Source organism: Rhizobium viscosum (assembly GCF_014873945.1).
GTDB classification, from domain to species: domain Bacteria; phylum Pseudomonadota; class Alphaproteobacteria; order Rhizobiales; family Rhizobiaceae; genus Rhizobium; species Rhizobium viscosum.
The window spans coordinates 2,678,430-2,735,155 of record NZ_JADBEC010000001.1 but is presented as its reverse complement, the minus strand read 5'-3'; the positions used below and the strand labels follow the sequence as shown (position 1 = coordinate 2,735,155).

The 56,726-nt window shown below is 60.3% G+C and carries 50 protein-coding genes, 1 tRNA gene and 1 pseudogene (1 of these 52 only partly in view); 23 read left to right on the top strand and 29 right to left on the bottom strand.

Features of this window, described 5'->3' with window-relative positions; all coding sequences use genetic code 11:
* The first annotated feature begins 133 nt into the window (after window positions 1-133).
* The 10 genes from H4W29_RS13415 (at window position 134) to H4W29_RS13370 (ending at window position 13,734) form a co-directional block, all read left to right on the top strand.
* Window positions 134-1,351 carry an efflux RND transporter periplasmic adaptor subunit gene (locus H4W29_RS13415; protein WP_192729339.1) on the top strand — a complete coding sequence of 406 codons (1,218 nt, stop codon included), beginning with the start codon at window positions 134-136 and terminating at the stop codon, window positions 1,349-1,351.
* Window positions 1,352-1,401: 50 nt separating this feature from the next.
* A complete protein-coding gene (locus tag H4W29_RS13410; RefSeq protein ID WP_192729338.1) occupies window positions 1,402-4,512 on the top strand; it encodes an efflux RND transporter permease subunit in 3,111 nt (1,036 codons plus the stop codon).
* A gap of 154 nt (window positions 4,513-4,666) precedes the next feature.
* The gene (locus tag H4W29_RS13405) at window positions 4,667-6,100 is read left to right on the top strand and encodes an efflux transporter outer membrane subunit (RefSeq protein WP_192729337.1); all 1,434 of its coding nucleotides are present in this window, start codon (window positions 4,667-4,669) and stop codon (window positions 6,098-6,100) included.
* A 171-nt stretch (window positions 6,101-6,271) separates the two neighbouring features.
* Complete coding sequence (locus H4W29_RS13400) at window positions 6,272-7,315, top strand: LacI family DNA-binding transcriptional regulator (RefSeq protein WP_192729336.1); 1,044 nt, start codon at window positions 6,272-6,274, stop codon at window positions 7,313-7,315.
* Window position 7,316: 1 nt separating this feature from the next.
* Entirely contained in the window at window positions 7,317-8,339 is a 1,023-nt protein-coding gene (locus H4W29_RS13395) for an ABC transporter substrate-binding protein (RefSeq protein ID WP_192729335.1), read from the top strand.
* Window positions 8,340-8,403: 64 nt separating this feature from the next.
* A complete protein-coding gene (locus tag H4W29_RS13390; protein ID WP_192729334.1) occupies window positions 8,404-9,231 on the top strand; it encodes an ABC transporter permease in 828 nt (275 codons plus the stop codon).
* Window positions 9,228-10,007: an ABC transporter permease gene (locus H4W29_RS13385; RefSeq protein WP_192729333.1), complete on the top strand. Its 780-nt coding sequence runs from the start codon at window positions 9,228-9,230 to the stop codon at window positions 10,005-10,007. Before H4W29_RS13390 ends, H4W29_RS13385 begins: the two co-directional genes overlap by 4 nt.
* Window positions 10,000-11,025: an ABC transporter ATP-binding protein gene (locus tag H4W29_RS13380; protein WP_192729332.1), complete on the top strand. Its 1,026-nt coding sequence runs from the start codon at window positions 10,000-10,002 to the stop codon at window positions 11,023-11,025. The genes H4W29_RS13385 and H4W29_RS13380 overlap by 8 nt, the downstream gene beginning before the upstream one ends.
* A 4-nt stretch (window positions 11,026-11,029) precedes the next feature.
* Window positions 11,030-11,950 (top strand): nucleoside hydrolase, encoded by a 921-nt coding sequence (locus H4W29_RS13375; RefSeq protein ID WP_192729331.1) that lies wholly within the window; start codon window positions 11,030-11,032, stop codon window positions 11,948-11,950.
* Window positions 11,947-13,734, top strand: coding sequence for an adenine deaminase (locus tag H4W29_RS13370; protein ID WP_192729330.1), 1,788 nt, complete (start codon window positions 11,947-11,949; stop codon window positions 13,732-13,734). Before H4W29_RS13375 ends, H4W29_RS13370 begins: the two co-directional genes overlap by 4 nt.
* Before the next feature lie 6 nt (window positions 13,735-13,740).
* Here the strand turns inward: H4W29_RS13370 and H4W29_RS13365 are convergent, their stop codons facing one another.
* The 8 genes and pseudogenes from H4W29_RS13365 to H4W29_RS13330 form a co-directional block, all read right to left on the bottom strand.
* On the bottom strand, window positions 13,741-14,916 hold the full coding sequence (locus tag H4W29_RS13365) for a M20 aminoacylase family protein (protein WP_192729329.1): 1,176 nt from the start codon (window positions 14,914-14,916) through the stop codon (window positions 13,741-13,743).
* A 91-nt stretch (window positions 14,917-15,007) separates the two neighbouring features.
* Entirely contained in the window at window positions 15,008-16,513 is a 1,506-nt protein-coding gene (locus H4W29_RS13360; RefSeq protein ID WP_192729328.1) for a tripartite tricarboxylate transporter permease, read from the bottom strand.
* Between the two features lie 9 nt (window positions 16,514-16,522).
* Window positions 16,523-16,984, bottom strand: coding sequence for a tripartite tricarboxylate transporter TctB family protein (locus tag H4W29_RS13355; protein ID WP_192729327.1), 462 nt, complete (start codon window positions 16,982-16,984; stop codon window positions 16,523-16,525).
* Between the two features lie 93 nt (window positions 16,985-17,077).
* A complete protein-coding gene (locus tag H4W29_RS13350; RefSeq protein WP_192729326.1) occupies window positions 17,078-18,061 on the bottom strand; it encodes a tripartite tricarboxylate transporter substrate-binding protein in 984 nt (327 codons plus the stop codon).
* 204 nt (window positions 18,062-18,265) lie between these two features.
* Complete coding sequence (locus H4W29_RS13345) at window positions 18,266-18,712, bottom strand: SRPBCC family protein (RefSeq protein ID WP_192729325.1); 447 nt, start codon at window positions 18,710-18,712, stop codon at window positions 18,266-18,268.
* Between the two features lie 56 nt (window positions 18,713-18,768).
* Window positions 18,769-19,092, bottom strand: coding sequence for an ArsR/SmtB family transcription factor (locus H4W29_RS13340; RefSeq protein ID WP_192729324.1), 324 nt, complete (start codon window positions 19,090-19,092; stop codon window positions 18,769-18,771).
* Window positions 19,093-19,213: 121 nt separating this feature from the next.
* Complete coding sequence (locus H4W29_RS13335; protein ID WP_192729323.1) at window positions 19,214-20,569, bottom strand: sigma-54-dependent transcriptional regulator; 1,356 nt, start codon at window positions 20,567-20,569, stop codon at window positions 19,214-19,216.
* Window positions 20,566-22,441: pseudogene (locus H4W29_RS13330) on the bottom strand (sensor histidine kinase). The gene H4W29_RS13335 and the pseudogene H4W29_RS13330 overlap by 4 nt, the downstream one beginning before the upstream one ends.
* Window positions 22,442-22,550: 109 nt before the next feature.
* On the opposite strand from H4W29_RS13330, the gene H4W29_RS13325 reads away from it, so the two are divergent.
* On the top strand, window positions 22,551-23,213 hold the full coding sequence (locus tag H4W29_RS13325) for a sulfite oxidase-like oxidoreductase (protein WP_192729322.1): 663 nt from the start codon (window positions 22,551-22,553) through the stop codon (window positions 23,211-23,213).
* Here the strand turns inward: H4W29_RS13325 and H4W29_RS13320 are convergent.
* The 3 genes from H4W29_RS13320 to H4W29_RS13310 all read right to left on the bottom strand — a co-directional run bounded on the left by H4W29_RS13320 (window position 23,198) and on the right by H4W29_RS13310 (window position 24,836).
* Complete coding sequence (locus H4W29_RS13320) at window positions 23,198-23,803, bottom strand: hypothetical protein (RefSeq protein WP_192729321.1); 606 nt, start codon at window positions 23,801-23,803, stop codon at window positions 23,198-23,200. The two genes, H4W29_RS13325 and H4W29_RS13320, sit on opposite strands and share 16 nt — an antisense overlap.
* 75 nt (window positions 23,804-23,878) lie before the next feature.
* On the bottom strand, window positions 23,879-24,613 hold the full coding sequence (locus H4W29_RS13315; RefSeq protein ID WP_192729320.1) for a CbtA family protein: 735 nt from the start codon (window positions 24,611-24,613) through the stop codon (window positions 23,879-23,881).
* A 13-nt stretch (window positions 24,614-24,626) separates the two neighbouring features.
* Entirely contained in the window at window positions 24,627-24,836 is a 210-nt protein-coding gene (locus H4W29_RS13310) for a CbtB domain-containing protein (RefSeq protein ID WP_007826976.1), read from the bottom strand.
* A gap of 231 nt (window positions 24,837-25,067) precedes the next feature.
* Between H4W29_RS13310 and H4W29_RS13305 the strand changes: the two genes are divergently transcribed.
* Window positions 25,068-25,613: a histidine phosphatase family protein gene (locus H4W29_RS13305; RefSeq protein WP_192729319.1), complete on the top strand. Its 546-nt coding sequence runs from the start codon at window positions 25,068-25,070 to the stop codon at window positions 25,611-25,613.
* Between the two features lie 536 nt (window positions 25,614-26,149).
* On the opposite strand, the gene H4W29_RS13300 is transcribed toward H4W29_RS13305, so the two are convergent.
* On the bottom strand, window positions 26,150-26,503 hold the full coding sequence (locus H4W29_RS13300; protein WP_192729318.1) for a hypothetical protein: 354 nt from the start codon (window positions 26,501-26,503) through the stop codon (window positions 26,150-26,152).
* A gap of 60 nt (window positions 26,504-26,563) precedes the next feature.
* Window positions 26,564-26,806 carry a DUF6894 family protein gene (locus H4W29_RS13295; RefSeq protein WP_192729317.1) on the bottom strand — a complete coding sequence of 81 codons (243 nt, stop codon included), beginning with the start codon at window positions 26,804-26,806 and terminating at the stop codon, window positions 26,564-26,566.
* Window positions 26,807-27,041: 235 nt separating this feature from the next.
* Between H4W29_RS13295 and H4W29_RS13290 the strand changes: the two genes are divergently transcribed.
* A complete protein-coding gene (locus H4W29_RS13290; protein ID WP_192729316.1) occupies window positions 27,042-28,613 on the top strand; it encodes a putative bifunctional diguanylate cyclase/phosphodiesterase in 1,572 nt (523 codons plus the stop codon).
* A 6-nt stretch (window positions 28,614-28,619) separates the two neighbouring features.
* Here H4W29_RS13290 and H4W29_RS13285 read toward each other — a convergent pair whose 3' ends face one another.
* Entirely contained in the window at window positions 28,620-30,215 is a 1,596-nt protein-coding gene (locus tag H4W29_RS13285; RefSeq protein ID WP_192729315.1) for an inorganic phosphate transporter, read from the bottom strand.
* Between the two features lie 220 nt (window positions 30,216-30,435).
* Here H4W29_RS13285 and H4W29_RS13280 point away from each other — a divergent pair, with 220 nt between their 5' ends.
* Entirely contained in the window at window positions 30,436-31,611 is a 1,176-nt protein-coding gene (locus H4W29_RS13280; RefSeq protein ID WP_192729314.1) for an acetate/propionate family kinase, read from the top strand.
* Between the two features lie 72 nt (window positions 31,612-31,683).
* Window positions 31,684-34,071, top strand: a complete 2,388-nt coding sequence (locus tag H4W29_RS13275; protein WP_192729313.1) for a phosphoketolase family protein — start codon at window positions 31,684-31,686, stop codon at window positions 34,069-34,071.
* Between the two features lie 71 nt (window positions 34,072-34,142).
* Here the strand turns inward: H4W29_RS13275 and H4W29_RS13270 are convergent, their stop codons facing one another.
* Window positions 34,143-34,529: a hypothetical protein gene (locus H4W29_RS13270; protein WP_192729312.1), complete on the bottom strand. Its 387-nt coding sequence runs from the start codon at window positions 34,527-34,529 to the stop codon at window positions 34,143-34,145.
* Between the two features lie 158 nt (window positions 34,530-34,687).
* Here H4W29_RS13270 and H4W29_RS13265 point away from each other — a divergent pair, with 158 nt between their 5' ends.
* Together H4W29_RS13265 and H4W29_RS13260 are read left to right on the top strand one after the other, a co-directional pair.
* On the top strand, window positions 34,688-35,590 hold the full coding sequence (locus H4W29_RS13265; protein ID WP_192729311.1) for a LysR family transcriptional regulator: 903 nt from the start codon (window positions 34,688-34,690) through the stop codon (window positions 35,588-35,590).
* A 17-nt stretch (window positions 35,591-35,607) separates the two neighbouring features.
* On the top strand, window positions 35,608-35,883 hold the full coding sequence (locus H4W29_RS13260; protein ID WP_192730820.1) for a hypothetical protein: 276 nt from the start codon (window positions 35,608-35,610) through the stop codon (window positions 35,881-35,883).
* 5 nt (window positions 35,884-35,888) lie between these two features.
* Here the strand turns inward: H4W29_RS13260 and H4W29_RS13255 are convergent, their stop codons facing one another.
* Together H4W29_RS13255 and H4W29_RS13250 are read right to left on the bottom strand one after the other, a co-directional pair.
* Window positions 35,889-36,326, bottom strand: a complete 438-nt coding sequence (locus tag H4W29_RS13255) for a universal stress protein (RefSeq protein ID WP_192729310.1) — start codon at window positions 36,324-36,326, stop codon at window positions 35,889-35,891.
* 120 nt (window positions 36,327-36,446) lie between these two features.
* Window positions 36,447-36,698 (bottom strand): hypothetical protein, encoded by a 252-nt coding sequence (locus H4W29_RS13250; RefSeq protein WP_192729309.1) that lies wholly within the window; start codon window positions 36,696-36,698, stop codon window positions 36,447-36,449.
* A 160-nt stretch (window positions 36,699-36,858) separates the two neighbouring features.
* On the opposite strand from H4W29_RS13250, the gene H4W29_RS13245 reads away from it, so the two are divergent.
* Window positions 36,859-38,046, top strand: coding sequence for a helix-turn-helix domain-containing protein (locus tag H4W29_RS13245; RefSeq protein ID WP_376776556.1), 1,188 nt, complete (start codon window positions 36,859-36,861; stop codon window positions 38,044-38,046).
* Between the two features lie 37 nt (window positions 38,047-38,083).
* Here the strand turns inward: H4W29_RS13245 and H4W29_RS13240 are convergent.
* The 3 genes from H4W29_RS13240 to H4W29_RS34660 all read right to left on the bottom strand — a co-directional run bounded on the left by H4W29_RS13240 (window position 38,084) and on the right by H4W29_RS34660 (window position 39,670).
* A tRNA-Met gene (locus tag H4W29_RS13240) sits at window positions 38,084-38,160 on the bottom strand.
* 134 nt (window positions 38,161-38,294) lie between these two features.
* Window positions 38,295-39,494 carry a tRNA 2-thiouridine(34) synthase MnmA gene (mnmA, locus tag H4W29_RS13235; RefSeq protein WP_192729308.1) on the bottom strand — a complete coding sequence of 400 codons (1,200 nt, stop codon included), beginning with the start codon at window positions 39,492-39,494 and terminating at the stop codon, window positions 38,295-38,297.
* A 41-nt stretch (window positions 39,495-39,535) separates the two neighbouring features.
* The gene (locus H4W29_RS34660; protein ID WP_281401269.1) at window positions 39,536-39,670 is read right to left on the bottom strand and encodes a hypothetical protein; all 135 of its coding nucleotides are present in this window, start codon (window positions 39,668-39,670) and stop codon (window positions 39,536-39,538) included.
* Between the two features lie 82 nt (window positions 39,671-39,752).
* Between H4W29_RS34660 and H4W29_RS13230 the strand changes: the two genes are divergently transcribed.
* Window positions 39,753-40,709 (top strand): DMT family transporter, encoded by a 957-nt coding sequence (locus tag H4W29_RS13230; RefSeq protein WP_192729307.1) that lies wholly within the window; start codon window positions 39,753-39,755, stop codon window positions 40,707-40,709.
* A gap of 350 nt (window positions 40,710-41,059) precedes the next feature.
* Here the strand turns inward: H4W29_RS13230 and H4W29_RS13225 are convergent, their stop codons facing one another.
* Complete coding sequence (locus tag H4W29_RS13225) at window positions 41,060-42,127, bottom strand: TDT family transporter (protein ID WP_246517174.1); 1,068 nt, start codon at window positions 42,125-42,127, stop codon at window positions 41,060-41,062.
* A gap of 164 nt (window positions 42,128-42,291) precedes the next feature.
* On the opposite strand from H4W29_RS13225, the gene H4W29_RS13220 reads away from it, so the two are divergent.
* A complete protein-coding gene (locus tag H4W29_RS13220) occupies window positions 42,292-43,170 on the top strand; it encodes a LysR family transcriptional regulator (protein ID WP_192729305.1) in 879 nt (292 codons plus the stop codon).
* Here H4W29_RS13220 and H4W29_RS13215 read toward each other — a convergent pair.
* Window positions 43,162-45,243 (bottom strand): putative bifunctional diguanylate cyclase/phosphodiesterase, encoded by a 2,082-nt coding sequence (locus tag H4W29_RS13215; RefSeq protein WP_192729304.1) that lies wholly within the window; start codon window positions 45,241-45,243, stop codon window positions 43,162-43,164. The genes H4W29_RS13220 and H4W29_RS13215 overlap by 9 nt on opposite strands.
* Window positions 45,244-45,514: 271 nt before the next feature.
* Here H4W29_RS13215 and H4W29_RS13210 point away from each other — a divergent pair, with 271 nt between their 5' ends.
* Window positions 45,515-45,733 (top strand): hypothetical protein, encoded by a 219-nt coding sequence (locus H4W29_RS13210; protein WP_192729303.1) that lies wholly within the window; start codon window positions 45,515-45,517, stop codon window positions 45,731-45,733.
* A 91-nt stretch (window positions 45,734-45,824) separates the two neighbouring features.
* On the opposite strand, the gene serA is transcribed toward H4W29_RS13210, so the two are convergent.
* From serA to H4W29_RS13195, 3 genes are all read right to left on the bottom strand, one after another.
* Window positions 45,825-47,420, bottom strand: coding sequence for a phosphoglycerate dehydrogenase (gene serA / locus H4W29_RS13205; protein ID WP_192729302.1), 1,596 nt, complete (start codon window positions 47,418-47,420; stop codon window positions 45,825-45,827).
* Window positions 47,421-47,504: 84 nt separating this feature from the next.
* On the bottom strand, window positions 47,505-48,683 hold the full coding sequence (locus H4W29_RS13200) for a phosphoserine transaminase (protein WP_192729301.1): 1,179 nt from the start codon (window positions 48,681-48,683) through the stop codon (window positions 47,505-47,507).
* A gap of 139 nt (window positions 48,684-48,822) precedes the next feature.
* Entirely contained in the window at window positions 48,823-49,440 is a 618-nt protein-coding gene (locus H4W29_RS13195) for an NAD(P)H-dependent oxidoreductase (protein ID WP_192729300.1), read from the bottom strand.
* Between the two features lie 92 nt (window positions 49,441-49,532).
* On the opposite strand from H4W29_RS13195, the gene H4W29_RS13190 reads away from it, so the two are divergent.
* Window positions 49,533-50,153 (top strand): TetR/AcrR family transcriptional regulator, encoded by a 621-nt coding sequence (locus H4W29_RS13190; RefSeq protein ID WP_192729299.1) that lies wholly within the window; start codon window positions 49,533-49,535, stop codon window positions 50,151-50,153.
* Between the two features lie 52 nt (window positions 50,154-50,205).
* On the opposite strand, the gene H4W29_RS13185 is transcribed toward H4W29_RS13190, so the two are convergent.
* Entirely contained in the window at window positions 50,206-51,051 is an 846-nt protein-coding gene (locus H4W29_RS13185) for an outer membrane protein (protein ID WP_192729298.1), read from the bottom strand.
* Between the two features lie 287 nt (window positions 51,052-51,338).
* On the opposite strand from H4W29_RS13185, the gene H4W29_RS13180 reads away from it, so the two are divergent.
* Entirely contained in the window at window positions 51,339-51,968 is a 630-nt protein-coding gene (locus H4W29_RS13180) for a class I SAM-dependent DNA methyltransferase (protein ID WP_246517170.1), read from the top strand.
* Window positions 51,969-52,026: 58 nt separating this feature from the next.
* Here H4W29_RS13180 and glmM read toward each other — a convergent pair whose 3' ends face one another.
* The 3 genes from glmM to tilS form a co-directional block, all read right to left on the bottom strand.
* Entirely contained in the window at window positions 52,027-53,379 is a 1,353-nt protein-coding gene (glmM, locus tag H4W29_RS13175) for a phosphoglucosamine mutase (RefSeq protein WP_192729297.1), read from the bottom strand.
* A 241-nt stretch (window positions 53,380-53,620) separates the two neighbouring features.
* Entirely contained in the window at window positions 53,621-55,552 is a 1,932-nt protein-coding gene (gene ftsH / locus H4W29_RS13170; RefSeq protein WP_192729296.1) for an ATP-dependent zinc metalloprotease FtsH, read from the bottom strand.
* Between the two features lie 97 nt (window positions 55,553-55,649).
* Window positions 55,650-56,726: the 3' portion of a tRNA lysidine(34) synthetase TilS gene (gene tilS / locus H4W29_RS13165; protein ID WP_192729295.1), read on the bottom strand. The gene runs 327 nt beyond the window's last position; only the last 1,077 of its 1,404 coding nucleotides appear in the window; the start codon falls outside the window, past its right edge — the gene reads right to left on this strand; it ends in the stop codon at window positions 55,650-55,652.

Below are 56,726 nucleotides of genomic sequence, written 5' to 3'. Positions count from 1 at the left end.
ACGTCACTTCGTAAAGCTTTTCTTAATATCGGATAACGGCATCTGTTTCCGGATCAATCATCACTCCTATATAGAGCGGCGCCTCATAGGGCCGGCGATTGAACCGCTACTGCCAACCGCACAGGAATTCAGCATGATCAGGCGTGCCCTCATCGTCTCCTCGGCCCTCTTGGTGGTTGTTGGCCTCACCGCCTGCAACGAGAGCGGCAGCAAGCCCGCCGGCAATGCAGGCGCAGGCGGCGCTGCCCAGCAGGCCGCCCCGGTCGGTGTGGTCACGCTGAAGAAGGATACCTATCCTATCACCACGATCTTGCCTGGCCGCGCCGAAGCCTTCCAGGTGGCCGATATCCGCCCGCAGGTAAACGGCATCATCCGTGAAATCGCGTTCAAGGAAGGCGGCGAAGTCAAGAAGGGCGACCTGCTCTATCAAATCGACGATGCCGCCTACCGCGCAGCAGTCGAGCAGGCCCAGGCCGCGATTTCCAAGGCTCAGGCAAGCGTGCCGAGCGCCCAGAGCAATTTCGATCGCTACCAGCGTCTGGTCGGCAGCGGCGCAACGCAGATCGAATTCGAAACCGCCCGCACGGCCCTTGCCCAGGCGAATGCAGAGGTCGAATCCGCAAAGGCGGCATTGACCGCAGCGCAGATCGACCTCGATCATACGAAGATCACGGCCCCCTTCGACGGCATCATCGACCAGACCGCCTACAACATCGGCAACGTCGTTGCAGCCAACCAGTCGACCGCACTGACAACCATCCGTCAACTCGATCCGATCTACATTTCGCTGACGGAATCGAGCACCAACCTGCTGAAATTGCGTGATGCGATCGCTGCCGGCGAGGTCAAGGGCGAGGACAACAACATAGCGTTCCGCCTGATCCTTGAAGACGGCCGTGAATATAATCAGAAGGGCAAACTCGACATGTCGAAGCAGGTCGTCAGCGAAACGACCGGCACCTTCATCATTCGCGTGGTTTTCCCGAACCCGGACCGCGTCGTCCTGCCCGGCATGTATGTCCGCGCCACAGTCGAGCTCGGTGCTGAAGCAGGATATTCCCTGCCGCAGCTTGCAACAACCCGCGATGCCAACGGTCGCCTGACCGCACAGTTCATTTCCGCCGAGGGCAAGGTCGAGACCCGTGTCTTCGAAAATGCAACGCCCTCCAACAATTCCTGGCTGGTGACGCAAGGCGTGAAGGACGGCGATCAGCTGATCGTCAGCGGCCTGCAGTCGATTGTATCAGGCATGCCGGTAAAGCCGGTTCCAATGAAGATCAACGACAACGGCGTGGTTGTCCCTGCCGATCAGCCCGTGGCCGGAGGCGAACAGAAGCCCGCAGCAAAGTAATGCGCAGGCACTTTCGCATCGTCACCGTCCCAGCCGTACAGGAATAACCGATGGCCAAGTTTTTCATCCGACGACCGATCTTCGCCTGGGTCATTGCGATCACCATCATGCTCGCAGGTCTGCTCGCCATCTTCACGCTATCGATCTCGCAATATCCTGATATTGCGCCGACCACGGTCCGCATCAACACCAGCTATCGCGGCGCGAGCGCCGAGACGGTCGAAAAATCGGTGACCACCATCATCGAAGACGGCATGACTGGTCTCGACGACCTGACTTACATGACCTCGACCTCATCGACAGGCTCGGCCAGCATTTCGCTGACCTTCGGGACCAGCATCAATCCTGACATCGCGCAGGTGCAGGTCCAGAACAAGCTGCAGCTCGTCCAGTCGCAGCTCCCGGGCGATGTCATCGATGCCGGCATCAGCGTCACGCGCTCCACCTCGAGCATTCTTCTCGTCGGCTCGCTGGTCTCGACGGACGGCAAGCGCACCTCCGTCGATCTCGGCAATATCATGTCGACCTCGATCGAGGACCAGATCCAGCGCCTGGAAGGCGTGGGCAGCATCAACGTGTTTGGCTCCGGCTACGCCATGCGCGTCTGGCTCGACCCGTTCAAGCTGCAGAAGTTTCAGCTCACACCAGGCGACGTGACCTCTGCTATCCAGGCCCAGAATACGCAGGTCTCCGTCGGCTCGCTCGGCGCCCAGCCTGCCGTCCCGGGCCAGCAGATCAACGTCACCATCACCGCGCAGAGCCAGCTGACTACGGTCGCGGATTTCGAGCACATCATCCTGAAGGTTGAAAAGGACGGTTCGACAGTCCGCCTCAGCGATGTCGCCCGCGTCGAAATCGGCCAGGAAAGCTATGGCGGCAGCTCGCGCTATAATGGTCTGCCGTCATCTGGTTTCGCCGTCAACCTCGCAATTGGCGCGAACGCCATCGATACCGCCGCCCGTGTCCGCGCCGCACTCGAAACGATCGGCCGTGGCCTGCCGGAAGGTGTCGAGATTACCTATCCCTACGACACGACCCCCTTCGTCGAGCTGTCGATCGAGAAGGTCGTGCATACACTGATCGAGGCGATCGTGCTCGTTTTCGTGGTCCTGCTCATCTTCCTGCAGAACCTGCGCGCGACATTGATCCCGACCATTGCCGTTCCCGTCGTGCTTCTGGGCACGTTCGGAGTCCTCGCGGTAACAGGCTATTCGATCAATACGCTGACGATGTTCGCCATGGTGCTGGCGATCGGCCTTCTCGTCGACGACGCCATCGTCGTCGTGGAAAACGTCGAACGCATCATGTCGGAGGAAAAGCTCTCGCCGCTTGAAGCGACCGAGAAGTCGATGGGCGAAATCACCGGCGCCATCGTCGGCATCGCTCTCGTGCTGACCGCCGTCTTCATCCCCATGGCCTTCTTCGGCGGCTCGACCGGCATCATCTATCGCCAGTTCTCCATCACCATCGTTTCGGCCATGCTGCTGTCTGCGCTCGTCGCCATCGTGCTGACGCCGGCGCTCTGCGCGACGATGCTGAAGCCGGTCAACGAGCATAAGAAGCATCGCATCGGCGACTGGTTCAACCGCAATTTCACCCGCTCGACCAACGGCTATGTCCGCACCATCGGCTACCTCTTGAAGCGGCCGATCCGCGTCATGCTGGTTTTCCTGCTGGTCGGCGTCGGCTGCGCCTATCTCTTCACGCGCCTGCCGAGTTCGTTCCTGCCGCAGGAAGACCAGGGCGTGCTCTTGACCATCGTCACCACGCCGCCGGGCTCCACCACGCAGCAGACGCAGGCCGTCGTTGAAAAGGTCGAAAAATACTTCCGTGAAAATGAGAAGGATGCGGTGGATTCCGTTTTCGGCGCGCTCGGCTTCGGCTTCAACGGTTCGGGCCAGAACAGCGCCATCGTCTTCACCAAGCTCAAGGATTTCTCGCTGCGCACCGATCCCAATCTCAGCGCGCAGTCGGTGGTCAGCCGGGCTCTCAAGAACTTCTTTTCGATCCGCGAGGCGCAGGTCTTTGCACTGCTGCCGCCAGCGATCCAGGGTCTCGGCGTGTCGAGCGGCTTCTCCATGTATCTGGTGGACACCGGCGGCCATGGCAATCAAGCTCTGACGGCCGCTTCCAAGCGGCTGATCCAGATGGCCGGCTCCACCGGCAAGGTCGTCGCACTACGCTCGAACAACAAGGAAGTCGAGCCGCAGATGAAGATCCTGATCGATCAGGAGAAGATCGGCGCCATGGGTGTCGACCTCGCCTCGGTCAATTCCATGCTGTCGATCATCTTCACCGGCCGCGACGTCAACGACTTCACGCTGAACGGCGAGATCAAGCCTGTCTACGTGCAGGGCGACGCTCCCTTCCGCATGCAGCCGACCGATCTGAACCACTGGTATGCCCGCAACAACGCCGGCGAGATGGTGCCTTTCTCCGCCTTCACGACAACCCAGTGGGTCGAAGGCGCGCCCTCACTCGCCCGGTTCAATGCCGTCAGCGCGATCCCGCTCGACGGTGCGGCAGCCCCTGGAGTCTCCTCCGGCGAGGCAATGAATGAGATGGAAGCCCTGACCGAACAGCTCGGCGGCGGTTACACGGTCGCCTGGCAGGGCATCTCCTATCAGGAGCGGCTCTCGGGCTCGCAGGCACCGATGCTTTACGCGATTTCGGTTCTCGTCGTCTTCCTCTGCCTGGCTGCGCTCTACGAGAGCTGGTCGATCCCGTTCTCGGTCATCATGGCCGTGCCGGTCGGCGTGCTCGGCGCGCTTGCCGCAGCAACGCTCTTCGGGCAGGCGAACGACGTCTATTTCAAAGTGGGCCTGCTCACGACCATCGGCCTTGCCGCGAAGAACGCTATCCTGATCGTGGAATTCGCAAAGGACCGAATGGAGACGGGCATGGGGCTCTTCGAGGCGACGCTGGAAGCAGCAAGGCTGCGCCTGCGCCCGATCATCATGACATCTCTGGCTTTCATTCTCGGCGTCGTGCCTTTGGCCATCGCAACGGGCGCGGGCTCCGCCGCCCAGAACGCGATCGGTATCGGCGTGCTCGGAGGGATGCTTTCGGCGACGATGCTCGGCATTTTCTTCGTGCCGTCCTTCTTCGTCGTGATCCGCCGCACCTTTGCCACACGGCAAAAAAATGAGGCGGGAGTGTGATATAAATGCACTGTGAGAAAGCTTTCCGGATTGCTACATTGCGCACGGACTGCTTCGGCATGTGTTTAGCGTAAGGAACGAGGCGCGTCAGGCCGATAGTGAAGCATGACGCTTCGGACAAGAATTGACTTGCTCGAGTTACAGGATGAAATGCATGGTATCTCTTCGTTATGCCACACCGGCGCTATTGTTATTGCTGTCGGGCTGTGTAGTAGGCCCTGATCACGTACCTCCTGAAATGGCGCTTCCTGGAAAATTCAGTGAAGGTGGCAAAAAGAACATCGGCGATGTCGCTACCACGGCCTGGTGGACCGCCTATAACGACCGCAAGCTCGACAGCCTTGTCCAGACCGGCCTTAGCCAGAACCTGACGATTCAACAAGCGATCGAGCGTATCAATTCCGCATCCGCCAACGTAACCATCGCCGGCGCCGGTGCCTTGCCCGCCCTCGATGTCGGCGCTTCCCACACCATCAGTGGCCAGACCGGCGAGCTGCGCGACCAGCCTAACACCCGCAACACCAGCGCCGGACAGCTTTCCCTATCCTGGTTGCTCGATCTGTTCGGTCTCTACAGACGCAGCAAGGAAAGCGCCCTCGCCTCTCTTGATTCCGCTTACGCGGGTGCCGACATCGCCAAGCTGTCTTACATCCAGGACCTTGTCTCAACCTATATTGATCTGCGCTTCTTCCAGCAGCGCCTGGCGCTTTCGAAGGCCAACCTGAAGTCCCGTCAGGAAACCTACGACCTCACCAAGTTCCAGCTTGAGGCAGGTGCGGCGTCCCGCCTCGACGTCGTACAGGCTGAAGGTCTTGTCCAGTCGACGCTCGCAGAAATCCCCGGCCTCGAAACCAACATCCGCGTTTCGGCCCATCATATCGCCACCCTCGTCGGCCAGCCGGCTGGTACGATGGTCGATGAACTGTTGCGTGGCTCCGGTCAGCCGACTTTCCGCGGCGGTATCAATTCCGGCGTTCCGGCCGACCTGATCCGCAACCGTCCGGATATTCGCCAGGCCGAGCGTAACCTCGCCGCCGCTACCGCCCAGATCGGTGTCGCCGAGGCTCAGCTCTACCCGTCGATCTCGCTGTCCGGTTCGATCTCGCCGAGCTACATTAACCAGCGCGGCATACACGGCGGCCTGTCGGCGTGGTCCTTCGGCCCAACCCTGAACCTGCCGATCCTCGACGGTGGCCGCCTGCGCGCCAATGTCGACGTTTCCAAGTCCGACGCAGCCGCATCCTATCTCGCCTGGAAGCAGACCGTTCTGACGGCAGTCGAGCAGGTTGAGAATGCCCTTTCGGCCGTTCGCCGCGACGCCCAGACGGTTGATGCTTTGCGCGCCCAGGTCAGGACGACCCAGGAAACCCTCGAGCTTTCGACGGCATCCTACAAGGACGGCGCGTCCTCGCTGCTCGACGTTCTCGATGCCCAGCGTCAGGTCTCTCTCGCTCAGGCAAGCCTTGCCGCCGCTGTTCAGCAGATGGCAAAGGATTACGCTGCGCTCAACATCGCAACCGGTGGCGGCTTCGCTCCGGGCGGCAAGACCACCAGTCCGGGACCGGTCAAGGTTACCAAGGGCAGCTAAGGTCCTCGCATAGCGTTATTCCCAAGCCCCGCGGTTTGCCGCGGGGCTTTTTCTTTGCGTGAATATCTGTCGGAATAGATAATATGCGCATAGGAGGAATTTGGATTCGACAAGCCGTAATCGCTACGCTATGCAGTTGATTAAACGATTAAGCGCAGCACTTCAAAAACGATGGCTTCACAACGCCCGGGACCCAATCTCAGCAGGATAGCGACGTCGCTCGGTGTCTCCGTTGCCACGGTCTCCAATGCGCTCTCCGGCAAAGGCCGTGTTTCCGACGCCCTAATCGAAAGAATTCGCGCGCATGCTGCCGAACTCGGCTATGTGCCGAGCCAGGCCGGCCGGGCTCTGCGCACCGGCCGCAGCGGCGTGCTCGGCCTTGTCCTTCCTGACATTGCCAATCCTCTCTTTCCGAAGATCGCCCAGGCCATCGAATATGCTGCATCCGCAGCAGGCTATGGCGTGCTGATCGCCGACTCTCGCGGCGATATCACGGCGCAGACCGAAGCGATCAACCGGCTGGTGGAGCGTGGCGTCGACGGCATGGTGGTCGTGCCGCGCCGTGCCACCCGCATTTCCGCCGCAAGCTGCCCGGTGGCAGTGATCGATACCGCCTCCACGCCCGGCAATACGGTCGCCGCCGATCACTGGCAGGGTGGCAAGGAGATCGCCGCCCACCTTGCGAGCCTCGGCCACAAGCAGATCCTCATCATCGGCAACAATCACGAGTCCAATGTCCAGAACGACAGAGCCGGCGGCATCAGGGCCGGCCTGCAGCCCGGCATGCGCTCCGAAACGCTCTGGATCGAGCGGCTGGAGAACGAGACGGGTGCCGACTGCCGGCTGGGCCTTGCAGCAAAGGCGCATCAGGGCTTCACCGCCTTTGCCGCCCTTTCCGACTTGCAGGCGCTGCGCGCGCTGACCGAACTGCAGCAGGAGGGCATCAGCGTGCCCGCCGATGTCAGCGTCACCGGCTTCGATGATCTCATCTGGTCGCCTGTCGTCACCCCCTCGCTGACAACGGTGAGGATGGACATGGATACCATTGCCGAAATCGCCGTCTCGGCACTGGTCGACAGAATAAACGAAAGCGGCACCCGAGAGGGCGTGCTGGTTACGGCGGAGACCGAACGCGTGCCCATGCAACTCATCATCCGCCAGTCATCCGGGCTCGCGAACCCGGCACCAAAAACCTCAGAGATGGAGAACTTGTAGAATGAAGAAAGCCCTGATTACATCGGTGGCGCTGGCCGCCCTATTCCCGCTTGGTGCCGCTGCGCAGGAGCGGACATTGACCATTTCCGTCTATGCTTTCGCGCAGGATGACTACAAGACGATCGTCTACGATCCCTTCGAAGCCAAGTGCGGCTGCAAGCTTGTCGTCGAAACCGGCAATAGCGTCGAACGCATCGCCAAGATGGAAGCCAACAAGGCCAATCCGGTGGTCGATCTCGCCGCCGTCTCCATGGCTGACGGCCTTGCGGCTTCCCGCGCCGGCCTGATCGACAAGGTCGATGCGTCCAAGCTCGAAAATTTCTCCAAGCTCTATGATGTCGCCAAGGATCCGAACGGCGACGGCATGAGCGTCGGCTACACGTTTTACGCCACCTCGATCGCCTATCGCTCCGACAAGATGAAGATCGAGTCCTGGGCCGATCTCTTGAAGCCAGAATATGTTGGTCACGTCGCCTTCCCGAACGTCACGACCAACCAGGGCCCGCCGGCGCTCTATATGCTTGGCCTCGCGCTCGGCAAGGACACACCTGATCTGAAGGCACCGATCGAAGCGCTTGGCGAAAAGAAGGACGAGATCGTCACCTTCTATGAAAAGTCCTCCCAGCTCGTGCAGCTGATGCAGCAGGAAGAAATCTGGGCCGCTCCGATCGGCCGCTTCTCCTGGGCAGGCTTCACCAAGCTCGACGTTCCCGTTGCCTGGGCAACACCGAAGGAGGGGCAGACGGGTGGCATGAACGTGCTGGTCCTGACCAAGGGCTCGAAGAACCAGGATCTCGCTCTGCAGTTCATGGACTTCTGGCTCTCGACCGAAGTCCAGACCAAGCTCGCCGAAAAGCTGATCGACAGCCCGGCGAACAAGGAAGTCAAGGTCTCCGACCAGGTCGCCAACAACATCACCTATGGCGAAGAAACCGCCAAGAGCCTGAAACTCATCTCCTCCGCAGCCGCCCTCGACAATCGTAATGGCTGGCTGAAGGAATGGAACGAAAAGGTCGGCCAGTAAGCCAGTCTGAAATCGGTCCCGGCAGCGGCCGGGACTGACCCTTCCTCCGCTCGAAAGGCGTCCCATGTTCCAGAACCGCGCAGAAGCCTTGGCGCTTACCCTGCCGGCAGCGATCTTCGCCGCCCTGGTTTTTCTGCTGCCAGTCGCGATCCTGCTTTCGGAAGGTTTTCGCAGTGGTGGAGCCTGGACGCTTGCCGCCTATACCGATTTCTTCTCCGAAACGCTGAACCGCACCGTCTTCTTCCGCACCTTCCGGCTCGGCCTCGAAGTGACGGCTGTTTCGGCCGTTATCGGTTATGCCGCCGCCTTCGCGATCGTCAATCTTCCTCCGAAGGGCAAGGGCCGAATGATCGGCCTCATCACCCTGCCGCTGATGATTTCGCCGGTCGCGCGCACCTATGCCTGGATTGTCATTCTCGGCCGCACCGGTATCGTCAATGAAGCCATCACCGGTCTCGGTCTCAGTCCGGAGCCGCTGCGCCTGCTCTTCACCGAAACCGCCGTCTTCATCGGCTTGCTGCAGCTTTTCCTGCCGCTGATGATCCTGTCGCTGATCAGCGCGCTTGAGAACATGCCGAAGGATGCCATTCCGGCTGCTCGCGTGCTCGGTGCGAACTGGTTCCAGGTCTTCTGGAAAGTCATCCTGCCGCTCACCAAGGAAGGCCTCGTCGTCGGCGGCACGCTGGTCTTCACCGGCTCGCTGACGGCCTATATCACGCCGGCCATCCTCGGTGGCTCCAAAGTGCTGATGCTGGAAACGCTGCTGTATCAGCAGGTCTCGGTCGCCAATAATTTCATCTCGGCAAGCGTCATCGCCTTCATCCTGATCGTCATGAGCTTTGCCGCCAATATCCTGCTGAAACGGCTTGCTACTGCGAGGAACGGCCGATGAGCATCCGTCTCCTGTCACCCGTCGTGCTCTTCCTGCTGCTGATCTTCCTGATCGGCCCCTTCCTGATCATCATCGCCGCTTCGCTTTCGGCCGGCGACACGCTGGCCTTCCCCCCGCAGGGCCTGTCGCTGCGCTGGGTCGCCAAGGTCTTCACCATCGATAGCTTCCGCGAGAGCTTCGCCATGTCGATGTTCCTTGCGGTCTTCGGCACGCTTGCAGCTCTTTTCCTCGGCATCCCCGCCGCCTATGCCCTGTCGCGCTATCGTCTGCCGGGCGCAGAGACGGTAAGAACCATCGTCTCACTGCCGATCATTGTGCCTGGCATCATTGTCGGTCTGGCGCTGCTGCGTTACCTGGTCGTGCCCTTCGGCTTCAACATCACGTTGGCGCTCTTCTTCGCCCATACGGCGCTGGTGCTGCCCTATACGGTGCGTGTTGTGTCCGCAAGCCTTGGCAACCTGCGCTCGGATATCGAGGAAGCCGCCATATTGCTCGGTTCCTCGCGGCTCGGCGCCTTCTTCCGCGTGGTCATGCCAAATATCCGCGGCGGCATTCTCGCCGCCTTCATCCTCGGCTTTGTCACCAGCTTCAATCAGGTGCCGGTCTCGCTCTTCCTCTCCGGCCCTGGCGTCCGCACCCTGCCGATCGACATGCTGGGCTATATGGAGACCACCTACGACCCCTCCGTTGCCGCGCTCTCGGCGCTGCTCGCCTTCCTTTCGATCGGCATCGTCTTCCTCGCCGAACGCTTCCTAGGATTCTCTCGCTATGTCTGATGCCTACCTTCAACTCGACAAGCTGACACTCGCCTATGGCGATACGGTCGCGGTGAGGGACCTCGATCTGTCGATCGCCAAAGGCGAGCTGGTAGCCCTTCTCGGCCCCTCCGGCTGTGGCAAGACGACGACCATGCGCGCCATTGCCGGCCTGCTGAACCCGGCCTCCGGCCGCATCAATCTCGATGGCGCTGAGATCACCCGCGTCTCCGCAAACAAGCGCGCTGTCGGCCTCGTCTTCCAGTCCTACGCGCTTTTCCCGCATCTGACGGTCTATGAAAACGTCGCCTTCGGCCTGCGCCTGAAGGGCCTTCGCGGCCAGGATCTGGATGCCAAGGTCAATGCTGGCCTCAAGTCCGTCGGGCTTGCGAAATTCTCCGGCCGCAAGCCGGGCGAACTTTCGGGCGGCCAGCAGCAGCGCGTCGCACTCGCCCGTTCCATGGTCATGGAACCGAAGGTGTTGCTGCTCGACGAGCCGCTTTCCAATCTCGACGCCCGCCTGCGTCTTGAGATGCGCGCCGAGCTGCAGCGCGTCCAGAAGGAAACCGGCGTGACGATGATCTTCGTCACCCACGACCAGGCGGAGGCCCTTGCCCTTGCCGACCGCATCATCGTCATGCTGAACGGCGGCATCGAGCAGATCGGCACTCCCGAGGACATCTACAACAAACCTGTTTCCTCCTTCGTGGCCGATTTCGTCGGCTTCGAAAACGTCTTTGCTCTGAAGGACGGAAAACTCGCGACGCCGAACGGCGCTGTCGCGCTTTCCGACGCAGCGCCTGAAGGTGCGGCGGGCCTGGCCTGGCGGCCGCGCGCGGTGGTTCTTGGTTCTGGTCCTTTCCAAGGCACCGTGCGCGGCACTTCTTTCGCCGGCAACAGCCGCGAATATCTGCTGGACAGCGCGCTCGGTCCGATCAAGGCGGAAGTGGACGCCGCCCTGCCGCAACACGAACTCAACAGTACGATCGCCTTCGACCTGCCGGTCGCAATTTCCGCAAGCCTCAAGCGTTTCGGGTGAAATCATGGGCGTCTGGATCGACACAGACATGGGGTTCGACGATATCGCCGCCATCATGGTGGTGACGAACGCGGAACTCGACATCGACGGCGTCTCTCTGGTTTTCGGCAATGCGCCGTTGCCGCAGGTGCGCACCAATGCGGCGGGCGCTGCCAAGGCCTTCGGTTGGAAATTTCCGATCCATACCGGTCGCGACATGCCCGTCCTCGGCAGGCTAGAGACTGCCCAGGCGATCCTGGGCGAAAGCGGCATTCCGACAACCGGCAAACATCTGCCACCGGCCCCGATCCTGCCGGATAGTGATGCCTTCGTCGCGCTTTGCCGCTGGCTGGAACTGGAAGGCCCGCACCGCGTTCTGGCGCTTGGACCGCTGACGAATATCGCCGCACTCGCGCTCGCCCGGCCCGATCTTGCCGCCCGCATCACCGAACTCGTCTGGATGGGCGGCGGTGTCACCTCCGGCAATCATACGGCTTCCGCAGAATTCAACGCACTCGCCGATCCCGAGGCGCTGGCGATCGTCATCGCCCACAAGCTGCCGCTGCACATGGTCGATCTCGATCTCTGCCGCAAGGTTCTTGCAAAGCCCGAGGACGCCGATCCGATCCGCACTGCCGGCGGCGCCAATGCCGAGTTGATCGCCGACATGTTTGCCGGTTATATCCGCATCGGCACCAGCCGCGGTCGTCCTGCCATGGCGATCTATGATCCTTCGGCTGCCGTCGCCTTCGTCGCTCCGCAAGTGGTGAGCTTCCGCCCTGCCCGCATCGACGTGGAATTGCAGGGGCAGCATACGCGCGGGCGCACGGTCGTTGAAACCCGCGCCACCCATGCAACGTTTAATGCACAGTTCGCTGCCGACATCGATGCCGACATGGCGCGTGTCATCATTCTCGCCGCTCTGGTCAACGAGGCTCGCAAATGACTGCAACTCCGCGCCAGGAACCCGCCGATCTCAACGAGCCCGCCTTACGCGCCCGTGCCGTCGCTGCGGCCCGCGGCGATGCTCCCTTCGATGTGCTTGTGACCGGCGGCCGTATCCTTGATGCGATCACCGGCCTGATCCGCGAAGCCGATATCGGCCTAGTCGGCGCTTTGATCGCAAGTGTTCACACGCCGGCAAGCCGCATGGACGCTACCAACGTAATCGACGCAACCGGCAGCATCGTCTCTCCCGGTCTCATCGATACGCACATGCATATTGAAAGCTCTATGGTCACGCCGGCTGAATATGCTGAAGCCGTGTTGCCGCGCGGCGTGACGACGATTGTCTGGGATCCGCATGAATTCGGCAATGTCCATGGCCTGGACGGAGTACGCTGGGCGATCGAAGCTTCGCGCAATCTGCCGTTGCGCATGATCCTGCTTGCCCCTTCCTGCGTTCCCTCCGCCCCCGGCCTGGAGCTCGCCGGTGCAGATTTCGATGCCGGCGTCATCGCCGAACTGCTGCGCTCGCCGGCGATCGGTGGCGTCGCGGAAGTGATGAACATGCGCGGTGTCATCGATGGCGATCCGCGCATGACTGATATCGTCAATGCCGGTCTTGTTGCAGGAAAGCTCGTCTGCGGTCATGCCCGCGGACTGGAGGGTGCTGACCTCAACGCCTTTATGGCAGCCGGCGTCACTTCCGACCATGAACTCACTTCGGGCGCCGATCTGCTGCAGAAGCTGGCGGCCGGAATGACGATCGAGTTGCGCGGCTCGCACGATCATCTGCTGAAGGAATTTGTCGATGCGTTGAACGGTATCGGCCACCTTCCACCGACCGTCACGCTCTGCACCGACGATGTCTTCCCCGATGAACTTTATCAGAATGGCGGCCTCGACGACGTCGTGCGTCGCCTCGTGCGCTACGGCATGCGCCCGGAATGGGCATTACAAGCCGCTACCTTCAACGCCGCACAACGCCTGAAGCGCTCCGACCTCGGGCTCATCGCCGCCGGGCGCCGAGCCGATCTCGTGCTGTTCGAGGACATGAGTGAATTCAAGACCCGCGCCGTCATCGCCAACGGTCGCCTAATCGCCGAAAATGGCATGATCAGGGATCGCCTTCCGTCGTTCGACGCCGGGCCGCTCATGCAATCGGTCAAGCTCGTACCGCTTGCCGAAGACGATTTCCGCATTCCCGCCAACGGCAGCAAAGTACGCCTCGCAACAATCGATCGCCCGCGCTTTACCCAATGGGGTGAAGCCCAAGCAGACGTTCGCGACGGCTTCGTCGTGCCACCCGCCGGCAGCGCCATGATAGCCGTCGCGCACCGTCATGGGCTTGCAGACGACAAACCGCGTGTCGGCTTCCTGACTGGCTGGAGTGAGTGGCGCGGCGCCTTCTGCACGACGGTCTCGCATGACAGCCACAACCTCACCGTTTTCGGCGGAAATGCCGGCGACATGGCGCTTGCCGCCAATGCCGTCATTGACGCCGGCGGCGGCATGGCCGTCGCAAAGGACGGCCACATCGAGGCCCTGCTGCCCCTGCCGCTCTCCGGCCTCGTGAGCGATGCCTCCCTGCAGGAAACTGCCGAAGGCTTTGCCGCGATCCGCAAGGCGATGGAAAAAATCGTTGACTGGAAGCCGCCCTATCTGGTCTTCAAGGCCTGCTTTGGCGCGACCCTTGCCTGCAATATCGGCCCACACCAGACTGACCGCGGCATTGCCGACGTCATCACCGGCAAGGTGCTGGAAAGCCCCGTGCTGGAAACGTTTTGAGGCGGCCTACGCCTCAGCCTTGAGCTCCCGCTCTACCAGCGACACCCAATAGGCCGCGCCATAGCCCAGCGCCTCGTCATTGAAGTCGTAGGCGGTGTTGTGATGCAGCGCTCCATCGACAGCCGGGCCATTGCCGAGCCAGACATAACAGCCGGGCGCATTTTGTCCGAAGAAAGCGAAATCATCCCCGGCAGTCGACGGCGGAAAGCTGGTACGCACCTTTTCACCGAACACCGCCTGTGCGGCACCCAGCGCCCGCACGGTCGCATCCGCGTCATTGACGACGGGCGGAATGCGGCGTTCGAATTCATAATCGACCGAAATGCCGAACATGGCGGCGGTTCCCTGCGCCAGACGCCCGATTTCGGCTTCAAGTTGGTCGCGCACCTCAGGCGAATAGGCCCGCGCCGTTCCTCCGATCTCGACAATATCGGGGATGACGTTCAATGCCTTCGGATTGCCGGCTTGGAGTGAACAGGCGCTGACGACGGCCGGCTGAAGGGGATCGACGACGCGCCCGACGATGGTCTGCAGAGACGAAAGGAAAGTGGCCGCAGCTGTGATGGGATCGCGGCCGAGATGCGGCTTTGCGCCATGCGTACCAACACCCCGGAAGGTGACCCGCCAGCTATCCGAAGACGCAAGCTGCGGCCCCTTGACGACCGCGATCTCATCCACGGCAAGCCCGGGCATATTGTGCAACCCATAGACGGCATCGCAGGGAAACTGCTTGAACAGTCCCTCCTCCACCATGCGCTTTGCACCGCCACGGCCCTCTTCGGCCGGCTGGAAGATGAAATGCACAGTGCCGGAAAAACTGCGCGTTTCAGCCAGATAGCGTGCCGCGCCGAGCAACATCACCGTATGCCCGTCATGGCCGCAAGCATGCATTTTGCCCGGCACGCTCGACTTGTAAGGGCGATCCGCCGTTTCCGGCATGGCGAGCGCGTCCATATCTGCCCTCAGCCCAATCCTGCGCGTACCATTGCCGATCTGCAGCGTTCCGACGACACCGGTGCCGCCAAGGCCGCGGTGCACCTGGATACCCGCCTCATCCAGCAGTTTCGCGACGATATCGCTGGTACGCTCCTCCTCGAAGCCGAGTTCGGGGTGGGCATGCAAATCGCGACGGACAGAGGTTAGAAAGGGCAGATCGTTGCTGATCCGGGCGGGAATGCTCATGAGCCTGGATATCCTGTAAAACGAAACGGGCGCCCGACGGCGCCCGCATCAGATCGTTCTTTTTTCAACAAACAGCCCGGCAACGCAAGCCCTAGGCCTCTTCGACGAAGACCTCTTCGCGCTTGCGCTTGACGCTCGGCAGGAAGACGATGATCAACACCGCAACAGCGATCGCGAGCAGCGTAGCACTGATCGGCCGTGTGATGAAGGTCGTGGCGTCGCCGCGCGACAGGATCATGGCGCGCCGCAGATTTTCCTCCAGCAGCGGCCCAAGCACGAAGCCGAGCAACAGCGGCGCCGGTTCGCAGCGGAGCTTCGCCAGCACATAGCCGATCAGGCCGAAGAAGGCGACGGCGTAGAGGTCATAGACGTTGGAGTTGACGCTATAGACCCCGATCGAGCAGAAGGCCATGATCACCGGGAAGAGCACGTAGTACGGCACCGTCAGCAGCTTCACCCACAGGCCGATCAGCGGCAGGTTGAGGATGACGAGCATCAGGTTGCCGATCCACATGGAGGCGATGATGCCCCAGAAAAGCGCCGGCTGCTCCGTCGCCACGTTCGGTCCCGGTACAATGCCCTGGATGATCATAGCACCGACCATCAGCGCCATGACAGGGTTTGCAGGAATACCGAGCGTCAGCAGCGGAATGAACGAGGTCTGTGCCCCGGCATTGTTGGCCGATTCCGGTCCGGCAACACCGGCAACAGCGCCATGACCGAACTCTTCCGGCTTCTTCGAGACACGCTTTTCCACCGTATAGGAGGCAAAGGAGGCAAGGATCGCTCCACCGCCTGGCAGGATGCCGAGCGCCGAGCCAATGACCGTGCCACGAATGACCGGGGCGATCATCTCCTTGAACTCTTCCCTTGACGGCAGGAGCCCCGAAACCTTCGCCATCAGCACGGTACGAGTCTTCTCGCCCTCCAGATTGCGCAGAATTTCCGCAATGCCGAAGACACCGACGGCAAGCGCCACAAAATTCAGCCCGTCGGCATATTCACGAATGCCGAGCGTGAAGCGCGGCGTGCCGGTATAGATATCCGTGCCGACGAGACCGAGCAGCAGCCCGAGGGCCACCATGGCCAGTGCCTTGACGACCGAGCCATGAGCCAGCGCGATGGAAGAGACGAGACCGACGATCATCAGCGAGAAATATTCCGCCGAACCGAACTGCAGCGCGATTGCCGTCAATGGCGGCGCGAAGACCGCCACGAGGAAGGTCGAGACCGACCCGGCGAAGAAGGAGCCGAGTGCGGCAATTGCAAGGGCCGCGCCCGCCCTGCCCCGCCGTGCCATCTGATAGCCGTCGATGGCTGTCACGGCTGATGAGGATTCGCCGGGCATATTGATGAGGATCGCTGTCGTCGAGCCGCCGTACTGGGCGCCGTAGTAGATGCCGGCCAACATGATGAGCGAGGAGACCGGCTCAAGCTGGAAAGTGATCGGCAGCAGCATGGCGATCGTCGCCGTGGCACCGATACCGGGCAGCACGCCAATCAACGTGCCAAGCAACACGCCGATTAGGCAGAAGAACAGGTTTTCCGGGCTTGCTGCCGTATAAAAACCGAGCGCGAGATTGCTGAAAAGTTCCATCGCCGCCTCCTAGAACCGAACCCAGGGGCCGAAGCGTTCGAACGGCAGCCCGAGCCCGTAGCTGAACACCGCCACCGAAAAGACCGTCAGCACCAGCGAAAGGCCAACTGCCATCAGCACGTTCATGCGAGTGGAGGCGAAGCAGGCGATGAAGCACGTCAGGAAGATTGCCGGCGCAAAACCGAGTCCACGCACCGTCAGCCCGAAGAAAATCGGCGCCGGCAGGATGAAGAGCATGCCGCGCCAAGCGAGCGGTTCGATCGGTTCACCCTGAACCCGCACGGCCTGAACGAGAATGATGAGACCAAGCAGGACGAGGATGCCTGACAGGACGAGCGGAAAGTAACCGGGGCCCATACGCAGCGCCGTACCGATATCAAGGTTCAGCGACTGATAGGCGAAAAAGACGCCAGTTGCAGCGAGCAAGGCGCCGCAGATGACATTGGTGGTGTCGAAGCTAAGAGATTTCATAATGTCTCCTGCAGTTGGAGATTGAGCGTCGCTGCGGAAGCTGCAAACACCCTCCTCCCGGCCGGGAAGAGGGTGCAAATGCGGCAGCCAGGCTTAGTCCGCGTATTCGCCGGCTGCTTCGATGACAGGCTTCCAGCGGGCGATTTCGCTCTCGAGCTTCGCCTTCAGCGCAGCCGGTGTCGCATCGGCATCCGACGAGGGAGCAGTGCCAAGCTCGGCAAATCGGGCAGCGACATTCGGATCCTTCAGCGCGACCTGCAGCGATTTCGACAGGCGCTCGTTGATTTCGGCCGGCGTGCCCTTTGGCGTGTAGATGCCGTGCCAGATACCGACTTCGAAGCCCGGCAGGCCGGCTTCGACGGCGGTTGGAATGTCCTTGAACACATCGAGACGTGCCGGCGAGGTCACGGCATAGGCCTTGATCGTGCCGCCCTTGATCTGCTTCGTCGTATTGGTCGTCTGGTCGCACATGATATCGACCTGGCCGCCGAGAAGGTCAGTCATGGCGGGGCCGGTGCCTTTGTAGGGAACAGTCGTGAGTGGCGTCTGGATGGCGCTCATGAACATCATGCCGCAAAGATGGGATGCGGCACCGATGCCGGCATTGGCGACAGTGACCTTGTCCTTGTTCGCCTTCACATAGTCGATCAGGCCCTTCAGATCGGCCGGTTCGAAATCCTTGCGGGCAACGATCGTCATCGGAACATCGGTAACGAGACCGACATATTCGAAGGCGTTCAGTGTGTCGTAGGCGAGCTTGCGGTAAAGCGTAGCGCTGGTCGCCATGCCGATATGGTGCAGCAGGATGGTGTAGCCATCCGGATCGGCATCGGCAACGCGGCCAGCGCCAAGCGTGCCGCCAGCACCGCCGACGTTTTCAACGACGATCTGCTGGCCAAGATCCTTTGACATGGATTCCGCAATGAGGCGCGCGACGGTATCGGTCGGGCCGCCGGCTGCGAAAGGTACGACCATGGTGATGGTGCGTTCGGGATAGGTCTGCGCCGAGGCAGAATAAGCGAGCAGCGAAACGGCAGCGGCGGCGGTCACGCCGAGCATGGCCTTCAGGATTTTCATCGTTTTCCTCCCTGATGAAAATGGGTCGTCCCGCCGGCGCATCCTCCGCACCGGCTCGGATAGCTCATTGCAGGCCGAAAACCTGCGCCCGCAATCGCCGCGCGTAAGGAGGAATGATGATTTTGCGACAGTGCGCTGCAGCATGGGTCGATTTGGAAACAAATGGTTAAAGCGATGGGTGGAAATCCACCCATCGCTTGTCCTTCACCGGTTTGGTGGAAGGACGACCTCACCCGTTTCCAAGAGCGATTTGAGGTTGGAGAGAATTTGCGGCCACCCGCCGGAGACGGCGCCAATGAACTTGGAACCTTCTATCGGCATCGAATGCGTCAGCGTCAGCTTGACCGCCTCGCCGACGGGTTCGAGCTCCATTACGCACCGGGAAAACCCTTCAGCCTTGAGCTCCGGCCTGAACTCATTATGCCACTTCAGGACAAGCCGCCTGGGCGGATCGAATTCGAGGATTTCGCCGGTATCGGTGACGGTTCCGTCGGAGTAGCGCATCTGCCAGGCAGAGCCGACTTTCCAATCGGTTTCGAACTGCACGCCCAGCCAGAATTTCTTCATGAATTCCGACGTGGTGAGTGCCGACCAGAGCTGCTCCGGTGTGGTGCGGATATAGGTGACGTAATTGAATGCGCTGCCAGCCATGATGATACTCCTTTTCGCCAGGGCTTGGTCAGACCCTCGCCGGCAGGCGGGACGATTCATTCGTCTTTGCTGCCCTCGAGGCTCTTCTTGAGATCGGAGAGCACCTCTAACGCGCGGCGCTCGAATTTGCTGATCCAGCGGTCCGCAATCTCGTTGATCGGAACCGGATTGATGTAATGCAGCTTTTCGCGCCCCTGCCGGCGCGTGGAAACGAGGTTCGCTTCTTCGAGAATGCCGAGATGCTTCGTCACCGCCTGCCGCGTCATCTCCAGCCCTTCGCACAATTCGCCGAGCGTCTGGCCGTTGCGCGCATGCAGGCGATCCAGCAGGCGTCGCCGGCTGCCATCCGCCAGCGCTCGAAAAACCGCATCTTCATCCATGCGAATATGGAACCATTTGGTTGCCTATTATGATCTTATAGGCAACCAAATGGTTACCTGTCAAGATATGAATCGAGGACGACCCGCAGACACCGCGATCAAGATCAAATTCGAAAGGAGATCAAAGCTCGCGGCGCATCTCACCAGCCATGTCATTGGCCAGCAGCTTCTTGTCGAGACCGTATTTCTGCATCTTCTCGTAAAGCGTTTTGCGCGAGATGCCGAGCGATTCATAGACCGGCTTCAGGCTGCCGCTATGAGCGACAAGCGCACTCGCAATCACGCCACGTTCGAATTCCGCGACACGCTCAGCAAGCCCTGCGGCCTCAGCTTGCCGGCTGCCGCCATCAAGGCCGAGTACGAAGCGGTCGGCCGCATTGCGCAATTCGCGGACATTGCCCGGCCAGTCGCGCTGCGCGATGTCGGAAACCACATCCGGTGGCACGGCCATGTCGTCTTTGCCGTAACGAGCAGCAGCCTCCCTGACGAGTTGCATGAAGAGCAGCGGAACATCGGCCCGGCGCTGTGAGAGCGACGGCACATGAATGGTCGCGACATTCAGCCGGTAGAGGAGGTCGGCGCGGAATCGGCCACCAGCGACTTCCGCTTCCAGATCGACCTTGCTTGTGGCGATGAACCGCACGTCGAGCGGTACGGTCTCATTCGATCCGAGGCGGGAAATCATTCTCTCCTGCAGCACCCGCAGGAACTTCGCCTGCAGATCAAACGGCATGGAGCCGATCTCGTCGAGCAGGATGGTACCGCCCCTCCCATGCTCGAACTTGCCATAGCGCGGCCGCACCGCCCCCGGAAAAGCGCCGGCCTCGTGTCCGAAAAGCTCGCTCTCGATCAGATTTGCCGGAAGCGCTGCACAATTGATGGCGATGAACGGCCGGCTTGCCCGCGCGCTGATATCATGCATCGCCCGAGCCACTACTTCCTTGCCGGCACCGGTATCACCGACCACAAGCGTATCGGCATCGCTCGCCCCGATCGCACGGATGCGGTAGCGCAGGTCGACCATGATCTGCGTGCGGCCCGGCAGCCGCGCCTCGATGTCGTCGCGCTTACCGGCGACCGCCTTCAACAGTCGGTTCTCCAGCACGAGGCTGCGTCGCTCCATGGCGCGACGGATGACGCCGGCAAGCATCTGCGGCGTGAACGGCTTCTCGATGAAGTCATAAGCACCCTCGCGCATCGCCTTAACGGCGAGCTGCACATCCCCATGGCCCGTGACGAGAATAACGGGCACTTCGGTATCGAGTTCACGGATCTTCTGCATCAGCGTCATGCCGTCCATGCCCGGCATACGGATATCGGTAACGACGACACCGGGAAAACTGTAGCCGATCAGTTCCAGCACGTGATCGGCATTCGAAAAAGTCTCGACGTTGAAGCCGGAGAGTTCCAGCGCCTGTGCGGTTGAGCGGCGCAGTTCCTCTTCGTCATCGACGAGCAATATTTTCTGTTCGTTCATTCCGCTGCCTCCGGCATCGAGCCTACCGCGGCCGAAAGCTCGATACGGAACACGGCCCCACCCTCTGGATGGTTGGAGACAGTCAGGCTACCGCCGAAATCCTTGATGATGTTATAGGAAATGGAGAGCCCAAGGCCGAGGCCTTTGCCCACTCCTTTGGTGGTGAAGAAGGGATCGAAGATGCGCTCGGCAATCGCCGCCGGCACACCAGGCCCATGATCACGCACGGTCAGGATTACTCTGCCGGCCTCTTCGGACGCCGAAACCTCGATGCTCCGGTTTTCCAGCCCCTCGACGGCATCAGCCGCATTCGAGATCACGTTGACCAGCACCTGCTGCAGACGCACCGAGCCCGCCTTGACCACTGGCGGCCGGGGTCCGAGATACAGCCGTAGATCGGCATCCGCAGCCTTGAGCCGCCAGGCGATGATCTCCAGCGTATCGCGGATTGCCTCGTCGAGCGGCACGGGACCGAGCTTCTCATTGGGCTTGCGCGCAAAATTGCGCAGGTGCCGGCTGATCGAGGCCATGCGATCGATCAAACCGCCGATGCGCTGGATATTGTCCTGCGCCTCCTCAGTGCGCCCACGCTCGAGCAGCACGGAGGCACTGTCCGTATAGGTCTTGGCCGCGGCAAGCGGCTGGTTGAACTCATGCGAAAGCGCTGCCGACATCTGCCCGAGACCGGCAAGCTTGCCAGCCTGGATGAGGTCGGCTTGTGTCTGGCGAAGCTGCTGTTCAGTGAGGCGCCGCTCGGCAATCTCCTCCTCGATGCGGCTATTGACACGGGCAAGGTCCGCCGTACGCTCGTCAACTCGCCGCTCCAACTCGTTCCGCGCTTCGGCCTGCAGTTGCAGGCGCTCGGCAAGCCGCATGCGTCGCTGCCGAAGAATGGCAAAAGTCAGGCCGGCAATGCAGAGAACGAGGAAGATGACGACCAGCGCGGTCCGCGCCTGTGCCCGAATGGAGCTTGTGTCCATCAGCACGTTCACCGTCCAGTCTTCAGCTGGCATGTAGTGTGAGAGAACAAGATATTCGCTCTGCTCACGATCATCGGCAAGCGTCATCAGGTCATGATCTTCGAAGCGATGACGGATGACCGGCAGTTCGACGAGCTTTGCATTGGCATAACGCCGCGATGCCTCTGTGCGCGCCACCCGATCCGAACTCAGCGGCAGGATCGCCCCGTAGAGCCAGTCCGGACTGTCGGACATAAAGATGATGCCCTCAGGGTCGGAAACGAAGATGCGGTATTCGCCGCCGCTCCAGGAGGATTCGATCACATCGATATCGACCTTGAACACGATAACGCCACGGATTTCGCCATCCACCCAGATCGGCGAAGAGAAATAATAGCCACGCTTCAGCGAGGTCGTACCGAGTGCATAGAAGCGGGCATGGTGCCCACCGATCGCCTCCTGGAAATAGGGGCGGTAGCTGAAGTTTTCACCGACGAAACTGCCGGGGCCATCATAATTGCTTGCGGCGATCGTCTCGCCATCCGGGCGCACGACATAAATATCGGACGATTTCAGCAGCCCGTTGATTTCCTTGAGGTAGAGATTGGCGTTGTCGCGGAGTGACGGATCGTCCGACCGGCTCACCAACTCCTTGATATCGTCATGGTCTGCAATCAGCGCCGGCAACGCCTCATAGCGGCTGAGATGGCCACTCAGCGCCGAGACCGCGAGCCGGAGTGCCGTACCTGCTTGCGCCGAAGCCTCGCCCATATAGGCGCGCGTGGCGACCGCGCTTCCGTAATAGAAGAAAGCGAAAACCAACAAGGGTGCGGCGCAGAACGCCGCAATGATGCGATAGCGCGCAGACAGAGTCTCGCTCCTCCCTTTCCGCCTCCGCTCCCCGTGGAGGCATAACCCGACCGCTCCAAGTGTAATGAGCGCGATGCAGATTTCCAAGAGGCGCTGAAACTTGACACGTCTCAGGCGCGGATGTCTGATTGCTGCACCGCAAGGAGACCACCATGAGCGACGACCAGATCCCCGAAGACAGCAAGCTCACGACATCCAAACGCCGCTGGGCGGCAGAAGGAAAATTCCTGACCGGCCGTATCAGCCGCCCGGAAACCGAGCGCCTGCCGCCGGGCCAGCATCTGGTCAAGAACTGGCCGGTGCTCGACCTCGGCCAGCAGCCGGTCATTTCCATCGATAGCTGGCGGCTGGAAGTTCGCGGTCTGGTCGAGACGACGCTCGACCTCAGTTGGGCCGCTTTCCAAGCGCTGGAACAGAGCACAATGGTCACCGACATCCATTGTGTCACAACGTGGTCGCGCTACGACAACAAATGGAAAGGTGTTTCGACCCGCGATCTGCTCGATCTCGCCATGGCGAAAGCGGAAGCCGGTTACGTCATGCTGACAAGCTATGACGGCTACACGACCAACCTGCCGCTTTCCGATTTCGCAGCCGAAGAAGCCATTCTCGCCACCTCATGGGAGGGTCTGCCGCTCACCCGCGATCACGGCGGACCAATGCGCCTCGTCATACCGCATCTCTATTTCTGGAAAAGCGCCAAATGGCTGCGCCGCATCGATCTGCTGCCGGCAGACAAGGCCGGGTTCTGGGAAAAGAACGGTTACCACATGTATGGTGATCCGTGGCGCGAGCAGCGCTATTCCGAGGACTGAACCCGGAGAAGCCGCCTGAGGACAAAGACTCCTGCCGCGAGGATCGCTGCAAATCCCGTGAGCGAGACCATGCTTGCCGGATGCAGCGGAATTTCGCTCCAGCGCGGGCGCACGACATCGGCCGTGTTGAAACCTTCACCACTGAAGCGGCAGGTCACCAGCGAGAGCCCGCGCCTGACCATATCGACATCGACGGCCGATGCGATTTTACCGGCCGCCATGGTCTCCTGTGGCATGCCGCGCATGGCGAGCAGCACGGCCTTGGTCGCAGCCAGGTAAGCATGGGCGCATTCGTTGAACGGGCTTTCCTCATCGGTCACGCTGCCTGGTATCCGGCCCCAGAGACAGTAGGAATATTGGATTTCGGCATAATTCAGCACGCGCCGGAAGGGCTCATTGGTATCCGCTGCCGTCGAGGCGAGATCCATGATGCGGCTGCGATAGTCGGAAATGACCGTCATCTCGCCATGCGAGATCTCGGGCACTGGCAGGCCGTCATGACTGCCCTCGCCGCTGCGACTATGCGCGAATGCGCCGCCTGCAGCGAGCAGGGCAAGGACGAAACAAAAGGCGCGCAACACGTTCTTCATAAAGGGTCCGATTCCAATCACAAGCCGACGGCTCATGATGAAAGAGGGAGCCAATGAGGCTCCCTCTCCCGCCACTTATCGATAGGCCGGGCGCAGACCGCTCTTCACGCCAAGGCGCCTTTCCGCCAGGGCGCCGAAGGCAAGGCCGAGCACCGACCAGAGGATCACATGCATGGCGAGCGATGCCGTGCGGAAACGCCACAGCACCGTGGCCGAGAAATTCTCCGGCACTTCATTGATCGGCGGCAGCAGATATTCCACCAGGCCGATGAAGACGACGAACAGGACGCCCGCAATGATCGCCGCATTCCAAGTACCGTAGTTCGCTGCCAGCCGGCGGGCAATCGCAATGGCTGCGACCAACGAGGCAAGTGAAACAACGATCATCAGGAAGAACAGCTCGGTGCGCACGCCGATCGTATCGGGGTTGCCGACGGCCGGCGGATTGGCCGGATATTTGATGGCCGGGACGATAACGATGGCGACGAAGGCGGCAATGGCGATGACGGCCGAGGTGCCGCGCACCGAAAGGCTGCTGAAGCGGCCATGCACGAAGGTAAAGACGAGCGCAAACAACCCGCCGACAGCGATGCTATAGGCCATGACGCCGGTAAAGAGCCCAAGGCCGGCCTGGGTGCCACGGCTGACGATTTCCGGCTCGGCTGCCGCACCAGCCGCCTGCGATGTCGCCTCTTCGAAGGCAATCGCCGCATCGACCACCGGCTCGCCGAAGACGCGCGCGAATACAAAAACCAGGATGCCAGCAATCGCCCCCGCGATCATGCCGCGAAGCAGAAGGTTTCCAACCATGTGAGGCACTCCCTTAGTGACAGGGGAAGCCGAGGAGATGGCGGCCGTCATGCACGAATTCGTGCACATACATGCCGTTAAAGAGCGCCATCGCGCCTTCTTCAGTGCCGACGAAATAGATGGCGATAAGCATCAGCAACCCGCCGAAGATCGCCCATGGCAGAATCTGGCCTACGGGAATTGGGGCGGGCGACGCGACGGGCGCGAAAGTGGTATCAGACATGTATTCCTCCTGGAATGACGCGTTCAGTCGAAGATCTTGCGTGCAGTAGGGTCTGACTTCCAACGCGAAGAATTTCGACACGCTGGTCACAGTGGCGCGACCGCGCCGGACTTTCACCGGCTTCCAAACCCGCAACGTCACGTTTATATCTGCTCGTCAAAGAAACTGTCAACGAAACTTCATAAGCGGGCGGCGGCCATCCCGCCCCATCTCCGGAGGGCGCCGAGCGACGTGACCACTCGCCTCACATGGATAAATCACGGCGCCACGGCGGCAAATCACGCGGCTTCCTTTCCCGCGGATGAACCGCTGGAGGAAAAGGCGGTGAGCGACGCCGCCCTGCCGGCACCAGGACGGGCGGACAGGGTTTTCGCAAGCCCGGCACTGCGCGCCCGACAGACCGCCGAAATGCTGGGCTTCGACGCGACCCTTGCCCCGTCGCTCAGGGATTGCGACTACGGACGCTGGACCGGCAAGCCGCTCATGAGCCTTCATTCCGAAGAGCCGGAAAACCTTGCGCTCTGGATGACCGATCCCGAAGCTGCCCCGCATGAGGGCGAGAGCCTGCAACAGCTTTGCAAACGCATCAGCGGCTGGATGAACGAGGAAATGCCGCTCGGCGGCCATGTCGTCGCAGTCACCCACGCAGCTGTGATCCGCGCCGCGATCCTGGATGTGCTGAAAGCACCGCCCGCATCTTTCTGGACCATCGACGTCCAGCCGCTCGGTATGGTGCGCATGACACATGACGGCCGCCGCTGGTCGCTGCGTTTCTGAATAGTCCTCGTAAATTAGTCCAGCCTTACACAAGCAAACACAGTCATACATATTGAACCCGGAATCCCGGGCTCTACGTCCTTCTCCGAGGAGACGCAAAATGACCTATGACTGGAGTGGGGAGCGCACGCGGCGTATTCGCATCGTGCGTGTCGCAACTGTTGTCGCCGTTCTCGTCGGCGTCATGATCAGCCTGCCATTGCTGATCAACGTCGCCTGAACTGTCAGAGTACGTCAAAGGCGAGCGTGCTACGGCTGCTCGCCTTTCTCTTTGCCGATTTTACTGCGGAATCTGAACGACAGTGGAGAGCTGGCCAAACGTCAGTAGGAAGCCACGCCGGCCAGTCTTGCATCCTGCAGCGTGGAAAGCAGATCGGCTGCTGCGCTGCGCCCACGGCGTATTTGCGCCACCTCATCGGAATAGACGCTGTTTCTCGTACCCGCCGGGAGCGGTGGTAAAGGCACCAGCGACCAAAACACTGCTATCAAGCCGATGATCGCAGAGCGCTTTCAGGCACAGCTGCATGAAGGGCAGATCAGTGTTTGCTGCCCTTGGGTATCGCGGTGCTGGTGATCGAGACCGGATCGCTGGCAGGGAAAGTGCCTTCCAGCCCTTCGTCGAGCTGCTCTTCCATCGTTCCCTTGTCACCCGCCGCACGGGCGCTCCGGAGCACGCTGGGGCGACGATCATCGTCGTCGCGGATCTTCGCCGTAGCAAAACGGCTCATCACTTCCCTCGCCTTTTCGACCGCATTCAGTCGGTTCAATTGCTGGCCGCGGTCGTTCTTGATCTGCACGGAGACGACTTCACCGCCGTCGCCCACGAACTCGACCGTGAAACCGCCTTTGCCGCCATAGGCGGGGATGACCTGGGTGCCGACAAGTTGCATGAGATTGTCCTCTCTCGTGAATGGTTCCGGAAAACGGCTTGGACGCAACATTGGTTCCGCTCAGGACGGCCGGATGTAATCTACCTTCAGCTCCAGCCGCAGCCGCACGATCGGAGAGCGATCACCGTTCTGCACTTCTATGCCCAGCGATCCGTCCGGCCATTGCGGCAAACCGTCGAGCGCCATTTCGGCCAGCACATGCTTTGCCTCTTCCACGGCGGCGAAAAGGTCGGGAAATTCGAGCGGCAGATCGCCCGGAACCGTGCCGTCATTGTCTATGGTCTTGAAATAGAAGTGAGACATCTGCCGCATCCGTTGCGAAAGCATAAAGCGGCAGGCGGCCAAAGGTTTCAAATCGCCGGTAAAATTCAGTGTTCCGCACACTACGTGAGAAAGCTGCGCAGCATGAGAGGAGTGCTCGTTTCCGATGAAAGCGCTACCGAATGCGTGGCATGGTCTCCAACAATTCGCCTTCAGGTTTCAATAAACATTTCAGACTTTCATGGTACTTCCGCCCCGGGTGGAGATGGAGAAGCTCATGCTGGAATTCTTCAGGAGCAGGGCGGGAAGGCAATGTCTGACGATCATGGCGCTCGGTGCAGTGCTGTGGATTTCGGCCGCCCTACTGGATGTCGACAGCTGGCTGGTTTCCTTCATGAGCAGCTTCGAGAACTACGGCGCCGATAAGTTCGTGCTGGCCCTCGGCATCGCCGGCGCGATGAGTTTCATCTATTCCGTGTTGCGCATTGCCGACCTTCGCAAGGAGATGCAGCTTCGCGACTCCGCCCAGGCGCGCGCCGACTGGACCGCCACTCACGATCACCTGACCAAGCTTCCGAACCGCTACGCCTTCGAACGCAAAATCCTGCCCAAGCCCGCCGATAGGGACGGCAATATTCCCGAAGAGGTCAAGAGCAACGTCACGATCTTCTCCGTCGATCTCGACGGCTTCAAGAAAGTCAACGACCTCGTCGGCCACAAGGGCGGCGACGTTCTGCTGGTGGAAGTGGCCAAGCGCATCTGCGCGCTCGGCAATGCCGATTGCGTTTACCGTTTCGGCGGGGATGAATTCATCATCATCGCCCTCGGCATGACCGCAGCACGGGAGGAATGGTTTGCCAAAGTGCTTATCCAGGCGGTCACCCGCCCCATCCTGATCGACGGTTTTGCTGTCGAGGTCGGCGCCAGTGTGGGCTACGACCGCTGGAACGAAGGCGCAGAGCCGCTGGAAGATGCTGCTCACCGCGCCGACCTTGCCATGTACGAGGCGAAATCGCGCGGGCCCAATCATCAACTGATCTTCGAAACGTCCATGCAGGACAAGGTGACGGAACGCGCATCGCTCGAGACCAAGCTGCGCAGCGCCATTCAGAACAGGGCGATCAAGACCTACTATCAGCCGCTGATCGATCTCAGGAGTGGCAGGCTCTGCGGCTTCGAGGCACTGGCCCGATGGACCGACGAAGACGGCATGAATATTCCGCCTCCGGTCTTCATCGGCATCGCCGAAGAAACCGGCATGATCACCGAACTGTTCGAGAACCTTCTCACCCAGGCCTGCAGCGACGCCCTCGCCTGGCCAGACGATGTAAGGCTTTCCTTCAACGTGTCACCCGTGCAGATGGAGGATAAACTCCTTCCCTCGCGTATCTTCAAAGTGCTCGCCGCAAGCCGCCTGCCTGCCAGGCGGCTTGAAGTTGAAATCACCGAAAACGCGCTGATCCAGGACCCAGCAGTCGCCGCCCACATTCTCGATGAGTTGCATGAGGCTGGCGTACAGATCGCGCTCGATGATTTTGGCACCGGTTATTCGAGCCTTGCTCAACTCGCACGTTATCGCTTCGACAAGATCAAGATCGACAAGAGCTTCATCGCGACCTGCCGGGAGGACGAGAAGCAGGAGAAGATCGTTCGCGCCATGCTCGCTCTCGGAAAGAGCCTCAACATCAAGACGACAGCAGAAGGTGTCGAGGAACACGCCCAACTCGCCTCCCTACTGCAGCTCGGCTGCGACATCGGCCAGGGTTATCTCTTCGGCAAGGCGATGCCCGCCGCGGAGGCGGGCATCTTCATCGACAGTCAAAAAGCCAATCTAGCCATTACGGCCTGACCGATCCTAGAAAACCTGTCTGAGGATCACGAACAGCAGGAAGGCGATCGCGATCGAGGCTGGCAGCGTCAGCACCCAGGCCATGAGCATGTTGCGCACGGTGGACCATTGCAGGCCAGAGCCGTTCGCAGACATCGTGCCCGCCACACCTGATGACAGAACATGCGTGGTCGAAACCGGGAGGCCAAGATGGTCGGCCGAGGCGATCGTCACCATGGCGACGACTTCCGCGGCGGCACCCTGGCCGTAGGTCAGATGCGTTTTGCCGATCTTCTCACCAACCGTCACAACGATACGCTTCCAGCCGACCATCGTTCCGAGGCCAAGTGCCAGCGCGACGGCGACCTTCACCCATAACGGAATGAACTTCGTCGCATTGTCCACCGCCGCATGATAGCCGGTGACGGCCTTGAGATCACTGGCGTCCATCGGCAGCAGCTTCTTCTTGTCGATGAGCTTGAGCGCCTCGCCGATCAGGTAGATGTCGTTGCGGACGTTGCCGACGAGATTGGTCGGAACGGCTTCCAGTGTCGGGAAAGCGGCGACTTCACCGCTCGTCTGGTGGATATATTGCTGCAGCGCCGGCGTGGTCGCATCTGTCCAGACCTTGTTCTTGACGGCATTGCCGACTTCAGCCTTGTAGTCGGTAACGGTCACGCCCGGCTTTACATATTTGCCCAGCGCCGTTTCTACCTGCGCGGAAGCCGACTTGTAGGCTTCGAGATAGTTGACGTCAGGCGTGCGGTTCAGCGCAAACGCGGTCGGCACCAGACCGATCAGGATGAGCATGATGAGACCCATGCCCTTCTGGCCGTCATTCGAGCCATGGGCGAAGCTGACGCCTGTGCAGGTAAAGATCAGGATGGCGCGGATCCACAACGGCGGCGGCTGGTTGCCCTTCGGCTCCTGATAGAGCTCGGGTTTACGCACCAGGAACTTCATAACGACGAGCAGGATGGCGGAAAGGCCGAAACCGATGAGTGGCGAAATCAAAAGCGACAGGCCGATGTTGGTTGCCTGCGACCAATCCACACCACTGGTGGCGGAACCTGCCGGCGCCAGGAACTGGTTGGCGAGGCCGACACCGATGATCGAGCCGACCAGCGTATGCGAGCTCGATGACGGCAGACCGAGATACCAGGTACCAAGATTCCAGACGATGGCGGCGATCAATAGAGCGAAGACCATGGCTAGGCCCGAGCCGGAGCCGACCTGCAGGATGAGCTCCACCGGCAAAAGGGCCAGGATGCCGAAGGCCACTGCCCCGGTGGACGTCAGAACGCCGAGGAAGTTGAAGAAGCCCGACCAGATGACCGCAAATTCCGCCGGCATGGAGCGCGTATAGATAACGGTCGCCACGGCATTGGCCGTATCGTGGAAACCGTTGACGAACTCGAAGCCGAGCGCGATCAGCAGGGCAAGGCCGAGAAGCAGCCAGGGAACGGCAACTGCGGCAGTCAAATCACGGGCGAGGGCATAGCCGACATATCCGAGACCGCAGACCACAACGAGCCCGAACACCGGCAGGAACCACTTGCCGGTGGAGTTCGAATGATGCAGCGGATGGGAAGCGTCGCTATGGCTGGGGGCAATGTCGGCCATGGCATAGTTCCTTGTTCCATTTGCAAAATTGCCATTTGTTAATAAATCTCCAGCGTGAAGCTCTCATGACGCGACCATTCGTGCGTCATCCCTCGCCCGGCATCTTCCGAAGACCGAAATCGACAACCAAAAATTGCTCACCGAGATAGGAGAGGCTTCCCACCGAGCGCGATGACGCTAAGTTCGTTGATCGTCACACTTGCCGGGGAACATCAAGCAAATGCCTTCGACCGACCTTCTCCTGACCTTCAATGCCGGCTCGTCGACGGTGAAGATCGGCATCTTCGCGATCGAGAATGCAAAAGTGCGCCGCATCGGCAAAGGCGTGATCGACTTCCGTTCTGAACCGCTCGCCTTCAGTCTCACGGAAGACTCGCAGACATTTGAAACGCCGCTGAAGGCCGAGCCTACCGACGATCTGCACGCCGTCATCGACGAAACGTTCAAGCTGCTCTCGGAGCATTTCGATATCGATGCCGTTCGTGCGGCAGGTCACCGCGTCGTTCACGGCGGCGATGACTTCATCGAAGCAACGGCCCTCGATATTGCCGCGATCGAGGCGATCGGCGCACTCACGCCGCTCGCACCCCTTCACCAGCCGCAGGCGCTCCGCTTCATCCGCGCCCTGAAGCACCTGCGGCCACACCTTGCGCAAACAGCATCCTTCGATACCGCCTTCCACGCCACGCAGACCGATCTCGTCCGCCGCTTCGCCATCCCTCGTGCACTCCACGACGAGGGCATCAAGCGCTACGGCTTTCACGGCCTCTCCTACAAATTCATCGCCGGCGAGGTGAGCCGCAGGCTATCGAACAAGCCGAAAATCGTCGCCGCGCATCTCGGTAGCGGCGCGAGTCTCTGCGCCCTGGAAAAGGGTGTCAGCCGCGATTGCAGCATGGGCTTTTCGACGCTCGACGGCATTCCCATGGCGACCCGACCGGGCTGGCTCGATCCCGGCGTGATCCTCCATCTGCTGCAGCAAAAGAAGCAGTCCGCCGATCAGGTGGAAGATTTGCTCTACCATCGCTCCGGCCTGCTCGGCGTTTCCGGCATCAATGCCGATACCCGCGATCTTCTCGAGGATAGCCGCGCAGAAGCCCAAGAGGCGCTCGAGCTCTTCACATTGCGCATCGCAGGCGAGATCGGCCGCATGTCGGTGACGCTCGGCGGGCTCGACGCTATAGTCTTCACGGCCGGCATAGGCGAGCATCAGCCGCAGATCCGTGCAGCAGTCCTCCAGCGCTTGAGCTGGCTCGGCCTCGCGGTCGACGAAAAGGCGAATGCCGCCAACGGCTTCACGATCACGACACCTGCAAGCCGCATAACGGCGCATGTCATTGCCACCGACGAGGAACAGATCATAGCGCAGGAGGCGCTCTCAATTCTTCGCGCCTGATGATCCAGATCAAGGGCATGCCGGCGCCATCAGCTAGAATTGACGTTGAACAAGTTTAAACGGGAGAAATCCATGGAAAAGCATGTCTCGACTCCAGCAGTTCTTTCCGACACCGAACTTACGCTCATCGACCGTTACTGGCGCGCAGCCAATTATCTCTCGGTCGGGCAAATCTATCTCCTGTCCAATCCCCTCCTGCGCCAGCCCCTGAAACCCGAACATATCAAGCCTCGCCTGCTCGGCCACTGGGGTACCACGCCCGGCCTCAACTTCATCTATGCGCATCTGAACCGCGTCATCCGCACCCGCGATCTCGACGTCATCTATATGTGCGGTCCCGGCCACGGCGGGCCGGGCATGGTCGCCAATACCTATCTCGAAGGTATCTACAGCGAGATCTATCCCGATATCGCCGAGACCGAGGACGGCTTGCGCAAGCTCTTCCGCCAGTTCTCCTTCCCCGGCGGCATCCCGAGCCATGCAGCGCCGGAAACGCCCGGCTCCATCCACGAGGGCGGTGAACTCGGCTATGCGCTCGTCCATGCCTATGGCGCAGCCTTCGACAATCCCGATCTGATCGTCGCCTGCGTCATCGGCGATGGCGAGGCTGAGACCGGCCCGCTGGCGGCAAGCTGGCATTCCAACAAGTTCCTTAATCCGGCCCGCGACGGCGCCGTGCTGCCGATCCTGCATCTCAACGGCTACAAGATCGCCAATCCGACCATCCTTGGTCGGGCGAGCGACGAAGATCTGACGCATTTGTTCGAAGGTTATGGCTATGAGCCCTTCTTCGTCGAAGGCCACGAGCCGGCAAGGATGCACCAGCAGATGGCCGCAACCTTCGACAAGATCTTCGACCGCATCCGCGCCATTCAGAAGGAAGCCCGCGATGGCACGCCGCCGCAGGCCTGCCCGCGCTGGCCAATGATCGTGCTGCGCAGCCCCAAGGGTTGGACTGGCCCGAAGGAAGTGGATGGCAAAAAGGTCGAAGGCTTCTGGCGCGCCCATCAGGTGCCGGTTTCCAATTGCCGGGAGAACGACGGACACCGGAAAATCCTCGAAGACTGGATGCGCGGTTACGATCCCGAAGACCTCTTCGATGCCTCGGGCAGATTGAAGCCTGAACTGCGGGCACTGGCCCCTTCAGGCAAACGCCGCATGGGTGCCAATCCACACGCCAACGGCGGTCTGCTGCGCAAGGAACTGATCGCGCCCGATATCCGCACCTATGAGGTAAAGGTAGAAAAACGGGGCGCTGAGATGGTGCAATCCACCGAAATCCTCGGCCATTACCTGCGCGATACGATGAAGCTCAATGAAGCTAACGCGAACTTTCGCATTTTCGGCCCCGACGAAACGGAATCAAACCGCCTCGGCAGTGTCTTTGAGGTCACCGATCGCGTCTGGATGGAGAAGATCGAACCCTATGACGTGAACCTCGCCAGCGACGGCCGCGTCATGGAAGTGCTGAGCGAACATCTTTGCCAGGGATGGCTGGAAGGCTACCTGTTGACCGGCCGGCATGGCCTGTTTTCCTGCTACGAGGCCTTCATCCACATCATCGATTCCATGTTCAACCAGCACGCCAAGTGGCTGAAGGTGACCCGCGAACTGCAGTGGAGGAGGCCGATTTCCTCGCTCAACTATCTCTTGACCTCGCATGTCTGGCGGCAGGACCATAACGGCTTCTCGCATCAGGATCCCGGCTTCGTCGATCTCGTCGCCAACAAGAAGGCCGATATCGTCCGCATTTACCTGCCGCCGGATGCCAACACTCTGCTGTGGGTCGGCGACCATTGCCTGAAGACCTATGACCGCATCAACGTCATCGTCGCCGGCAAGCAGCCGGAGCCGCAATGGCTGACGATGGACGAGGCGGTAAAACATTGCGAGACTGGTATCGGCATCTGGGATTGGGCGAGCCACGAGGACGATACGGTCGCGCCCGATGTCGTCATGGCCTGCGCCGGTGACGTGCCGACTATGGAAACGCTCGCCGCGGTCGATCTGCTGCACCGGCATATTCCGGAGCTGAAGATCCGCACTGTCAACGTGGTCGATCTTCTCGCCCTGCAATCGCAGGATCAACACCCGCATGGACTGACGGACGAGGCCTTCGACGCTATCTTCACAACGGACAGGCCGGTGATCTTCGCCTATCACGGCTATCCCTACCTCATCCACCGGCTGACCTATAAGCGCACCAACCACCGCAACATCCATGTGCGCGGCTTCATCGAAGAGGGTACGACGACCACCCCCTTCGACATGACGGTGCTCAACGAGCTCGACCGCTTCCATCTCGCCATTGAGGCGATCGAGCGCGTTCCGGGCCTGAAGGCGAAAGTGCCTGACGTGTTGGAAAGCCTGAGAGCCAAGCTCGTTGAGCATCATGCCTATGTCCGCGAATATGGCGAGGACATGCCTGACGTGCGCAACTGGAAATGGCGCGCCGCCTGAAAAGGATGCCATGTAGTATGAAAAGGGCCGCGTGGTAACCGCGCGGCCCTTCCCCCAGCCATGATGTAAAACTACTGGCCGTTCTGGGTGCCGCTTGGTGCGGTGGGGGCCGTCGGCACGCTGCCGTCAGGCGTCGCGTTGCGGTCTGTCGGTTCCAGCGGCTTGATGGAGCCGGTCGCCGGGTTGCTGTCTGAAGTACCGGCACCCGAAGACTGCCCGTTGATCGCATTGGGCGTCGTGGACGCAGTCGAACCCGGTTCTGTGGTCGTGCCCGGCCAGATGGCAAAGCTCACCGCAGCGATCAGAATGACCAGAATGCCGGCTGCCAGCACACCCCAGAGAGAAACGCTGCGCCGCTCATCGGCAAGCGTTTTTTCCTCTTCATAGGATGCCTGCCCGAGCGGCATGCCTGTATTCTCATCCACAGTTCGGTTCTTGTCGTCACCATATTGGGTCATCGCTTGATCCTCCAATCTGTGCGGTAGAAACCAAATTGGCGGGAAGATGTTCCATCGAGCCGGTTTTTGGATCCGTACGCGCAGCGATAAGGTGCCGACGTTCTTGACCAGGCTGCACTTCCCCAACATCATCAATGATATCAAATCAGGAGTGATCCATGGCATTCGATGGCCGCCTGCTTTCCGGTGTCAGCACGCTCGCCGCAGTCGTCGAAAGCGGCAGCTTCGTCAGGGCCGCCGATGCGCTTGGCCTTTCAGCCTCCGGTGTCAGCCGGGCCATATCGAGGCTGGAGGCCCGCGTTGGCGTGCGCCTGCTCGACCGCACCACCCGGTCGGTACGGCTGACAGACGAAGGCGCCCGTTTCTACGAACAGGTCGCTCCGCATCTCGATGGCATCGAGGAAGCCGCGACCCTTGCATCAGGTGCGTCTCTGACCGCGCTCGGCCGCCTGCGCGTCGATGTCGATCCGATCTTCTCCCGCATGGTGCTGGCGCCGCATCTGAAGCAGTTCTTGACCCGCTATCCGGCGCTCGAACTCGAATTGATAACCCGCGACCTGATGAGTGATCTCGTCGCCGACGGCATTGATATCGCCATCCGCTTCGGCCAGCAGCCGAACTCGTCGCGCATCGCCCGCAAATTGATGGAAACACGCGTCCTCACGGTCGCCGCACCTGCCTATCTCACCGAGCACGGCACGCCGAGAACACCTGCCGAAATCGCCAGCCACTCCTGCATCCAGTTCCGCGATCCACTGACCGGCCGGACTTTCGAATGGGAGCTGCACAGGGGCAAGAAGATCGTGCCGCTCGACGCCCGTGGTCCGCTTCTGATGAGCGACCCCGGCACGATGCTCGATGCCTGCCTTGCAGGTGCCGGCATCGCCCAGGTGCTTGCCCTCAGCGTCAAGGACCTGCTTGCCGAAGGACGCCTTGTAGAGCTCTATCCAGACTGGCCTGGCGAGACCTTCCCGCTTTACGCAGTCCATCCCTCCCGGCATCACGTGCCGGCAAAGGTCAACGCCTTTATCGAATTCTGCCTCGAACTTATCAGCCACTAGATGGGGATTTTCGAAAGTTGGTGACAACCTTCGGCCCCATGTTCCGGATGAGCCGGAACGTAGGCTATGAAATTCCACGACTGGAAACACCGCCGAGGAAGACCATGAAGGGTTTCGCCACCAGCCTCACCACCTCCCGCCTGGAGGAAATGCTGGCCTTCTACATGACGCCGACAGCGGGTGACCCTGACGAAGGCGATGACGGCCACGAGAAAAGCGGAGCGGTGTCCACCAAAACGGCAGATCGCACCTCCGAGCACGTAGCATCCCTTGCCGCGCCAACGGAGAACTGAGCCGCCTACTTTACGACCAGCACCGGGATACCCGCCTCCGAAAGGACCTCGGACGTCTGGCTGCCGAGCATGAGCCTCGAGATCCCGCGGCGGCCATGCGAGGAAATAACGATCAGGCCGCAGCTCCGCTCTGCTGCTGTTTCCAGAATGGCGACTGCCGGCGAAAGATGCACCTTGCTGACGAAGTCGGCGACGACGCCCGCGCTCTTCGCTTTTTCACCGATGATCTTTTCCAGATCCTCGATCTCTTTCCGGCGCCCTTCATTATAGCTGTCCATCGCCTCAGCCTGGACGATCCCCTGCAGCGCGAAACCGGTCAGCGGCACGATGACGCTGACGACAGTCACGGGAAGGTTGAGTGCCTTGGCAAGCGCGAGCCCATGATCGACACCCCGGGCGGAAAGTTCCGAACCGTCGGTGGGCAGCAATATGCGATTGTACATGGGAAATCCGTTCTGCTGGCTGAATTCACGTGAGGAAGGAATTCAACACCAATCGTAATCCTCTGCCTTGACTGAGGTCAACATGGGAGCATCAGCGACGGCATTCGAAAAGCCCTCTGCTCAATCCCAGAGGAAATCCTCGCTTTCGATACGCGAAGCAAGCTTGAGCGTGCCATCGGGCTGGACGACATACCGTTCGAACTGACGCAGGCCGAAGTCGCCAAGGAAGGTGTGTTTAACCACGGTGCCGGGCTTGTAGGGCGAGTGGATAACCTTGCCGCCGTAGGTCAGACTACCCGGGATAGGCTGGTCTTCCGTCGTCGTGCTGCAGGCGGCGGCGAGAAGAAGAATTGCGACAGCAGCATATTTCATCATGCCCTCCCGGTGGCGAAGCGTCTTCCGACAAAATTATATCGCCTGCGCGACGAGCATGCACTGATAGTTTCGATTTCGGGTGCCCTTCCTGAGAGATGGGTGACAGTTCATTCCGGCTAGATGGGTTACACTTTCGGCCCTTTGCAAGGAGAGCAAGGTGCCTTGGAAGGAGTGTAACGTCATGGAAGAGCGGCTGAAGTTCATCGCCCGGCTGCTGGACGGCGAGAAGATGGCCGTGCTTTGCCGGGAGTTCGATATCTCGCGCAAGACGGGTTACAAGATCCTCACACGCTACAACGACAGCGGCCTGGAAGGGCTGACGGATCGATCGCGCCGGCCTTACCGCCATGCCAATCAGCTTCCGTTTCAAATCGAGAAGCTGATTGTGCGCCTGAAGCAGGACAAGCCGACTTGGGGTGCGCCGAAGATACGCGAACGGTTGGCCCGGCTGTACCCGGATGTGCACAGGCCGGCGATCTCGACGGTGCATGCGGTTCTCGACCGGCACGACATGGTCGAGCGCCGCAAGCGGCGACGCAACAAGGCGACGGGGACAGCGCTTTCCCACTCCTGTCGGCCCAACGAGCTGTGGTGTGCCGACTACAAGGGCGAGTTCATGCTCGCCGACCGGCGCTATTGCTATCCGCTGACGATCACCGACTTTGCCAGTCGCTATCTGATCGCCTGCGAAGCGCTCTCGACCACCAAGGAAGCCTATGCCTTCACCGTATTCGAAAGCGTATTCAAAGAGTTTGGCCTGCCCAACGCCATTCGCACCGACAACGGGGTTCCTTTCGCAAGCCCCAACGCGCTGTTCAACCTCAGCAAGCTGTCGGTCTGGTGGCTGCGCCTGGGCATCGACATCGAGCGCATCAAACCGGGCTGCCCGCAGCAGAACGGGCGCCATGAGCGCATGCACCTCACTCTGAAGCTGGAGACCACCAAGCCAGCCGCCGCCAACTTCCTTCAGCAGCAGGCAAAGTTCGACGACTTCATCGACTGCTTCAACAATGAGCGGCCGCACCAGGCGCTCGACATGCATTGCCCGGCCGAGTGCTACGCGGCGTCACCGCGCAGCTATACTGGCCTGCCTGACCTCGATTATCCGTTTCACGACAAGGCCGTCACCGTCACCACATGCGGACGCATCTGTTTCGACCGCAAGAAGATCAATCTCAGCCTCGTCTTTGCCGGTCAGACCGTCGGCATCAAACAGGTCGAGGACCATATCTGGCTGGCTAGCTTCATGGACTATGATTTGGGATACTTCGATGATGAGACATGCAGGCTCGAACCACTCCAAAACCCCTTCGGGCCAAAAGTGTTACCCATGTCTCCGGTATAAACCGTAACCTATGTGTCCAGAATGGACCGGGGACGAGTGGTAGCGGAGGAGGGATTTGAACCCCCGACACAAGGATTATGATTCCTCTGCTCTGACCTACTGAGCTACTCCGCCACTGGTCAAACGATACCGTTCGCGAAGCGCTTCCGGTTCGTGGGATGAGCGGCTTATAAGGTGCGCTTCCTCTTTGTGTCAAGCACATGATGGAGAAAAACGGTGGGCTTTCCGCAGCGCCGCTTTTTGGCCGTTCAGGCCATCGCGTAGTTGGAAAGCAAAGCCTTTAGCGAGGCTTCCGCGTCAGGCTCGCGCTCGGAACGTTCGATGAAGCCGCCGCCGAAGACGCGGGCGTCATCGCCGGGCGCCGAATAGAGCGCGCAGGCCTGGCCCGGCGCAATACCAGCCTCACCGACCGTCAGATCGACATAGATGCCGCTCGCATCCATGTGCAGCACGGCAGGCGCCGGCGCGCGGGTGGAGCGCACCTTGGCGTAGCAGGCAAAGCCTTCGCCCGAGGCTGCGACCTGAAGTGTCTCGTCGCCGAGCCAGTTGACATCGCGCAGATAGACGCGGTGCGTTTCCAGCGCCTCCTTCGGACCGACAATGACGCGGCGCGAGCGGGCGTCGAGGTAGACGACGTAGAGCGGTTCGCCTGTGGCAATGCCGATGCCGCGCCGCTGGCCGATCGTATAATGCAGGATGCCTTCGTGCTGGCCGAGGATGCGGCCGTCGAGATGAACGATATCGCCGGCCAGAGCCGAATTCGGCTTCAGCTTGGTGATGATATCTGAATATTTGCCCTGCGGCACGAAACAGATGTCCTGGCTGTCGGCCTTCTTGGCAACGACGAGACCCATATCTTCGGCCAGCCGACGGGTCTCTGCCTTCGGCAGCCCACCAAGGGGAAAACGCAGATAGTCGATCTGTTCCTGTGTCGTGGCGAAGAGGAAATAGCTCTGGTCGCGATCGGCATCGGCCGGTCGGTAGAGCGCGCGGCGACCGGGATTGCAGGACGACGGATTCGGACGCGAGCGGATATAATGGCCGGTCGCCAGCGCATCGGCGCCGAGTTCCTTGGCTGTCGCCAGAAGATCGGCGAACTTGACCGTCTGGTTGCAGGCAACGCAGGGGATCGGCGTCTCGCCGGCGACATAGCTCTCGGCAAAAGGATTGATGACGGTTTCACGGAACCGCTTCTCGTAGTCGAGCACGTAATGCGGAATACCGAGCGTCTCGCAGACACGGCGTGCGTCGTCGATATCCTGGCCCGCGCAGCAGGATCCGGCGCGGTGGACCGCAGCGCCATGATCGTAGAGCTGCAGCGTGATGCCCAGCACATCATATCCCTGGCGTTTGAGAAGCCCGGCCACGACGGAGCTGTCAACGCCGCCAGACATGGCGACGACGACACGGGTGTCTTCCGGCTTCTTGTCAAAATCCAGTGTGTTCACGGGGTACTGCCAAATTCTGTGCTGTTTCGATCCGCCCTTTCTCACGTCGGAATGTGGCGGATTTCCTGTGTTCCGGCGGGATCGGCCGCCAGCTTGCATGGGCGACGGATATAGAAACTATTGCGTCTCCGCGCAAGGGCCGGCTTTTCCGGCAGCGTCATGCGCGGGTCACGCATTGCAGCTATTCGCAATCGACCTTTGATAGGCCGTATTTCATCCCGTAGATGAACTGACCCACCTTTTTAAAGATTCGGATAAATGACAGCCGCCTCCACCACGCTTCGTGGCGTCCTTGTCGCATTTGCGGCCTATGCCGTCTTTGCCTTCAGTGATGCATCTATCAAGGCCCTGCATGGCACGGTTCCTTCCCTCCAGGTCGCCTTTACGGGTGCGATCCTCAGCTTAGCAGCCCTGCCCTTTATCAAGGGGCCAGGCGATTCATGGCTGGACATTTTCAGGACGACGAACCGGCCGCTCTGGCTGGTGCGCTTCGTCGCCGGCGCAACCGGCGCAATCGCCTCCATCATCACCTTCACCAAGCTGCCGATGGCAGAAGCCTTCTGCCTGCTCTTCCTGCTGCCCTCCTTCGTTACCATTCTCTCGGTGATCCTCCTGAAGGAAGACGTGCGCTGGCAGCGCTGGGCCGCCGTCATCGTCGGCTTCCTCGGCGTGCTCGTGGTTCTCAGGCCCGGCTTCCGCGAACTGTCCGTCGGCCATCTGGCGGCAACCATCGGCGCAATCTCGGCGGCCATCGCCATCGTCATCCTCCGCAAGCTCGGCCCGGCCGAAAAGCGCCTTTCGCTTTATGGCGCCTCGCTGCTCGGCACCCTCATCGTCAGCGGCCTGCTCATGCTCTCACAGGTGGTGGTGCCAAGTCCGCAGCAATGGCTCTTTCTCGCAAGCTACGGCCTGCTGGGGGCAGCCGGCAACGTGATGCTGATGACGGCAGCACGCCTTGCCCCGGCAACGCTGATCGCGACCCCGCAATACAGCCAGATGATCTGGGCAATCGCCTTCGGCTATCTGTTTTTCAACGATAGCGTCGACCTGCCCATGGCTCTCGGTATCGTGCTCATCATCTGCTCAGGCCTACTGACGCTGATCCGTGAACGCAAGCGCCAGGTACCCCTGCCCGCAGCGGTTGCCTCCGGCGACGCACAATCGCAGATCGCCACGACACCGGTGGAAGGCGACATAGAAGCCCCGACGCGATAGGCCTGTTCCGCGCCCGCGCCTTGTCTGCGCGGGCGGGCTGCGCATCATGATCAGCCGCATGCCCTGGTTTGCGATGCAGCACAGGAAGGAGACAGCCATCAAAAAAGGCGCAGCCGGAGCTGCGCCTTTAGGAAAAGGATGGGCGATATCGGCTCAGGCGCCGATCAGCTTGTTGCAGGCAAGTGCGATGCTCGGATTGGCGATGATGGCAGTCACGAGCGCCAGACCGATCATCGACAGGGTATAGCGTTTCATGTGCTCCTCCTTTTTCAGCCCGCCCAGAGTATGCAATGCTGACTTGCATTCTCCAAATAACGAATGATTGAGGCAGTTGTGTAGGCGCCAGGCGATCAACTCTCCAGGCTCGGATCGGCGAAGAGCGAACCATTATAGGCGCCGCAGCTCGTGCGGACGGCGACGACGACCCAAATCGCGGCAAGGACTGCGACCAGAACCTCTCCGAACCCTGCCAGTGCCGGCAGCGGAAAGATACTCGAAAGCCGCAGCGTCGCGACAGCATAGACGCCGATCGGGAAGGTGTAACCCCACCAGCCGAGATTGAAGGGCAAGCCCTGCCGCAGGTGGTTGATGGTGATGGCAACCGCCAGACCAAGCCACCAGAGGCCATAGCCCCAAAGCAGGACAGCACCAAGCAAAGCCGCACCTGAAATCGCCGGAACCAGCGCGCCAAGGCCGCCGGCTGCAAGAGCTTGCCCGCCATTGATGGAAAACAGAGCAAGGCCGAGTGCGCCGGTACCTACAGGACCGAGGGCAAGAAAGCTCGTCGCTGCCATGCTGGCGTGCGGCAGCTTGTGCAGGGCAAGGCGCAGGAAGAGGATAACGAGGACGCCGAGCGCCAGCGGCACCGAGCAGGACCAGAGCGCGAAACTCGCAAAAAGCACCGGAAGCTGCGCGCCTTCGGCGAGATGCGGCACCAATAATCCGCCGCTTGCAGCTGCGACCTCAGAGGCAACGATCGGCAATAGCCAGACGGCGCTCATATGCTCGATTACATGCTGCTGCCGCGTGAACATGACCAGTGGAATGGCAAGTCCCGCCAGAACCGCCAGCGCTGCGTCCACCCACCACAGCTCCGCCGCGATAGAGATGCTTATTTCGCCAAAAAGGCCCGGTCCGAAGATCAGGAAACCATTCACGATGGTTGCGAGGCCCATCGGAATGCAGCCGAAGAACATCGAAACGACTGGATGGTCGAATGCCCTCAATGCAGCGCCGGGATACAGAAGCCACTTTCCGGCATAGATGCAGGTCAGCACGGCAAACAGGCCAATATTCGCGAGCCACAGCATCTCGCCTGACGCGTGGACTGCCGGCAAATCCGGAAACTGACCGAAGCAGACGGCAAGGATGCCGGTCCCCATTGTCGTCGCAAACCAGTTCGGCGTGAAGTGGCGCAAGACATGCGTCCTCGAGCGAACAATCGGGACAGGAGGAGATAGGTGCAAGACGGTCATGGCGAATTCCTTTCGTTGACCGCTTTCATAACGGCACAAAATAATCGCTTCCAACGATTTATCTTTATCATTCCGTTCGATAAAATCGAATTATCAATGGAGGCGGCATGACACTGGAGCAGCTCAGAATATTCGTAGAGGTGGCAGCGCGTCAGCACATCACGAAGGCGGCAGCGCACCTGAACATGACCCAGTCGGCCGTCAGCGCCGCAATCACCGCATTGGAGACACGACACGGCGTCACCCTCTTCGACCGTGTCGGCCGTTCGATCGTGCTGAACCGGACCGGCCAGCTGTTCCTGAAGGAAGCACAGGCCGTGCTTGCCAGCGCAAAGGCGGCGGAAGCCGCTCTCATGGACCTCTCCGGCCTCATGCATGGAGAGCTCACGATCATGGCGAGCCAGACAATCGGCGGCTATTGGCTGTCGCCGCGGCTTGCCACGTTCCGCCGAAATTATCCGGGCATCGAATTGGAAATCCGCATCGGCAACACAGCTGAAGTGTCTGACGCCGTTGCCAGTGGCGAGGTGGAAGTGGGCCTTATCGAGTGGCCGAGCGACAGGCGCGGCGTTTCGGCAAGGCAGGTCGCCCTGGACGAGATGATCGTTGTCGTTGCCTCCAATCACCCATGGGCGGACGGCAAATCACGCGGCCCGAGCGATTTTCCTCAGACGCAATGGGTCCTGCGCGAGCAGGGGTCCGGCACCCGCCTCGCCTTCGAAAGCCTTCTGCGAAGGGCCGGCCTCGATATCGATGCGCTTGATGTGGCGATGGTGCTGCCGGAGAACGAGCCGCTCGTCGGCGTCGTCGAAGCTGGCATCGGCGCGACACTGATGTCACGGAGCGTTGTTTCTATGAAGTTGCGCAACGGTCTTCTCACCGAGGTGAATGTGCCACCCCTGCCGCGTCCCTTTTTCCTGCTGCGCCATGAGGAGCGCTATCGCAGCAAGGCGGCCGATGCTTTCGATGCGATGATCTCAGCCTGACGCCTGCTTGAGCTGGCGTCCGTAGATCAGTGCTTCGGCCTCATGCTGCGGCATGGGTCTGCCGAGAAGATAGCCCTGCACCTCGCTGAACCCTTCGGCCCGCAGCTTCTGCAACTGCTCCTCGGTTTCGATGCCTTCGGCGAGTGTAACCGCATTGAAGCCGGAACCGATGCCGGCCACGGCACGTATGATCGCCAGATTGCCGGGATCCGTCTCGATGTCGGACACGAAACTGCGGTCGAGCTTGATCTTGTCGAAAGTGAAGGCACGCAGATAGCTGAGCGAAGAATAGCCCGTGCCAAAATCGTCGATGGCAATGCGAACGCCGAGTTCCTTCAGCGCCCGAAGCAGCGGCAGGCTCTGCACCACATCGGCCAGGAAGACGGATTCGGTGATCTCGATTTCCAGCCGTTCGGGGCGCAGACCCGTCTCATCGAGTGCCGCGACGACGCTGGCAAGCAGGCTTGCATGGCGGAACTGGCTGACGGACAGATTGACCGCGATCTTCAGATGGCCCGGCCAGGAAGCGGCCGCACGGCAGGCTTCCCGCAGCACCCAGTCACCGATCGGAATGATCAGTCCCGTCTCCTCCGCCAACGGGATGAACTCCATCGGCGGCACAAGACCGCGCACCGGATGCCGCCAGCGGATCAGCGCCTCGAAACCGCCGATGCCATCATCCTCGAGCTGGACGATGGGCTGGTAGTAAAGCTCGAACTGCCCGTGTTCCAGCGCATCACGCAGTTCACCGGTCAGATGATGACGACGCTCGGCCTCGAGCCGCATCGCGGGCTCATAGAAACGATAGGTCGAGCGACCGCTTTCCTTAGCGGCATAGAGCGCAAGATCGGCATGGCGCATCAGCACATCAGCTTCGGCAGCATCGACAGGAGCCAGCGCAATGCCGATGCTGCAGGTGACATGCTCCCGCGTGCCGTCGAGGTCAAAAGCCCTGGCAAGCGACCTGAGCAGCAGATCGGCAAAACGCTCTGCCCGGTCGGGCTCGACAAGCTGCAGCACGACCGCGAATTCATCACCGCCAAGACGCGCCACGAGGTCATCCCCATCGGCAAGCGCCAGCAGGCGTTCCGCTACCTGGCAGAGAAGCGCATCGCCTGCGGCGTGACCTTTGCTGTCGTTGATTGTCTTGAAATGGTCGACGTCGATGTAGAGCAGCGCCACCGGCTTTTCGATAGAAGCGGTAATGGCCTGCTTGCGGATATGTTTGGAGAAGGCCGCACGGTTCGGCAGGCGCGTCAGCGAGTCATGCATGGCAAGATGCGCAAGCCTCGCCTCCACTGCGCGCTCTTCCGTCACGTCGTGAGAGATGCCCAGCAGATAGCGCGGCTCCTTCCCTTCAGGCACCGGCAAGGCACGCTTGACGGTGCGAAGGATTCGCTTGCCGCCGTCGGCCCGCTCCATTGTCTCCTCGAAGCTGATCGTCGCACCGGCGACGAACGCCTCGTGATCCTGTTCGCGAAAGATAACAGTTTGCTCGGAGGGGAAGAAGTCCCGGTCCGTCTTTCCAACCACGTCGCCGGTATGAAAGCCCATGATCTCGCCGCACGCCTCGTTCAGCAGGATGTAGCGGCCATCCTCCTCCATATCCTTCACGAAGACGCCGACTGGCAGGTTGTCGACGATGCTGTCCAGCAGCGAACGTGTATCGGTGATCTGGCGCTGTGCGGCATTCACCTCGGTACGGTCCTGCACGATCGCCAGGATCGCAGCCCTTCCTTCGAAGCGCACTTCCCGGCCGTAGGTCAGAACTTCGATGGCCTCGCCATTGGCCTTCAGATGCGTCCAGCGCTCAGCCTTCTCCATGTCAGTGCGCTCATGAACGGCGCTAAGCATCCGCTCCCGTTCGGCAGCCGGACGGATATCGAGCACGGTCATGCCTTCGTAGTCCTCCGCGCTGTAACCATAGAGCATGAGCGCCGCATCATTGACGATCAGGAAGCGCAGCGTATCCGGATCGTAGACCCACATAGGAGAGGGATGCGTGGTAAACAGCGAACGGAAATCATCAACAAGAGCTTCGGATTGCCCGGATATCGTCTGAAACGAGGCCATTGAGAAATTCACGCAAAATTGGAACCAATATTGAAAGTGGTATAGCCGAGAAAGCTAAATAAAATCACAATCATAAGAGGCTCAAACTTTGAGCGCACGCCTGTAAAATAAGCAGTGAAAGTTTCTTAAACCGGCCATTTCACGGCTTGGTCGAGTGTTTCAGTGGCTGGTCAAGTCGAGGGCTTGACCGCAGGCCTGATTGTGAGGTGGAACCAAATCATTTCCAAAGAGTTATTTCCGGTTGAAAATACAACCCATCTGGATGGAGGCGATGATGGGCACATCCGCAATGACAGATCACGATAAAATCCGGGAATGGATCGAGGCCCGCGGCGGCCATCCCGCCCGGATGAAAAGCGGCCTCGTCGGCGTTGATTTCGGCAGGCAGGAAAGTTCTGTCGAGAACATTTCCTGGGACGAGTTCTTCAGGGTTTTCGACGCGAGCAGAGACACTTTTTTGCATCACGACACCAACGCCACCCGCCACTGATCGCAGGTCACTAATGACATGCGATGGACCATGTAAAAAACCGGCACGGAGACCGAGCTGGTTTTTTCACGTCTTTCCTTGGGAGGAAAACTCAGTCGACGTTGAAGGCCAGCAGCTTTGCCTGGCGGATCGCCGAATTGGCGGTCAACTGGCCTAGCACGACGTCGTCAACCGTGCCGTCAACGTAGAGCAGCGCAATGGCGTCGCCCCCCTGCTTGTCACGGCCGAGCTGGAAATTGGCGATGTTGACGCCGGCAGCACCAAGCGTCGTACCGATGAAGCCGATCATGCCGGGAACGTCGGTATTGGTGATATAGATCATGTGGCTTCCGACATCGGCGTCGAGGTTGATGCCCTTGATCTGGATGAAGCGCGGCTTGCCGTCAGAGAAGACCGTGCCGGCGATCGAACGCGTCATGGATTCCGTCGTCACCGTCAGCTTGATATAGCCATCGAAAACACCCGACTTATCACGCTTGACCTCGGAGAGGATGATGCCCTTTTCCTTGATCATGACGGGCGCCGAAACCATGTTGACGTCGGCCACCTGCGAGCGGATCAGGCCGGCGAGGACCGCAGAGGTCAGCGCGCGGGTGTTCATGTTGGCCGTGACGCCATCGTAAAGGATCTCGATTTCCTTGATCGGCTCTTCCGTGACCTGGCCCACGAAGGCGCCGAGAACATCGGCGAGCTTGATAAACGGCTTCAGGATCGGTGCTTCTTCCGCGGTGATCGAGGGCATGTTGATGGCGTTCGAAACCGCACCCTTGACGAGGTAATCGGCCATCTGCTCGGCAACCTGCAAAGCGACGTTTTCTTGCGCTTCGGTGGTCGAGGCGCCGAGATGCGGCGTGCAGACGACGTTCGGCAGGCCGAAGAGCGGGCTTTCCTTGGCAGGCTCGACTTCGAAGACGTCAAAGGCGGCGCCGGCGACATGGCCGGACTTGATGGCATCGGCAAGCGCTGCCTCGTCGACGAGACCGCCGCGGGCACAGTTGATGATGCGAACGCCGGGCTTGGTCTTGGCAAGCGCTTCCCTGTTCAGGATACCGCGCGTTTTGTCCGTCATCGGCACGTGCAGCGTGATGAAATCGGCCTGGGCGAGCAGCTCGTCGAGCTCGACCTTGGTGACGCCCATTTCCTCGGCGCGCTCCTTGGAGAGGAACGGGTCATAGGCAACGACGTGCATCTTCAGACCGATGGCGCGGGCGCAGACGATGGAGCCGATATTGCCGGCGCCGATGACGCCGAGTATCTTGCCGGTGATCTCAACACCCATGAATTTCGACTTTTCCCACTTGCCGGCCTGCGTGGACGTATCGGCAGCCGGAAGCTGGCGGGCAACCGCAAACATCAGGGCAATCGCGTGTTCGGCCGTCGTGATCGAGTTGCCGAACGGCGTGTTCATGACGATGATACCGCGACGCGATGCAGCCGGGATATCGACATTGTCGACGCCGATACCGGCGCGGCCGACGACCTTGAGGTTCTTGGCGGCTTCGATGATCTTCTCCGTCACCTTGGTGGCAGAACGGATGGCAAGGCCATCATAATTGCCGATGACTTCGAACAGCTTGTCCTTGTCCTTGCCGAGCTGCGGCTGGAAATCGACTTCGACGCCGCGATCACGGAAGATCTGGACGGCAGTTTCCGACAGTTCGTCGGATACGAGAACGCGAGGTGCCATTGGGGCCTCCTTCAAAGAGTTCAGCGATAAACTTGAATTGGGAATGCGAGGCTCCGCCATCAGGCGGAGCCGGATGCGATCACATCAGGCAGCGGCCTGGGAAAGCGCAGCCTTCTGCGTTGCAAAGGCCCAGGAAAGCCAAGGCATCAGCTTCTGCATGTCGGCAGTCTCGATCGTGGCACCAGCCCAGATGCGCAGGCCGGACGGAGCATCGCGGTAAGCGCCGATATCATAAGCGACGCCTTCCTTTTCGAGGAGGGCGACGAGACCCTTGGCGAAATTCGCCTGGCCATCGGCATCCAGAGCAGCCACATCCTTGTCGACGATCTTCAGGCAGATTGACGTATTGGATTCGATCTCCGGCTTGACGGCCAGGTTGGCGATCCAGTCGTTTGCGGCAACGAAATCGGCGATAGCCTTGGCATTGGCGTCGGCGCGGCCGATCAGGGCCTTGAGGCCGCCAAGCTGCTTGGCCCAGAGAAGCGCATCGATATAGTCCTCGACGCAGAGCATAGACGGCGTATTGATCGTCTCGCCCTGGAAGATGCCTTCGATGAGCTTGCCACCAGACGTCAGGCGGAAGATCTTCGGCAGCGGCCATGCCGGCTGGTAGGAGACCAGCCGTTCGACGGCACGCGGCGACAGGATAAGGATGCCATGCGCACCCTCGCCGCCGAGAACCTTCTGCCAGGAGAAGGTGACGACATCGAGCTTGGCGAAATCGAGGTTCTGCGCGAAAGCGGCCGAGGTCGCATCGCAGATCGTCAGGCCCTTGCGGTCGGCAGGGATGAAATCGGCATTCGGAACGCGGACGCCAGAAGTCGTGCCGTTCCAGGTGAAGACCACGTCACGGTCGAAATCGACGGTGGAAAGATCAGGGAGTTCGCCGTAACCGGCTTCGATCTTGCGAACGTCCTTCAGCTTGAGTTGGTTGACGACATCGGTAACCCAGCCGGCGCCGAAGCTCTCCCAGGCAACCATGTCGACGCCCCGCTCACCGAGCAGCGACCAGAGCGCCATCTCGACAGCGCCGGTATCGGAAGCCGGCACGATGCCGATACGATAATCCGCAGGCACTTCCAGAATTTCGCGGGTAAGATCGATCGCCTGCTTCAGCTTCGCCTTGCCGACTTTCGCGCGGTGCGAACGGCCAAGGGCCGCATCGGAAAGAGCTTCGAGCGTCCAACCAGGACGTTTCGCGCAGGGGCCAGAAGAAAAATGAGTGTTTTGCGGACGCACGTCCGGCTTTGCGGTATTTGCCATGTTGCTACCCTTCCAGATAGATGGCTCCTCGTTGGGGAGGAGTGTCCCGCCGCCGTGTTTATGGGCGAAGCCCGTCATAGTCAAGCGGGTCATGTCGTTTCTGGAGGCTATTTTGCCGCAGCGGCGATCACATCTCTGGTTACGCCGCGCCGCTGGCGGCGCGATCGCGAGCGTTGAAGATATCGCTGCCAATGCGGCGCGCCATCTCAATATGCGCGGCGCCATTTCCTGCATCCGAGTCGAGAAGCAGTTCTGACGTCGCTACAGGAGCACCACAATAGTCGAAAATGCCATGGTCTATTTGCGTTCTCATAGCGTTGAAATAACCGTGCCGTTCATAGGTGCCGGCATCCGCGCCGCCGATTCCGACGAGATGCACTCGCAGATGATGGAGCTTCTTCACAACCTTGCTGCCGGGCATGTCGTCATAGGCCCAGCCATTGGCAAAGACACGATCGATCCAGCCCTTCATCAAGGCCGGCATGGACCACCAATAGACAGGATAGACCAGGATGAGCGCGTCGGCGCGGTCGATCCTCGCCTGCTCGGCGACGACATCGGCAGGCGCATCGGCTTTCCGGCGATGCGCCGCAATATCGGCTTCGTTGAATCTCGGATCGAAAGCCTCTTCCGTCAGGTCTGCGATTTCGAAAGAGTTACCGGCATCGAGTGTCGCTATGCCTTCGGCAATCCCCGCGGCAACGGCGTGACTGAGAGAACCGGAATCGGGATGAGTGAAAACGATGAGTGCATGCATGTCGAAACCTCCTGATTGCGATTGCGGGCAAAGCCCCTCGCCTATATACTTTTCGTAAGCTACTTTTAGTAAGTTACTTTTCGTAGGTTACAATGTCAAGCGCCGACAAAGAACACAACAATACTCTTCCCCGCCCTCGTCGCCGACTCTCGAGAGAAGAACGGCATCGCCAGCTCCTGGATGTCTCGTGGCGGCTGATCAGAGAAGAAGGAACGGACGCGCTGACGCTGGGTCGCCTCGCCGAACAAGCCGGCGTGGCAAAGCCTGTCGTCTATGATCACTTCGGCACGCGGCCGGGATTGCTTGCGGAACTCTACCGCGAATTCGACGATCGTCAGACGGCGCTGATGGATACTGCGCTTCGCGAAAGCGGACCGGCGCTGAGCGACAAAGCCAAGGTCATGGCGGCCGCCTATATCGACTGCGTTCTCACGCAGGGGCGTGAAATTCCTGACGTCGTCGCCGCTTTGGCAAGTTCCCCGGAGTTGGAAAAGATCAAGCACGAGTGTCAGGTGGTTTTCATGGACCAATGCAGATCCGTGCTCACGCCCTTCGTTGGTGCAGGAACGATCGCCTCAGCCAGCCTTTGGGCCATGCTCGGCGCGGCCGAGACTCTCTCCTATGCCGCAGCAACAGGCGAGATTACTGCTATGCAAGCGGAAAGCGAGCTGTTCGAAATCATCCTGGCCATGGTCGCCAGAAACGTCGGTTGAAACGAAAAAACCGCCCTTTCGGGCGGCTTTCGAAATCCTTGAAACTATGGGCCTACTTGTAGACCGGCTGCTGCAGCGGAATTGCCGGCGGTTCGTAGGCCACGGGCTGAGCGCAGCCCCCGAAGAGGTAACGGGCGCCGACACGGGCTTCATGGACATTGACGCCGCGGTCGCGGCCCGGGCCGCCGTTTTCGTTGTAACCGAACATGCTGCCGCCATCGATATGCAGGTAGCGGTAGCCGACATCGGCCTTAACGTTGCAGGTCACGTCGATCGAGGCGCCGGCCATGAGGGCGTAGCTGAAGCGCCAGCTGCCGCGGCCGCCATGGACGACTTCGTCGTCGCACCCGCTGCCGTCATCGGCGCAGGCGACGTTGTGGAGATCCTTCCACTTGACGTAGGAACCACCGATACCGGCGCCGACATAAGGCGTGAAGTAGGCGTAGGTGCCGAGATCGACATAGGCGTTGGCGAGCAGCGTGTAGGCCGTCATCGACGATACGTCTCTCGACGTACATGCGATCACACACGCCCCAAAGTCGGCGCCGCCGCCGGCCGTCGAACCACGGAAGTCAGACTTGGTGAGATAGTCGAAGGTCAGGTCGGTGCGCAGATAGCTGTTGATCTGGTAACCGACACCACCGCCGACCGTCCACGCATCTTCAAGGTCCGCATCGTCGAAATCGGCTTCGAGAGCGTTGCTGCCCTGGAAGAACTTCGCGCCGCGCAGATCGGTGAAGGCGTAGCCAACATCACCGCGCAGATACCAGCCGGTGCTTTCACTGACGGCGACTTCCGGCGGCTGTTCCGGAATGGGTTCGACCGGAGCAAGATCGGCAGAATAGGCATTCGACGCGATCAACAGCGCGGCGAAGATACCGGACAAAGTTCGTTTCATGGATTCACCCCAGTCGGTTGCGTCGGCGCGCTGCAGGCCGCCAAAACGGATACGCTTTTATGGATAATGAATCGGAAACGTTAAAAGCTGCTTAACCATAAGAAGTAATGCGAATATTCACGGCAGAACATGTTTCGAAAAGTAAATGCCGGCCATCTGCCTGTCTCGACTTCCCGAATCGGGAGGGTGACGAATAAAGAATCCGTTCACACTTGCGAACAACGGATATCACCCCGCATGTTCCTCCACGATCGAACCGCTTAAGACAAATCGAAGATTTTCCACAGATGATCAGCCAGCATATGCAGAACAGCAACAAGCAGGCCGCCGAAACCATTCCCGATCTCTACGAGCGGCATGCCAAAGTCTGGGATACAAGCCGCGGCAAGACCCTTTTTGAACGGAGCTGGCTGGATCGCTTCACCGCACTGATCTCGCAGGGCGGGTCAATCCTCGATATCGGCTGCGGTTCCGGCGAACCTATCTCGCGTTATTTCATCGAAAGCGGCCACGCAGTGACGGGCATCGATTCCTCACCCAGCCTGATCGACATGTGCCGAACACGCTTTCCAAATTCCGACTGGCACGTCGCAGATATGCGCCGCCTGTCGCTCTGCAGAAGTTTCGATGGACTGATTGCCTGGGATAGTTTCTTCCATCTGCCCTTCGAGGACCAGCGGCGCATGTTTCCGCTGTTTCGCACGCATTCCAAGCCGGGGGCGGCGCTGATGTTCACCAGTGGCCCTGCACACGGCGAAGCTATGGGTGTCTTCGTCGGTGAGCCGCTTTATCACGGCAGCCTCAGCCCGGATGAATATCGCGCTTTGCTCACCGAACATGACTTTACAGTCGTCGCCCACAAGGCCGAAGACCCAGCCTGCGGCAACCACACGGTCTGGCTCGCCCAATACCAATAGACCGGCACCAATGAAAAAGCCGGCACGAAGGCCGGCTTTCAATCCTTTTTGCGCGCTTTCAGGCGGCGCTGCGCACGCTCGAAATCGTGCCGATCAGATCGTTGACGATACGCTCGATCTGCGCCCGGTCGTCGCCTTCCGCCATCACGCGGATCAGCGGCTCGGTGCCGGACGGGCGGATGACGAGACGGCCGTTCTTGGAAAGCTCGGCCTCGGCATCGGCAATCGCTTTGACCACCTGCAGATCCTCCAGCGGCTTTCCACCGGTAATGCGGACATTGCGCAGAAGCTGCGGCACCGGCTCGAACCGGCGGCAGACTTCGCTGACTGTCTTGCCCGTGCGCTTGACGGCGGCAAGGATCTGCAGCGCGGCAACCAAACCGTCGCCGGTCGTGCCATAGTCAGAAAGCACGATATGACCGGACTGCTCGCCGCCAACATTGTAGTTATTCTGGCGCATGTGCTCGACGACGTAACGGTCGCCGACCTTCGTGCGGGCAAGGCCGAGCCCCTTGTCATCGAGGAAACGCTCGAGGCCAAGATTGGACATGACGGTCGCAACGATACCGTTGCCGCGCAGCTGCTGGCTTTCGGCCCAGCTTTCGGCGATGACGGCCATCAGCTGATCGCCATCGACGATCGAGCCGTTTTCATCGACGATGATGACGCGGTCGGCATCGCCATCGAGCGCAATGCCGATATCGGCGCGCACTTCGTCAACCTTCTTCTGCAAGGCGACAGGGCTGGTAGAGCCGCAATTCAGGTTGATGTTGGTGCCATTCGGATCGTTGCCGATCGTCACCACGTCGGCGCCGAGCTCCCAGAGCACGGCAGGCGCCACCTTGTAGGCCGCACCGTTGGCGCAGTCGACCGCGACGCGCAGGCCCTGCAAGGTCACGTCGCGCGGCAAGGTGCGTTTGACGTGCTCGAGATAGCGGTAGATATCGCCATCGACGCGCTTGGCCCGGCCGATCTCCTCAGCCTTGGCAAGCTGTCCCGATAGATCCTTGTCCAGCAGATCCTCGATCTGCGCTTCGATATCATCGGAGAGCTTGTAACCATCAGGACCGAAAAGCTTGATACCGTTATCTTGGAACGGATTGTGCGAGGCCGAAATCATCACCCCGATATCGCATCGCAGCGAACGCGTCAGCATTGCAACTGCTGGCGTCGGAATAGGACCGAGCAGGAACACGTCCAGTCCCGCCGCGGTGAAGCCGGCCACGAGGGCATTCTCCAGCATGTATCCCGACAGGCGCGTGTCCTTGCCGATCACCACACGATGACGGTGGGCGCCGTTGCGAAAAATCGTTCCCGCGGCGATGCCGACCCGCATCGCAAGATCCGGCGTCATGGGGAAGATATTGGCTTCGCCTCGGATGCCGTCCGTCCCAAAATAGCGTCTCTTCATATGCACTCCTGCGCTTTCCGCGCGCCGTAGAAGCTTAGGCATTCCTCAAACAAGAAACCGGCTTCAAAGATTGATGCTGCGCCGAAACCTTGATCAGACTTGTCTTTAATCAGCGGAATGCCACAAAACCGCGTAACCGGCACGTAAATTACCAAGAAAACTGATTATATCCTGTTACCAATATTAAAAGAGCCGGATTCCCTGTGGAAATCCGGCTCTTTAGGCAAATTGCTGTTCAATTTCAGTGGGGCTGCGGTTCCAGCCCACCCTCGGGTTCATCACCCTTGGAAGCCGGGCGCGCACCGGCCTTCGGCACGGCCGAGCCGCGGCTCGGAGGCGAATCATCGCCAAGATCGCGCGCAGGCTTTTCGCCACGGATCAGAGCCTTGATCTCTTCGCCGGTGAGCGTCTCGTATTCGAGCAGCCCTTCGGCGAGAGCGACGAACTCGTCATGCTTTTCCGTCAGGATCGTGCGAGCCTGCGTATAGGCCTCATCGATCAGGCGGCGCACTTCGTTGTCGATCTTCTGCGCGGTCGCTTCGGAGACGTTCTTCGACTGCGAAACCGAATGACCGAGGAAGACCTCCTGCTGGTTCTCGCCATAGGCGACCTGACCAAGCTCGTCGGAGAAGCCCCACTGGGTGACCATCGCACGGGCAAGCTTGGTGGCCTGCTCGATGTCGGAGGAAGCACCCGAGGTGATGTTCTCCTTGCCGAAGGTCAGTTCTTCGGCAACGCGGCCGCCCATCATGATGCAGAGGCGCGAGATCATCCACTTGTAGCTCATCGAGTAGCGGTCGCCCTCAGGAAGCTGCATGACCATGCCGAGTGCACGGCCGCGCGGAATGATCGTTGCCTTGTGCAGCGGATCGGCGACGGCAACATTCAGTGCGGTGATGGCATGACCGGCCTCGTGATAGGCGGTGAGCTTCTTTTCCGCTTCGGTCATGGCCGAAGAGCGGCGCTCGGCACCCATCATGATCTTGTCCTTGGCGTCTTCGAATTCCTGCATGGTCACGACACGCTTGTTGCGGCGGGCGGCCATGAGGGCAGCTTCGTTGACGAGGTTCATCAGGTCGGCACCGGAGAAGCCGGGCGTACCGCGAGCCAGAACCTTGAGATCGACATTCGGTGCCAGCGGAACGTTGCGGGCATGAACCTTCAGGATGCGCTCACGGCCGACGATGTCAGGGTTCGGAACGACGACCTGGCGGTCGAAACGGCCCGGACGCAAGAGCGCCGGATCAAGAACGTCGGGACGGTTGGTCGCGGCGATCAGGATGATGCCTTCATTGGCTTCGAAGCCGTCCATCTCGACGAGGAGCTGGTTCAGCGTCTGTTCGCGTTCATCGTTACCGCCGCCGAGACCGGCGCCGCGATGGCGACCGACGGCGTCGATTTCGTCGATGAAGATGATGCAGGGTGCATTCTTCTTTGCCTGCTCGAACATGTCGCGGACGCGGCTTGCACCGACACCGACGAACATTTCGACGAAATCCGAACCGGAAATGGTGAAGAACGGCACGTTGGCTTCGCCGGCAACAGAGCGGGCGAGCAGCGTCTTACCGGTACCCGGAGGGCCGACAAGCAGCACGCCGCGCGGGATCTTGCCGCCGAGGCGCTGGAACTTCTGCGGGTCGCGCAGGAATTCAACGATCTCTTCCAGGTCTTGCTTGGCTTCATCAACGCCGGCAACGTCATCGAAGGTCACGCGACCATGCGCCTCGGTCAGAAGCTTGGCCTTGGACTTGCCGAAGCCCATCGCGCCGCGCGAACCGCCCTGCATCTGCCGCATGAAGAACAGCCAGACGCCGAGGATCAGGAGCATCGGCAGCAACGTTCCGAGATAGCTCAGAAAGCCGGAGGAACCATCGGTTTCCGGGCGCGCAGTGACAGCGACATTCTTGGATTGCAGGCGATCCAGCAGACTATCGTCGATCACAGGCGAATAGGTCTGGAAGGTATTGTTATTCTCCAGATATGTTCCGGTCAGCCTGTTACCGGTGACCACGACATCCTTCACGCGGCCCGCATCGACCTCACGCAGGAACTGCGAATAAGGGATTTCACGCGAACCCGTCTGCGCCGGAGCCGTCTGGAACATACTGAAGAGGGCGATCAGCAGAAGCGCTATGATCGCCCACAAGGCGAAATTACGTAAGTTAGGGTTCATTGAACTCCCCAGCAGTGGACGGTCGCCTCATGGCGGCCGTCATATTTGGTCTCTAACATAGGGTTGCGCCAGGCCATTGCCAAGGCGATCCACTCTGTCAGATCGTTTTTCCGTCAATACTTCTTAAAGGCGGCTCCGCATAGGGCGCCCTTGAGAAAACTGCCGAAAGCCTGTCTGCAAAAGTGAAATCAAATCGTGTCAAAAAGCGGTCGAAGGCCGCAAAATGGGGCGTCAAATCGACGGATTGGGCGGATTCCGGCAATAAGAGCCCTTGCCCTGCGGATATGGCCGGCCCAGAAGCAGCAGCCCGTTTCCACGCCGCCTTGGGAAGACCCTGACTCCGATCCCCCGTGTCTTGCTTGTCATCGGAACCCGGCGAGCCCAAGTCGGGCGCGGAAGACCCTTTACGCATTGTTGCCTCATTCACCGCACCGGCTTGTGTCGTAATTTCTATGGTCGCTGCCAACCTGTTTTTCGCTTCGAATCTTCCATCCCAAACCCCTGCCTCCCCCGGCCGAAGCACCAGAGGCAGGATTCCGCGGCTCTCACGTGCCAGATAAAGCCCGTCACGCCGCAGATCGAATACCACACGGCCGACAGTCATTCGCCCCGGCTTGCCGCCTGTGGTAAATGCAAGAAGCCGCTCCATCTGTTTCCTTCCCGGCACAAACGGCTGCCCACCAAAAACGGCCGTCAGACGGCCAAGCGCATAATCAAGAATTCTGCGATCCTGCCTCAACCCGCCAGGCATCACCTGCCCGAGCAAACCGCCATGAAGCCTGAAATGGCGATGCAGCCATTCGGCTCCATCAGAAGAAAGAGCCAGCCGTTCTTCCCAGGCACGAAAAATATCCGTCTCGGCAGCGCCCTCAGCGGAAAGCTGCCGGCGCGTCCGCACACGCTCGTATTTCACATCTTCATTGCTGGGATCGTCGATCCATGCCACGCCGCGCGCGGTCAGAAAGCGACGGATATCTGCTCGAGTGGAGAAAAGGAGCGGCCGCAGGATCCAGAAATGCCGGTCGAACAGCACCGCATCCGCAATGCCGGTCGAAATCTGCTCCGTCCGCATTCCACGCATGTGCAGCGTTTCGCGCTGATCGTCCAGCGTATGTCCTGTCACGATGAGATCAGCGTCGAAGCCTTCCGCCGCCTCGGCAAGAAGACCGTAACG

What these genes read in the sequence shown, in the direction of transcription:
- H4W29_RS13415 (WP_192729339.1), top strand. Translation starts at nt 134, where the DNA reads ATGATCAGGCGTGCCCTCATCGTCTCCTCGGCCCTCTTGGTGGTTGTT.
- H4W29_RS13410 (WP_192729338.1), top strand. Translation starts at nt 1,402, where the DNA reads ATGGCCAAGTTTTTCATCCGACGACCGATCTTCGCCTGGGTCATTGCG.
- H4W29_RS13405 (WP_192729337.1), top strand. Translation starts at nt 4,667, where the DNA reads ATGGTATCTCTTCGTTATGCCACACCGGCGCTATTGTTATTGCTGTCG.
- H4W29_RS13400 (WP_192729336.1), top strand. Translation starts at nt 6,272, where the DNA reads ATGGCTTCACAACGCCCGGGACCCAATCTCAGCAGGATAGCGACGTCG.
- H4W29_RS13395 (WP_192729335.1), top strand. Translation starts at nt 7,317, where the DNA reads ATGAAGAAAGCCCTGATTACATCGGTGGCGCTGGCCGCCCTATTCCCG.
- H4W29_RS13390 (WP_192729334.1), top strand. Translation starts at nt 8,404, where the DNA reads ATGTTCCAGAACCGCGCAGAAGCCTTGGCGCTTACCCTGCCGGCAGCG.
- H4W29_RS13385 (WP_192729333.1), top strand. Translation starts at nt 9,228, where the DNA reads ATGAGCATCCGTCTCCTGTCACCCGTCGTGCTCTTCCTGCTGCTGATC.
- H4W29_RS13380 (WP_192729332.1), top strand. Translation starts at nt 10,000, where the DNA reads ATGTCTGATGCCTACCTTCAACTCGACAAGCTGACACTCGCCTATGGC.
- H4W29_RS13375 (WP_192729331.1), top strand. Translation starts at nt 11,030, where the DNA reads ATGGGCGTCTGGATCGACACAGACATGGGGTTCGACGATATCGCCGCC.
- H4W29_RS13370 (WP_192729330.1), top strand. Translation starts at nt 11,947, where the DNA reads ATGACTGCAACTCCGCGCCAGGAACCCGCCGATCTCAACGAGCCCGCC.
- H4W29_RS13365 (WP_192729329.1), bottom strand. Translation starts at nt 14,916, where the DNA reads ATGAGCATTCCCGCCCGGATCAGCAACGATCTGCCCTTTCTAACCTCT.
- H4W29_RS13360 (WP_192729328.1), bottom strand. Translation starts at nt 16,513, where the DNA reads ATGGAACTTTTCAGCAATCTCGCGCTCGGTTTTTATACGGCAGCAAGC.
- H4W29_RS13355 (WP_192729327.1), bottom strand. Translation starts at nt 16,984, where the DNA reads ATGAAATCTCTTAGCTTCGACACCACCAATGTCATCTGCGGCGCCTTG.
- H4W29_RS13350 (WP_192729326.1), bottom strand. Translation starts at nt 18,061, where the DNA reads ATGAAAATCCTGAAGGCCATGCTCGGCGTGACCGCCGCCGCTGCCGTT.
- H4W29_RS13345 (WP_192729325.1), bottom strand. Translation starts at nt 18,712, where the DNA reads ATGGCTGGCAGCGCATTCAATTACGTCACCTATATCCGCACCACACCG.
- H4W29_RS13340 (WP_192729324.1), bottom strand. Translation starts at nt 19,092, where the DNA reads ATGGATGAAGATGCGGTTTTTCGAGCGCTGGCGGATGGCAGCCGGCGA.
- H4W29_RS13335 (WP_192729323.1), bottom strand. Translation starts at nt 20,569, where the DNA reads ATGAACGAACAGAAAATATTGCTCGTCGATGACGAAGAGGAACTGCGC.
- H4W29_RS13325 (WP_192729322.1), top strand. Translation starts at nt 22,551, where the DNA reads ATGAGCGACGACCAGATCCCCGAAGACAGCAAGCTCACGACATCCAAA.
- H4W29_RS13320 (WP_192729321.1), bottom strand. Translation starts at nt 23,803, where the DNA reads ATGAAGAACGTGTTGCGCGCCTTTTGTTTCGTCCTTGCCCTGCTCGCT.
- H4W29_RS13315 (WP_192729320.1), bottom strand. Translation starts at nt 24,613, where the DNA reads ATGGTTGGAAACCTTCTGCTTCGCGGCATGATCGCGGGGGCGATTGCT.
- H4W29_RS13310 (WP_007826976.1), bottom strand. Translation starts at nt 24,836, where the DNA reads ATGTCTGATACCACTTTCGCGCCCGTCGCGTCGCCCGCCCCAATTCCC.
- H4W29_RS13300 (WP_192729318.1), bottom strand. Translation starts at nt 26,503, where the DNA reads ATGCAACTTGTCGGCACCCAGGTCATCCCCGCCTATGGCGGCAAAGGC.
- H4W29_RS13295 (WP_192729317.1), bottom strand. Translation starts at nt 26,806, where the DNA reads ATGTCTCACTTCTATTTCAAGACCATAGACAATGACGGCACGGTTCCG.
- H4W29_RS13290 (WP_192729316.1), top strand. Translation starts at nt 27,042, where the DNA reads ATGCTGGAATTCTTCAGGAGCAGGGCGGGAAGGCAATGTCTGACGATC.
- H4W29_RS13285 (WP_192729315.1), bottom strand. Translation starts at nt 30,215, where the DNA reads ATGGCCGACATTGCCCCCAGCCATAGCGACGCTTCCCATCCGCTGCAT.
- H4W29_RS13280 (WP_192729314.1), top strand. Translation starts at nt 30,436, where the DNA reads ATGCCTTCGACCGACCTTCTCCTGACCTTCAATGCCGGCTCGTCGACG.
- H4W29_RS13275 (WP_192729313.1), top strand. Translation starts at nt 31,684, where the DNA reads ATGGAAAAGCATGTCTCGACTCCAGCAGTTCTTTCCGACACCGAACTT.
- H4W29_RS13270 (WP_192729312.1), bottom strand. Translation starts at nt 34,529, where the DNA reads ATGACCCAATATGGTGACGACAAGAACCGAACTGTGGATGAGAATACA.
- H4W29_RS13265 (WP_192729311.1), top strand. Translation starts at nt 34,688, where the DNA reads ATGGCATTCGATGGCCGCCTGCTTTCCGGTGTCAGCACGCTCGCCGCA.
- H4W29_RS13255 (WP_192729310.1), bottom strand. Translation starts at nt 36,326, where the DNA reads ATGTACAATCGCATATTGCTGCCCACCGACGGTTCGGAACTTTCCGCC.
- H4W29_RS13250 (WP_192729309.1), bottom strand. Translation starts at nt 36,698, where the DNA reads ATGAAATATGCTGCTGTCGCAATTCTTCTTCTCGCCGCCGCCTGCAGC.
- H4W29_RS34660 (WP_281401269.1), bottom strand. Translation starts at nt 39,670, where the DNA reads ATGCGTGACCCGCGCATGACGCTGCCGGAAAAGCCGGCCCTTGCGCGG.
- H4W29_RS13230 (WP_192729307.1), top strand. Translation starts at nt 39,753, where the DNA reads ATGACAGCCGCCTCCACCACGCTTCGTGGCGTCCTTGTCGCATTTGCG.
- H4W29_RS13220 (WP_192729305.1), top strand. Translation starts at nt 42,292, where the DNA reads ATGACACTGGAGCAGCTCAGAATATTCGTAGAGGTGGCAGCGCGTCAG.
- H4W29_RS13215 (WP_192729304.1), bottom strand. Translation starts at nt 45,243, where the DNA reads ATGGCCTCGTTTCAGACGATATCCGGGCAATCCGAAGCTCTTGTTGAT.
- H4W29_RS13210 (WP_192729303.1), top strand. Translation starts at nt 45,515, where the DNA reads ATGATGGGCACATCCGCAATGACAGATCACGATAAAATCCGGGAATGG.
- serA (WP_192729302.1), bottom strand. Translation starts at nt 47,420, where the DNA reads ATGGCACCTCGCGTTCTCGTATCCGACGAACTGTCGGAAACTGCCGTC.
- H4W29_RS13200 (WP_192729301.1), bottom strand. Translation starts at nt 48,683, where the DNA reads ATGGCAAATACCGCAAAGCCGGACGTGCGTCCGCAAAACACTCATTTT.
- H4W29_RS13195 (WP_192729300.1), bottom strand. Translation starts at nt 49,440, where the DNA reads ATGCATGCACTCATCGTTTTCACTCATCCCGATTCCGGTTCTCTCAGT.
- H4W29_RS13190 (WP_192729299.1), top strand. Translation starts at nt 49,533, where the DNA reads ATGTCAAGCGCCGACAAAGAACACAACAATACTCTTCCCCGCCCTCGT.
- H4W29_RS13185 (WP_192729298.1), bottom strand. Translation starts at nt 51,051, where the DNA reads ATGAAACGAACTTTGTCCGGTATCTTCGCCGCGCTGTTGATCGCGTCG.
- H4W29_RS13180 (WP_246517170.1), top strand. Translation starts at nt 51,339, where the DNA reads ATGATCAGCCAGCATATGCAGAACAGCAACAAGCAGGCCGCCGAAACC.
- glmM (WP_192729297.1), bottom strand. Translation starts at nt 53,379, where the DNA reads ATGAAGAGACGCTATTTTGGGACGGACGGCATCCGAGGCGAAGCCAAT.
- ftsH (WP_192729296.1), bottom strand. Translation starts at nt 55,552, where the DNA reads ATGAACCCTAACTTACGTAATTTCGCCTTGTGGGCGATCATAGCGCTT.